Origin of the sequence: Streptomyces olivaceus (assembly GCF_000721235.1) — a bacterium.
In the GTDB taxonomy this organism is placed as follows: Bacteria; Actinomycetota; Actinomycetes; order Streptomycetales; family Streptomycetaceae; genus Streptomyces; species Streptomyces olivaceus.
Map to the genome: position 1 here is coordinate 1 of NZ_JOFH01000034.1, position 56597 is coordinate 56597.

Sequence of the window (56597 nt, forward strand, 5' to 3'; positions counted from 1 at the left end):
GATCGCGGCGAAGACGTACTTGGGCTGGAAGTGGATGTCCGCGATCACCGGGATCTGCGACTTCCGCGCGATCACGGACAGCGCGTCGGCGTCGTCCTGCGTGGGGCAGGCCACCCGGACGATCTGGCAGCCCGACGCCGTCAGCTCGGCGATCTGCTGAAGCGTGGCACCGATGTCGGAGGTACGGGTCGTCGTCATCGACTGCACCGACACCGGGGCCCCGCCGCCGACCGCCACCGGTCCGACCTGGATCCGCCGCGACAGGCGCCGCTCGGCGATCGGCCGGACCGGTACCTCGGGAAGCCCCAAGGGGATGGCGGTCATGACGTCACTCCCGGTTCGAGGAGACGGTCTCGCGCATGGCGCGCAGGGACTCCTTGAGCGACCCCATGGTGGCCAGGACGGCGGTGGGCTCGTAGCCGCAGTGCGCCATGCAGTTGTCGCAGCGCGGGTCCTTGCCGCGGCCGTACTTGTCCCAGTCGGTCTTCTCGATCAGCTCCCGGTACGTGGGCACGTATCCGTCGCTCATCAGATAGCAGGGGCGCTGCCAGCCGAAGAGGGAGTAGTTCGGGATCGCCCAGGCGGTGCACGGGAAGTCGACCTTGCCCTCGAGGAAGTCGAGGAACAGCGGGGAGTGGTTGAGCCGCCAGCGGGCCCGGTTGCCGCCGGAGAACGCCTTCTTGAACAGCTCGCGGGTCTGCTCCACGCCCAGGAAGTGCTCCTGGTCGGGCGCCTTCTCGTAGGCGTAGGCGGGCGAGATCATCATCTCGTCGACCTTGAGGTCGTCGTTGAGGAAGTCGAGCACCTCGACGATGGTCTGCGGGGTGTCGGTGTTGAAGAAGGTCGAGTTGGTGGTCACCCGGAAGCCGCGCCGCTTGGCCTCCTTGATGGCCTCCACGGCCTCGTCGAACACGCCCTCCTTCGCCACGGACTCGTCGTGCCGCTCGCGCAGCCCGTCGATGTGCACCGCGAAGGCGAAGTAGGGCGAGGGCTTGAACTTGTCCATCTTCTTGCGCATGAGCATCGCGTTGGTGCAGAGGAAGACGTACTTCCGCTTGGCCACCAACTGCCGCACGATCTCGTCGATCTGCGGGTGCATGAGGGGTTCGCCGCCGGCGATGGAGACCATGGGCGCACCCGATTCGAGTACCGCCCCCACGGCCTGCGCGACCGGCATGCGCTGCTTGAGCACGCCGGCGGGGTGCTGGATCTTGCCACACCCCTCGCACGCCAGGTTGCAGGCGAAGAGCGGCTCAAGCTCGACGATGAGCGGGAACTTGTCCCGGCGGCGAATCTTCTGTTCGGCCAGGTATGTAGCGACCTTGATGGACTGGCGCAGCGGCATGGCCATCTGGGCTCACCTCCGGGGGAGCAACAAAGAACGGTGCCATTCGAAAAATGCGGGAAGAACGGATCGAAGGACGCGGAAAGCTGATATTCCACCGCGTACTGTGCCGATCCGGACGAGTTCGTGTTCTGGAGCGTCCACGACCACCCGTACGGCCGCAACGGGGCGCGCGCCCGTACGGACGGCGCTCAGGAGCGTGGCCGCGGACTCCATGTCCACGGCGATCGCGCCGGTCGCGAGCAGGTCGGCGCGTTCGGGGCCGCGGACGACGTGGTCCGAGCCGGTCAGCGGCCCGGTGTGGACGGTGCGCCCCGGGACGGCTCGCGCGAGTTCCTTGACGAGCCGCTCGGTCGCCACGCAGGCGACGGTGGAGCGCGGGTCCCGGGTCTCCTCGGCGACGACCAGGTCGCCGGGGTGCATGCCGGGGGCGAGTCCCGCGCAGAAGCCCGTGGCGAGCACGGCGGCGCCGCCCAGGGCCGGGTCGGCGAGGACCCGGGCGACCGAGCGTTCCGCCGCCTTGGGGCCCATGCCGGTGCGCAGGACGGTGACCGGCCCGCCGGCGCCACCGCGGTCGCCGGTGCGCAGGGCGAGGTGCTCGATGCCGAGCGCGCAGGCGATCAGCAGCGGGGACGGGCCGGTCTGCGGGGTCATCAGCTGCCCTTCACCTCGGCCGGGGCGGCCCCGGTGCGGATCTCGGCGGCGCGGGGCTTCTTGGCGAAGGGTTCCCCGTGGACGTACCGGCCGAGGGCGGTGAGCGGGAAGACCTGGCGGTAGAGGTGGTAGTTGATGGAGAAGTCCCACGGGAAGCCGGTGCCCGTGAAGTAGGGCTCGTCCCAGGAGCCGTCCTCGCGCTGGGTGGCCGCGAGCCACTCGACGCCGCGCTCGACGGTCCTGGACTCCCGCTCCCCCGCCGCCAGCAGGGCCATCAGCGCCCAGCCGGTCTGCGAGGCGGTGGAGGCGCCCCGGCCGCTCCACTCGCGGACGTACCGGTAGGAGCGCAGGTCCTCGCCCCAGCCGCCGTCCTCGTTCTGGACGGACTCCAGCCAGCGCACCGCGCGGCGGATCGCCGGGTGCGAGGCGGGCAGTCCGGCGGCGGTCAGGGCGGGGATCACGGAGCCGGTGCCGTAGACGTAGTTGACGCCCCAGCGGCCGAACCACGAGCCGTCCGCCTCCTGGTGGTCCAGGAGCCACTGGATGCCGCGGCGGGTGCGCGGGTCGTGGGCGAGGCCCTCGACAGCGAGCGACTCGACGACGTGCGCGGTGACGTCCGCGGACGGCGGGTCGATGACCTCGCCGAAGTCGCAGAACGGCAGCCGGTTGGGGAAGGCGCTGGTGTTGTCGACGTCGAAGGCGCCCCAGGCGCCGTTCTTCGACTGCATGCCGAGGTTCCACCGCACCCCGCGCCCGATCGCCTTCTCCACCCGCTCCGGGTCGTGGTGCCGGACGCGGCGCAGGGCGAGCACCACCTCGGCGGTGTCGTCGATGTCGGGGTAGTTGTCGTTGTGGAACTCGAACGCCCAGCCGCCGGGCGGGAGTCCGGGGCGCTTGACCGACCAGTCGCCGGGACGCACGATCTGCTCGCCCAGCATCCAGTCGGCGGCCCTGACCAGTTGCGGATGGTCCGAGGGGACGCCCGCGTCGGCCAGCGCGATGGTGGCCAGGCAGGTGTCCCACACCGGGGACTGGCAGGCCTCGATCATCCGGGCCCCGTCCTCGCGCCACACGGCGAAACGGTCGAGCGACTCGAGGCCGGCCCGCATCACGGGGTGTTCGAGGTCGTAACCGAGGAGGTAGAGGGCGATGACCGAGTAGACGGCCGGGGGCTGGATGCCGCCCCAGCAGCCGTCGTTCTCCTGCCGCTCGACGATCCAGCGGGCGGCGCTGTTCATCGCCGCCTTGCGCAGCCGGCGCGGGGCGACCTTGCGGTAGGCGTGCAGGGCCTTGTCGATGCGCTGGAAGGCGCCGTCCCAGCTGGCCGCCGGTGCCAGCGGCCGCTGCGGGTTGGGCCGGGCGGAGTCGGTGTGCAGCTCGTCCAGCGCGAAGGGCGCGGGGCGGACAGGGCGCTTCGCGGAGACGACGGTGAGCGGCACGATGGTCTGCCGGGCCCAGCAGCCGAAGTCGTAGATGTTGAGCGGGACCCAGGTGGGGAAGTAGATGATTTCCGGCGGGAGTTCGGGCAGGTCGTCCCACTTCCACCAGCCGAACAGGGCCAGCCAGATCCGGGTGAAGACCCGTGCGGAGGCGACGCCGCCGCGGGACCGGATCCATTCCGAGGCCCGTGCCATGTGCGGGGCGTCGGGTGCGTCGCCGGCCAGGCGGAGGGCGACGTACGCCTCGATGGTGGTGGACAGTTCGCCGGGGCCGCCGTAGAAGGTGGCCCAGGTGCCGTCCTCGCGCTGCTCGCCACGGATGAACAGGGCGGCGGCGCGCGTGGTCTCCTCGTCCTGGATGCCGAGGAACTGACGCAGGAGCAGGTCTTCGGCGTCCATCGTGACGTTGGTCTCGAGGTCGCCCTTCCACCAGCCCTGGGCGTCCTGCCTGGACAGCAGGAAGTCGGTGGCGCGCTGCGTGGCGCGTGCGGCGGCTTCGGGTACCCCGGCCGCCGTGTCGGGGATCGTGATGTCGGTGTCGCTGGCCGAGGCTGCCAGGGGCCGCAGGGAGGCTCCGGTGCTTCCGTCGGTCGTCGCTGTCATGGCTTCCCCTTCGTGCAGTGTGCATACGGTGCGTCTGCTGTGGGTCCGCCGTCGGCCGGTGCTCGTGTCTCCACGACACCGGCCGGCGACTACGCGAGGGCTATTCGACCGATAATGATCATCTCTTTCGTACGACGACGAAGTCCGCGAGGGCCGTGAACATGTCCCGCACCCGGTGGGGCATGTCGACGGCGTCGAGGGCTTCGATGGCGATGGTGTGCTGGCGACGCGCCTCGTCGGCGGTCCACTCCCGCCCGCCCGCTTCCTCGATGAGAACGGCGCGGGCCGCGAACTCCTCCTCGGAGAAGTTCGCGAAGTCACTGGTCTTGGCGTCGGCGGCGAGGATCTCGCCGAGGCGCTCGGAGGCGGGCCCGCCGGCCGCGAGGGCGGCCACGACCGGCAGCGACTTCTTGCGCTGGCGCAGGTCGCTCCAGGTCTGCTTGCCGGTGGCGTCCGGGTCGCCCCAGATGCCCAGCAGGTCGTCGACGGCCTGGAAGGCGAGGCCCAGGTGGTAGCCGTACTTCTCCAGGACGTCGGCGGTGTGCTCGTCGGCGCCGCCGAGGACCGCGCCGATGGAGCTGGCGCTGGCGAGCAGGGCGCCGGTCTTGTTGCCCTCCATCTCCAGGCACTCCTCGACGGTGACCCGGTCGCGGTGCTCGTAGGAGATGTCCTGGGCCTGGCCGTCGATCAGGGCGCGGGTGGCGCTGGTCAGCCGGCGGGTGGCGCGGCCTGCCTCGACGGTGCCCAGTTCGAGGAGCACCTCGTTGGCGAGGGCGAACAGGGCGTCGCCGACCAGGATGGCCTGGGCGGGGCCGTGCACCTTCCAGACGGTGTCGCGGTGGCGGCGCTGCTCGTCGCCGTCCATCAGGTCGTCGTGCAGGAGGGAGAAGTTGTGGACCAGTTCCACGGCCACCGCGCCGGGCACGCCGGTCTCGGGCGCGGCACCGGTGACCTCGGCGGAGAGCACGGCGAGGGCGGGTCGGACGGCCTTGCCGCCGTCGCCCGCCGCGGGGTTGCCCGCGGCGTCGATCCAGCCGAAGTGGTAGGCGGCGACCGTGTCCATGGGAGGGGCCAGGCGGTCGACGGCCGCCCGCAGGACCGGCGCGGTCAGGGTCCGGCCGCGCTCCAGGAGCGCGGTCACGTCCACCGTGGTCCGTCGATCGGCCGCCGGGGCCGGGGGCACAGTGGGCACAGTCTCTCCTCCAGTGGGGGTGGCGGGAGTGCGGAAGTCGGTCCCACCGGGGTCGGCTCTCACGCCGCCTCCTCGAAGAAGTCGGGGAGGAGGCCGCGGGACCGGCCCAGCGCGCCGAGCGCGGCGCCGGCCGCTCCGACGCCGCTGCGAACCGCACTCTCCATCGTCGCGGGCCACCCGGTGGCGGTCCACGCTCCGGCCAGGTAGAGGCCGGGTGCCTTGGTGCGGGCGCCGGGCCGCAGACGGCCGACGCCGGGGGCGGGAGCGAACGTCGCGGTGCGCTCCCTGGTCACGAAGAAGTCCTTCACCTCGGCACCCCGGGTGCGGGGCAGCAGCCGCTCCAGTTCGGGCAGGTACCGCTCGCGGAGCGCGGCCACGGGCTCGTCGATCTCGTTCTGCGCGGTCGACTGCGACAGCGCCAGGTACTGACCCTCCTTCAGCCCGGAGGCCTCGGTACGGTCGAACACCCACTGCACGGGGGTGCCAAGGGCCGTGAGGAACGGCGCGGCGAGCACCTTGCGGTCGTAGACCACGTGGATGTTGAGGATCGGCGCGGTGCCGATCCTCAGAAGATTCTCCGGGGCGTCGAGCGAGCCGTCCGGCAGCAGGTCGTGGGCCTCGCGCTGGGGTACGGCGAGGACGACCGCGTCCGCTTCGAGCGTCTCGCCGGGAACCTGAACGCTCCAGCCGCCGTTCTCGTTTACAGATACGGAGGTGGCACGTGTACGGACCTCGGTACGGACGCCCGCGGAGTCGAGCGCCTTGCGGGCCAGCCGGTCGTGCAGTTCGCCCAGCGGAACGTGGGCCCACCCGATGTCGGCCGCTCCCGGGTCGGACAGCAGACCGGTCTTGAACACCATCGCGGCGAGCCCCAGCGAGGCGTCGCCCGCGACCGCGTTGAGGGTGGCGACCCCGACCAGGTCCCACAGGGCCTCGACGGCACGCGCCGACTGACCGTGCGCGGTCAGCCAGCTGCCGAAGTCCTGCGTGTCCAGGGTCGGATCGGCGAGGTCGAGTCCCTTGAGCGCGAGCGCGGCACGCCCCACCGAGGCGCGCTCGGCGAGGGAGAGGTGCGGGTAGGCCGCCAGGCTGCGGCCCAGATGCAGGGGGACGGGCAGCGCGTCGCGCCGCAGTCTGCCGAGCCGTCTGCCCTCGGGCCGCTCCAGGTCGAGAACGGGCACGTCGAGACGGTCCTGCACCGGCGCGAGCGCCGCGCCGCCGATCCGGTCGAGGAACCAGCGGTAGGCGGTGCAGCAGCGCAGGTACACGTGCTGGCCGTTGTCGACGGTGAGGTCGCCGCGCTGGAAGGAGAAGGCCAGGCCGCCCAGGCGAGGCCGTCCTTCGAGCAGGGTGACCCGCACTCCGGCGTCGGCGAGCGCGAGCGCGGAGGTGACCCCGGCGAGTCCGCCGCCGACCACGACGGCGTGCCCGCCCGGGCGGAGGGCGGAGACGTCCGTGAGCCGCCCGCCGTCGCCCGCGCCGTTGGCCTGCGTCATGGTGCGCCCCTCTTCGTCCGGCCGCCGTGATCTGTGACCGGCGTACGGCAGACCGTCTCAGTCAGGGACGCCGACCGCCACCGGAGGGTTGCCCGCCGCACACCGCCGGGGGCACCGGCCGGCGGAGGCGTGTCGAGTCTGCCGGGAGTACCCATCAGGCGCGCCTCCTGACGGTCTGCCGGGTGACGTGCCGGGCGTCGAGACCGGACAGGCCCCGCACCGCGACGTACGCCTTCTCGCGTCCGGGGAGCGAGACCCGGCCGCGCAGCACCGCCTCCGGGTCGCGCTCGATGCGGTCGAGCAGGCGGCGGTAGATGCCGGCCATGGCGGCCACGCACGCGCCGCTGCGCCGGTCGAGCATGGGGAGCAGCCGGTAGCCCTCGGCGAAAAGGGCGCGGGCCCGGCGCACTTCGAAGTGGACGAGTCCGGTGAAGTCGGCGCCCTCCGGCGGCGTCGGCCCGTCGAACCCGGCCGAGCAGCCGAACTTGGCGAGGTCGTCGGCGGGCAGGTAGGTCCGGCCGTCCTCGGCGTCCTCGCGGACGTCGCGCAGGATGTTGGTGAGCTGGAGCGCCAGACCCAGCGTGTCGGCGTACTCGGGCGCGCGTTCGATGCCGCGCGCGCCCGGTTCGGTGCCGAACACGCCGAGCGAGAGGCGGCCGATGGCGCCCGCCACGCAGCGGCAGTAGACCTTCAGGTCGTCCCAGGTCTCGTACGTCTCGCCGCGCAGGTCCATCTGGACGCCGTCGATCAGCTCGTCGAGGCCGCCGAGCGGGACCGGGAACTGCCGGGCCGCGTGCGCGAGGGCGACGGCGACCGGGTCGGTGTCGTCCTCCTCGACCGCGCCCTCGTGGATCCGGGCGAGCACCGCACGGGTCTCCTCCAGGCGGTCGACCTTGACGTCGGCCGGCAGTCCGCCGTCACCGATGTCGTCGACGCGGCGCGAGAACGCGTACAGCGCCGACATCGCCCGCCGCTTGGGGGCGGGCAGCAGCCGGATGCCGTAGGCGAAGTTGCGTGCCTGCCGACCGGTGACGGCCTCGCAGTAGCTGTAGGCGGCGAGCACCGGTGCCGGCATGTTCGCTGACGACTCCACGGCCTCGATCACCCCTCTCCTCGCAGAACCACGCCCGCCTCGCGCAGCAACTGGACCTTGCCGGGCTTGGGCGGGCCGGGAAGTACGTCGTGATCCGCCGCGGCGATCGCGTGGAGCGCCGCCCGGCCTCCCGCCACGAACCCCGCGAGCAACAGGCGCAGCCTGCCGTGAACGCTACCCACCAGGGGGGCGCCCTCATTCAGCAGTTCCCGGGCGCGCCCGGCCTCGTGGGCGATCAGGGCGCGCACCGGCGCGTTCGCGGTGGGGGCGGCCAGGTCCGCCTCCTGGACGTGGAAGCGCTTCATGTCCTCGGCGGGCAGGTAGACCCGGTCCCGGCCGAGGTCCTCGGCGACGTCCTGGAGGTGCTCGACGATCTGGAGGGCGGTGCAGATCTCGTCGGAGCGGCGGATCCGTTCGGGGGTCGAGGTGCCGGTGACCGCGAGGACGAGGCGGCCGACCGGGTTGGCGGACAGCTCGCAGTAGGCGAGCAGGTCGTCGTAGGTCTCGTACCGGGCGACGAGCTGGTCCTGGCGGTTGGCGGCGATCAGGCCGAGGAAGGGCTCCGGCGTCAGCGCGCACCGGCGCGCGGTGGGCACCAGGCGGCGCAGCAGCGGGTGGCGGGGCGTGCCGTCTCCGCCGTCGGTGCCGGCGTCGCCGGCGGCATCGGCGGAGCCGACAAAGACACGGTGCAGGTCCTCCTCGAAGGCGTCCAGCATCCGCAGCCGGTCGTCGGCGTGCTCGGCCGGGACCCCGAGGAGGCGGGCGTCGGCTCCGCCGGGGGCGAGGTCTCCGTCGCCGATGTCGTCGACGAGGCGGGCGAAGCCGTAGACGGCCATGAGGTCGGCGCGCCAGGCACGGGGCAGGAAGAAGGGGGCCACGGGGAAGTTCTCGTGCGCGGCCTTGTCGAGGGTGGCGCGCTCCGGATCGGCGGCCTGCGCCGGATCGGTGACCGTCATCGCAGGCTGCCCTGGGCGGCAACGGCGCACGCTTCGCGGAGCTGGGGAGTTTCCGTAGCCATTGCCGTCACATCTCCCGTTCTACACTGCCTACCCAATACACACTATTTCGGACACGCCGCCCGTCCGCCCACAGGACGGGCCCGCTCGAGGGTGTCGGGCATTATCACCCCATGTGCCGCGTATCGGGACCGGTACAGCTTACGTTGTACAACTGACGGCCGTCCGTCGGGGGGCACCGCACATCACAACAACACACCGATTGCGTTCAAGATTCCTGAGAACGCCAGGAGTTGACGTTTCCTTTGCAGAGACGGGCCCTCGCCGGAACAATTCCGGCGGGGCCTCGGCGCGCCGGGCTACTTGCCCGTGAACTTCTCGTACTCCTTGAGGACCTCGTCGGTCGGGCCGTCCATGCGCAGTTCACCGCGCTCCAGCCACAGGACGCGGTTGCAGGTGTCGCGGATGGACTTGTTGTTGTGGCTGACCAGGAAGACGGTGCCGGCCTCCTTCTTCAGCTCCCGGATCCGCTCCTCGGAGCGGGTCTGGAACTTGCGGTCGCCGGTGGCCAGCGCCTCGTCGATCATGAGGACGTCGTGGTCCTTGGCGGCGGCGATGGAGAACCGCAGCCGGGCGGCCATGCCGGAGGAGTACGTGCGCATCGGCAGGGTGATGAAGTCGCCCTTCTCGTTGATGCCCGAGAAGTCGACGATGTCCTGGTAGCGCTCCTTGATCTGCTCGCGGGTCATGCCCATGGCCAGGCCGCCGAGGATCACGTTCCGCTCGCCGGTCAGGTCGTTCATCAGGGCCGCGTTCACGCCGAGCAGGGAGGGCTGCCCGTCGGTGTAGACCTTGCCGCGCTCGGCGGGCAGCAGGCCGGCGATGGCCCGCAGCAGGGTCGACTTGCCGGACCCGTTGGAGCCGATCAGGCCGATGGCCTCGCCCCGCCAGGCGGTGAAGGAGACACCGCGCACCGCGTGCACCTTGCGCACCCCCCGCGCCGTGTCGTCGGAGCCCCGCTTGAGCATGCGGCTCAGGGCGGCGGTCGCGCTGCCCTTGCCGGTCTTGGCGCCGTTGACGCGGTAGACGATGTGCAGCTCGTCCGCGATGACCGTCGGCACCCGCTCGTCCTGCTGCAGCTCAGCCACGGCCGTACCTCTCCTCAGCCTTCCAGAAGTACACGAAGCCGCCCACGGCGAGGGCCACGGCCCAGCCGAGCGCGACCGCCCAGACGTGCGGCGGAAGGTTCCCGGAGCCGTATCCGTCGATCAGCGCGAAGCGCATCAGGTCCATGTAGACGGCGGTCGGGTTCCACTGCAGCACGTCGGCCAGCCAGGCCGGCTTGTCCTCCAGCATGATCGGGATGGAGAACATGACGCCCGACGCGTACATCCAGGTCCGCATGATGAACGGCATCAGCTGGGCCAGGTCCGGCGTCTTGGCCCCCATCCGGGCCACCACCAGCGCGAGGCCCACGTTGAAGAGGAACTGCAGCACCAGCACCGGGACGACCAGCAGCCAGGACAGCGCGGGATAGCTGCCGAAGCCGATGACCACCGCGAACAGCACGATCATGGAGGCCAGCAGCTGCTGGAGCTGCTGGAGCGCGAACGACACCGGCAGCGAGGCGCGCGGGAAGTGCAGCGCCCGCACCAGGCCGAGGTTGCCGGCGATGGCGCGCACGCCCGCCATCGCCGAGGACTGGGTGAAGGTGAAGACGAACACGCCCGTCACCAGGAACGGGATGTAGACGTCCTTGGGCATGCCGCGGCCCGCGTTGAGGATCAGGCCGAAGATCAGGAAGTAGACGGCCGCGTTCAGCAGCGGCGTGGCCACCTGCCACAACTGGCCGAGCTTGGCCTGGCTGTACTGGGCGGTCAGCTTCGCCTGGGAGAAGGCGAGGATGAAGTGCCGCCGTCCCCAGAGCTGACGGACGTACTCCACGAGGGACGGTCGGGCACCGCTCACGGACAGCCCGTGCCTGGCCGCGAGCCGGGCCGGGGTGAGGCCCTCGTCGGGCGCCACGGGCTTGGTCATGGCGACCGTGCCGTCGTGCGTTGTCTCACTCACTGGTGGAAACTTTCGTCTTCGGAAATGCCCGGCCGCGCGAGCCTGGGCATGGACCTGTCCTGTCGCCCCGGCCGGGGCCGGAACGCTCTCGGGTACGAGCTTGTCAGATCACCGGGGGCCGGCCCAGCCGGGTCAGCCGCCACACCGTACGCCACCTCATGGGGCGGCGGGGGCCGCACGGGGTCGACCAGCCCTCGCGGAAACCGCCGAACCAGGCCTTCAGCGCAGGTCGCGAGGGACGCCGCAGCAGGGTCAGCAGCATCCAGACGCCGAGGTAGACCGGGATCAGCAGCGCGGGGAGGTTGCGGCGGGCGAGCCAGACGCGGTTGCGGGCGACCATGCGGTGATAGACGGCGTGCCGGGAGGGCGCGGTCGTGGGGTGGTTGAGCACCATGTCCGACCGGTAGTCGATCATCCAGCCCCCGTCGAGGGCCCGCCAGGCGAGGTCGGTCTCCTCGTGGGCGTAGAAGAACGCGTCAGGCAGCCCGCCGACCTGGGCCAGGACGCGGGTGCGTACGGCGTTGGCGCCGCCGAGGAACGTGGTGACCCGCGAGGAGCGCATCGGGTCGGAGGCGCGCAGCCGCGGGACGTGCCGGCGCTGGGTCTCGCCGGTGTCCGGGTCGGCGATGCGGAAGCTGATGATGCCCAGCTCGTCGTCGGCCGCGAACGCCTCGCGGCACAGCTCGGCGGTGTCGGTGCGGGCGAGCAGGCCGTCGTCGTCGAGGAAGAGCAGGACGTCGACGTCCCGTCCGTCCGGGCCGAAGGCCTCGATGCCGACGTTGCGCCCGCCGGGGATGCCCAGGTTCTCGGGCAGCTCGACGGTGCGCACGCCGTCCGGGACCTCCGGGACGGGCGAGCCGTTGCCGACCACGACCACCTGGACCGGGTCGCCGTCCTGCTTGGCGACCGAGTCGAGCAGGGCGCGCAGTTCCTCGGGACGGTTGCCCATCGTGATGACGACCGCGCCGACCTTCACGGCCCCGCTCACTTCAGCCTGCTGGAGGCGAGGACGGACACCAGGTGCAGCAGCGTCTGCAGCAGCGCGATGCCGGCGAGTACGGCGGTGCCGAGGCGGGTGAAGAACAGGTCGCCGCGCGCCTGGTCGACGATGGCGAGGACGAGGATCAGCAGGGACGCCTCGATGCCGAGGATCAGCCGGTGGAACTTGAGCGCCCCGGCGGCCCGGCGGGCCAGTGCCATGCCGGAGGAGCGGATCTCGGAGGCGGCCTCCTTGACGGGCTCCATGCCGGCCTGGTGCCGGGCGACGCCCACCAGGTCGGTCTCGGCCTTGATGAGGATGGCGCCGAGCGCGGCCAGCGTGCCGAGGAAGGCCCACAGCCAGTCGATCCGGCCGGTGCCCCAGAGGTCGGCGGCGCGCAGGCCGAGGCCGACCAGGACGGCGGCGTCGGTGAGGTAGGCGCCGACCCGGTCCAGGTAGACGCCGCCGAGCGAGTACTGCTTCTTCCAGCGGGCGATCTCCCCGTCGACGCAGTCCAGCAGCAGGTAGAGCTGGACCGCGACGACGCCGAGCACGGCGCCCGGTATGCCCGGCACCATCAGCGCCGGGGCGGCCAGGACGCCGCAGACGGTCATCAGGTACGTGAGCTGGTTGGGCGTGACCCTGGTGTTCACCAGGTAGCGGTCGATCCGCAGCGAGACCTCGCGCATGTAGAGGCGTCCCGCCCAGTGCTCCCCGCTGCGCCGGTCCTTGACTCCCGCGGGATGGACGACCGGGCGTAGTTCAGCTACCGATGGCCTTGACATAGTCGGCGTACTGGTCCTTGATCTGGTCGGTTTTCAGGTCGAGGTGCTCGAGGATCGTGTAACGGCCCGGTCGGGTCTGCGGGGCGAACTCGACGGCCCGGACGAACTCCGCGGGCGTGAACCCGATCTCGTCCGGCAGGACCGGGAGCCCGTGCCGGCGCAGTACCTCGGCCATGTGGGCGGACTCCTCGTGGGCCCCGCGCAGGTACATGGCGAAGGCCGCGCCCAGTCCGCACTGCTCGCCGTGGGCGGCCGCGCGCTCGGGGAAGAGCAGGTCGAAGGCGTGGTTGATCTCGTGGCAGGCGCCCGAGGACGGTCGCGAGTCGCCCGAGACCGACATGGCGATGCCGCTGAGCACCAGCGCCTCGGCCAGCACCTGGAGGAACTCGTTGTCGCCGATGCCGCCGGGGTGCCGCAGCACGGCCTCGCCGGCCTGGCGGGCCATCGCCGCGGCCAGGCCGTCGATGCGCTCGCCCTTGACCCGGTTGGCCAGCTCCCAGTCCGCGATCGCGGATACGTTGGAGACGGCGTCGCCGATGCCGGCGCGCACGAAGCGGGCCGGGGCCGCGCGGATGACGTCCAGGTCGATGACGACGGCGATCGGGTTCGGCACGCCGTAGGAGCCGCGGCCCGCGTCGTTGTCGAGGGTGGCGACCGGCGAGCACAGACCGTCGTGCGCGAGGTTGGTGGGCACGGCGACCAGCGGGAGGCCGATGCGCGCCGCCGCGAACTTGGCGCAGTCGATGATCTTGCCGCCGCCCAGCCCGACGACCGCGTCGTAGTGGCCGCCCTTCATGGCGACGGCCAGCTTGATCGCGTCGTCCAGGGTGCCGCCGGCGACCTCGAACCAGTCGGCGCCGGGCAGCGACGGGGCGACGCGCTCGCGCAGCCGGGCGCCGGAGCCGCCGCTGACGGCGACGGCGAGCTTGCCCGAGTGGGAGATGCGCTCGTCGGCGAGCACGTCCCCCAGGTCGTCGAGGGCACCCGCGCGGATGTCCACGACGACCGGTGACGGGATGAGCCTCGTCAGTACTGGCACGCGATCTCCCTGCCCTTGGCGAGGTCGTCGTGGTTGTCGATCTCGACCCACTTGACGTCGCCGATCGGGGCGACGTCGACCTTGAAGCCGCGGTTGACGAGCTCCTGGTAGCCGTCCTCGTAGTACAGCTGCGGATCGCGCTCGAAGGTGGTCTTCAGCGCGTCGGCCAGGTCGGCGGCGGCCTCGCCCTCGATGAGGGTGACGCCGATGTACTCGCCGGTCGCCTCGGCCGGGTCCATGAGCTTGGTGATGCGCTGCACGCCCTTGTCGGGGTCGACGACGACCTTCATCTCCTCGTCGGCGAGGCTCTTCACCGTGTCGAGGGCGAGGATGATCTTCTTGCCGTCGCCGCGGGCGGCGAGCAGGGTCTTCTCGACGGAGACCGGGTGCACGGTGTCGCCGTTGGCGAGGATCACACCGTCGTCGAGGGCGCCGCGGCCGCACCAGAGGGAGTAGGCGTTGTTCCACTCCTCGGCCTTGTCGTTGTCGATGAGGGTGAGCTTGACGCCGTACTTCTGCTCCAGCTCCTCCTTGCGGTCGTACACGGCCTCCTTGCGGTAGCCGACGATGATCCCGACCTCGGTCAGGCCGACCTCGGCGAAGTTCGCCAGGGCCAGGTCGAGCACCGTGATGCTGTCCTCCGCGCCCTCGGGGCCGACCGGCACCAGTGCCTTGGGCAGGGTGTCGGTGTAGGGACGCAGACGCCGGCCGGCGCCGGCCGCCAGCACGAGGCCGATCATGCGGGTTCTCCTTCGTCGTGTACGGCGGGTGCGCCGGCCCGGTGGGCGGCGACCCAGAAGCGGATGCTCTCGGCGAGCACCACGAGTGCCACGGCCACGGCACAAGCCGTGAGCGCGACCTTGAACTGCGAGGCGGTGAGCAGCACGGCGAGCACGGTGATCACCAGCGTGCGGCCCTCGTGCCCCCCGACGGTCCGGACCAGCCACCGCGGTGGCGCTCCCGCGCCGCCGCGGATGCGGTAGACCGTGTCGTAGTGATGGTAGGCGACCGCGGCCACCAGCCCGAAAGCCGCCGGAAGCGCCCCGTTCACGTCGGATTTCGCCGCCAGTGCCAGGACTGTGCCGTACTCGGCGGCGCGGAAGAAGGGCGGAACCAGCCAGTCGAGGGCGCCCGTGAGGGGGCGAGCGACGGCGAGGGCGGAGGCCGCGGCGTACACGAGCGCGCCGGCCACGGGCCAGGGGCCGCCGAAGCCGGTGAGCGCCGCCGCCGCGACGACGGCACCGCCGCCGAGCAGGGCGAGGCCGGGAGCGGCGAGGGCGGGCAGTCGGCGCGCGGTCGTCCCGAGCCGCCGGGCGGCCGCCTCGGCGAGCGGGCCGGAGTCGGCGAGGTCGGCCAGCGCCCTCGCCGCCCGGTCGGTCCGGGTGGCCCGGCGGGTCAGCGAGCGCAGGAGGCGGCCCGCGGTGGTGTAGGCGGCGGCGAACGCGCAGGCGATCAGCAGCGCGCAGAAGGTGATCCGGGGCGTGGCGACCGCGGTCAGGACGGCGATTATGGCCCAGCGCTCACCGATCGGCAGGACGATGACGCGGCGCAGCCAGACGGTCCAGCCGACGTCGTCGAGCCGGTGGGAGAGGGCCGCGGTGGGGCTGGTGCCTATGGCGACGGCCGTGCTGTCGGCGTTCGCCTCGCTGAACGAGAAGTCGACGACGTGGCGGCAGGCCTGGAGGACCATCGCCCCGAGGGCCAGGGCCCATACGTCGTCGCCGCCGCGGGCGGCCCCGAGGGCGAGGCCGGCGTAGAAGGCGTACTCCTTGGCGCGGTCGAAGGTGGCGTCGAGCCAGGCGCCGAGGGTGGAGTACTGGAGGGAGTAGCGGGCGAGCTGTCCGTCGGCGCAGTCGAGGACGAAGGAGCCGACGAGCAGGACGCCGGCCGCGACGTAACCGGCCCGGGTGCCGGTGGCCGCGCAGCCCGCCGCCACCAGCGCGGTGCCGAGCGAGGCGGTGGTGACCTGGTTGGGCGTCAGACCGCGTCCGGCGCACCAGCGGGCGAGGTGGCGGGAGTAGGGGCTGACGAAGAAGGTGGTGACGAAGCCGTCGCGGGCCTTGACCGCCGACTTCAGGCGTACGGCCTCGTCGTCGACGGCGGCGACGGCCTGCCGTGCCTCGTTGCGGGCCTGCGGGCCGGCGGGCACGGCGGCGACGAGGGTGCCGAGTTCGGGGCGGTGCACGTCGGCGCCGTCGGCGTCGAGGGCGGCGGCGATCCGGTCGGCGAGGCTGTCGACGTCGAGTGCGGTGCCGCCGCTCGCGCTGTTCTCGCGGGCCATCGCGCGGGTCAGTGCCCGACGGGCGGCCGGCTGGGCGGTGACGGCGCCCGGGATGGCGGCGAGCGGGAAGCGGGGGTCGGTGAGCCCGAGGCGCAGGGCGTGCCGGTGGCCGACGAGGCGGGCGTCGACCACGGCGACCCGGTCCGCGGCCGGGACCCGGGCCAGCAGCGTCTCGGTGTCGGCGGTGCCGGAGGCGGGGCGCACGTCGAAACCCAGGGACCGCAGTTCGCTCTCGATCGACGAACCGGGGACCGGTGGACCGGTGAGGATGGCGGTCGGCAACCGAACTCACTCCCTGGTGCCGACGTCGGGACGTCGGGCCTGTGCATGGTGGAGCGCCCGTGCCTGCGGCACCCGGGCGTCATGTCGGCAGAGGGTATCGGATGCCCGGAACACCGTGTTCACCGCCCGTTTCACGGTCGGTCGACGTCACTTGGACCCGCCTTTGCCGCGATCATCATCGTGGATCCGGGGCCCGCCCCACAAACCACGCCCCCAGACCGGGCATCACGGGCATCGCCCGGGATCGGCGAACCCGCGCACAGGGTCGGGGCGGGCCCGGGGCGGCCGGTCGCCCAGCTGGCGGAACCGAACCCTCCACATCGATCGCACACCATCGGCCAAGGCGCTGACCTGCATAACATTTTCGCAGGTCAGGGCACATGACAACGGTGTTCAGTGCCGCGTTGCCGGATACCCCCTACCCGTAGTTGACTTGGGCTCCGGACGTGGCACCGGAGAGACAGGGAGGCGGCTTTCTCATGGGGGCTGGGCACGATCACGGACACGCGCACGGGGCGCACGCCGGCACGGCGACCGCCGCGTACCGCGGCAGGCTCCGGGTGGCGCTGGCGATCACCCTCGTCGTGATGGTCGTCGAGATCGTCGGCGGGGTGCTCGCCGACTCGCTGGCGCTGATCGCCGACGCCGCGCACATGGCGACGGACGCCCTGGGCCTCGGCATGGCGCTGCTGGCCGTCCACTTCGCGAGCCGTCCGGCGAGCGACCGCCGCACGTTCGGCTACGCCCGCGCCGAGATCCTCGCCGCCCTGGCCAACTGCCTGCTGCTGCTCGGCGTCGGCGGCTACGTGCTGTTCGAGGCGGTGGAGCGGTTCGTCACCCCCGCCGACACCGCGGGCGGACTGACCGTCGTGTTCGGCGCGATCGGCCTGGTGGCGAACATGATCTCGCTGACGCTGCTGATGCGCGGGCAGAAGGAGAGCCTGAACGTGCGGGGGGCCTTCCTGGAGGTGGCGGCGGACGCGCTGGGGTCACTGGCGGTGATCGTCTCGGCGCTGGTGATCCTGGGGACCGGCTGGCAGCCCGCCGACCCGATCGCCTCCCTGGTCATCGGGCTGATGATCGTGCCGCGCACCTGGCGGCTGCTGCGCGAGACCCTGGAGGTGCTGCTGGAGGCGGCCCCCAAGGGAGTGGACATCGCCGAGGTACGGGCCCACATACTGGCCCTCGACGGGGTCGAGGACGTGCACGACCTGCACGCCTGGACGATCACCTCGGGCATGCCGGTGCTGTCCGCGCACGTGGTGGTGAGCGGCGAGGCGCTCAGCGCGATCGGCCACGAGAAGATGCTCCACGAGTTGCAGGGGTGCCTGGGCGACCACTTCGACGTCGAGCACTGCACCTTCCAGCTGGAGCCCAGCGGTCACGCGGAGCACGAGGCACGGCTGTGCCACTGAGCGGTCGGGGGGCGGCCGGGCCGCTGAGCGGCGGTGGGGCGGCCGGGCCGCCGAGCGGCGGTGGGGCGGGCTACTGAGCGGCAGTGGTGCGGGCGGTGGTGCGGGAGCAAGGTGCGTCGAGGTCTCCGCCTCCCCGGGGGGCGTGCGGGCATCGGGGCGCGCCGTCGCGTGCGACAGTCCGCCGCCCGTTCGCTCCCGGCCTTCCCCGGCACTCCCCCGGCGGCGGTGCCCGACGGTTCCCGCACGGCGGTGCAGGGCACGCTCACCCTTCGGACCCTTCCTCGGTGTCCGACCGGTCACGTCCGTCGGCCCTTTGGGCACGTGGGACATGCGGGCGGGCCGGGAAGTGCCGAGAGTGCCGGGCCGTACGGCACACTTGGGGCGCGAGGACCGATGTGAAGGATGGGTATGCCGATCACTCCTGCCACCGCGACGCACAGTTCGTCGAACGGCACCGCAGACGCGATTTTGCTGGAACTGGTCGACGAGAACGGCGTGACGATCGGCACCGCGGAGAAGCTCTCGGCGCACCAGCCACCGGGGCAGCTGCACCGCGCCTTCTCGGTGTTCCTCTTCGACGAGCGGGGGCGGCTGCTGATCCAGCAGCGGGCGCTGGGCAAGTACCACTCCCCGGGTGTGTGGTCCAACACCTGCTGCGGTCACCCCTACCCCGGCGAGGCGCCGTTCGCGGCGGCGGCCAGGCGGACGTACGAGGAGCTGGGCGTCTCCCCGTCGCTGCTCGCCGAGGCGGGCACGGTGCGCTACAACCACCCCGACCCGGCCTCCGGGCTGGTCGAGCAGGAGTACAACCATCTGTTCGTCGGCCTCGTCCAGGCCGAGCTGCGGCCGGACCCGGAGGAAGTGGCGCAGACGGCCTTCGTCTCCCCGGCCGAACTGGCCGAACGGCATGCGGCGGACACCTTCTCGGCCTGGTTCATGACGGTGCTGGACGCCGCCCGCCCGGCCGTCCGCGAACTGACGGGCTCCTCCGCCGACTGGTGAGGCCGGGTGGGGGGCGTCAGCCGGTCGGCAGGTCCTGCCGCGGGGTGTACTTGAGCGGCAGGGCGGCCCAGATCACCTTGCCGCCGCTCGCGGTGTGCGCCACGTCGCAGGCCCCGGCCGCCTCGCGGGTGATCTCCCGGACCAGGAGCAGCCCGCGTCCGCCCGTCCGGCCGTGGTCGGTCTCCAGGGCGGTGGGGCGGTAGGGGTGGTCGTCCTCCACCGCCACCCGCACCCACTCGGGCCCGACGGCGACCTCGACGGCCAGCTCCGGCGACACGACCGCCGCGTGCCGGACCGCGTTCGTGACCAGTTCCGAGACGATCAGCAGCAGTGCCTGCGTCACGTCGTCCGAGACGGGGACGCCCTGGCGCACCAGCAGGTCGCGCACGGCGTGCCGCGCCTGCGGGACCGAGGCGTCCACGGCGGGGGCCGTGAACCGCCAGACGCCCTCGTACGGCAACGGCCCGGCGGGCCCCGTCTCGTCCATCGTCCGGTCGTCACCCCTGGGCTCGATTGTCACCACACCCCTGAGTGTTGGTAACGCGCCCCTCCGCACCGGAGCACTGAACACAAGTCAGCAAGTATCGAGCGATTCTGATCGATGCCGCATGAGACGGTCGGTTGTGAGAGCGCTTCTGTCCCTCTGCGCCGCCCGCTTGAAGCGCGACCGCCCGCTCGAAGCCGATCACCCGGCCGCTCGGAGCGGAGCGGCCGGTGGATAGCATCCGGTCCATGGAGCCGCAGCTGTTGCACCGGGTCGAGGACTCGGTGGCCACCGTCACAGTCCATCATCCGGCCAAGCGCAACGCCATGACGGCCGCGATGTGGCGGGCCCTGCCCGAACTCCTGGACGCCCTGGCGGCCGACCCCGGGGTACGGGCGCTGGTGCTCACCGGCGAGGGCGCGACGTTCTGCGCGGGGGCCGACATCTCGACCCTGCGCGAGTCGGCCGAGGAGGCCCAGCAGCTGGCGGTACGGGCCGAGGAGGCCCTCGCCGCCTTCCCCAAGCCCACGCTCGCGGCGGTCAGGGGGCACTGCGTGGGCGGCGGCGTGCAGTTGGCGGCGGCCTGCGACCTGCGTTTCGCCGGGCGGTCCGCGCTGTTCGGGGTGACCCCGGCCAAGCTGGGGGTCGTGTACGCGGCGTCCGCCACCCGGCGGCTGGTGACGCTGACGGGGCCGTCCACCGCGAAGTACCTGCTGTTCAGCGGCGAGTTGATCGACGCCTCGCGGGCGCTGCGCACCGGCCTGGTGGACGAGGTGCTGCCGGAGGACGAACTGGACGAGCGGGTGTCGCGGTTCACCCGGGTCCTGGCCTCCCGTTCCCTGCTGACGCAGGCCGCGGCGAAGGAGTTCGCTGACGGGCGCACGGACCGGGACGCCCACTGGGCCGCACAGGCACGCGGCAGCGGCGACACCGCGGAGGGGGTCGCCGCCTTCCTGGAGCGCCGGGAGCCGCGTTTCGGCTGGACCGCGGCTACGCCGGGGTGAACCGGCTCCCGTCACGCAGGGCCTCGACGAGATGCGCGGGTGCCTTGTCCGGGGACCCGGCGTCGTAGGGCGGCTGCGGGTCGTACTCCGTCATCAGCTGGACGGCCCGGGCGTGGTCGTCGCCCGCGATCCGGCCGAGCAGGGTCAGGCCCATGTCGATGCCGGAGGAGACACCGGCCGCGGTGACGTACTTGCCGTCGGTGACCACCCGCCGGCCGGTCGCCTCTACCCCGTAGCCCTCCAGGAGACCGAGTGCCAGCCAGTGCGAGGTGGCGCGGCGGCCGGCCAGCAGTCCCGCGGCGGCGAGCAGCAGGGAGCCGGTGCAGACGGACGTCGTCCAGGTGCTGGTGGCGTCGGCGGCGCGCAGCCAGTCCAGCAGGGTCGCGTTCTCCATCTGCGCGGTCTGCCCGGGACCGCCCGGGACGACGACGATGTCGGGGTCCGGCACGTCGGCCAGGGTCCGGTCGGCGGTGAGCGCGAGGTTTCCGGTGTCGGTGCGGACGGGGCCGGTCCGTTCGGCGACGAACACGGTCTCCGAGTCGGGCAGGCGGCCGAGGGTCTCGTACGGGCCCACGGCGTCCAGGGCGGTGAAGCGGTCGAAGAGGACGATGGCGATACGCATGTCACTCGCTCCCTGTCTCGGTCATTCTGTTTCCTCGTTCCGTCGTTCGGGCATGCGCTCTTCCGTTGTTGGGGCATTCGGGCATTCGGGCGCGCGGTCCTGACCGATCGGTCAGGCGCCGTTCAGGAGGCGGGCGCGGGGCGGAAGCGGCGGCGGTACTCGGCGGGAGAGGCGCCGAGGGCCTTGACGAAGGCGCGGCGCATGGCCTCCGGCGTTCCGTAGCCGCTGGCGCGGGAGACGCCCTCGACGCCGTCGCCGCCGTCCTCCAGCAGCCGCCGGGCGTGTTCGAGCCGGACCCGGTCGACGTACCGGCCGGGGGTGGTGCCGGTCTCCGCCTGGAAGGCGCGGGCGAAGTGGCGGGGCGACAGACCGGCCCGGGCGGCGAGGGACTCCACGGACAGGTCCGCGCCCGGGTGCTCCGTGATCCACTGCTGCAGGTGCCGAAGCGGCTCCCGTCGTGCGGTCTGGACGGCCAGCTGCGCGCTGAACTGGGCCTGGTTCCCCGGCCTGCGCAGGAACACCACCAGATGGCGGGCGACGGCCAGCGCGGCGTCCCGCCCCAGGTCCTCCTCCACCAGCGCGAGGGCGAGGTCGATACCGGAGGTCACGCCCGCGGACGTGGCCACCCGCCCGTCGCGGATGTAGATCGGGTCGGGGTCGACCGCCACGGCCGGGTGGTCGCGCGCGAGCCGGTCGCTGTAGGCCCAGTGGGTGGTGGCGCGGCGGCCGTCCAGAAGACCGGCCCGGGCGAGCAGGATCGCGCCGGTGCAGACGGAGACCAGCCGCCGGGCGCGCGGTCCGTGCTCGCGCACCCAGTCGGTCAGCCGCGGGTCGGCGTCCCTGGTGCCCTGCCCGCCGGGCACGACCAGGGTGTGCGCCTCCGGCGCGTCGGCGAGCGCCTGATCCGGTACGACGGTCAGACCGCTGGACGTGCGCACGGGCGCCCCGTCCAGGGAGGCCGTCCGGATGCGGTACGTGCCCGGTGTGTGCTGTTCGGCACCCGCGAAGACCTCCACGGGACCGGTGACGTCGAGACTCTGGACCCGATCGAAGAGGACGAAAAGGACGGTTCGCTGCGCCATGCCCACGATTCTTCGCCCTCCGACCGAGGGCCGCAATGACGAATAACCCACCTTTCCTGCCATGCCGCACGCGCCCTGGGGGGCGTACTGAGCGGTTGGTAACCTGCGCGGCATGACAACCCACGCCACCGATGCCGTCACGGACACGCGCGCCGGCCGCCGCTGCCACAACGCGCTCAACTCCCTGCACTCGACGCATTACTTCTCGCCCGACCTGGGCCGGGAGCTGGGCGCCCTCGGGGTCACCGACCCGCGGGCGGTCAACTTCGCGGCGCGCGCCGCCGCGCTGGGACCGGTGGGCGCCGGCGCGGTGACCGCCGCGTTCTACAACTACAAGCACGATCTCGTCGCCCGGCACGTCCCCGCCGTGTGGGAGACGGTCACCCCCAACCAGGCTCTCGCGGCACGCGCGCGTGCCGTCGACGCGACCCTGCGCCGGCTGCTGGGCGAGGAGGTCCTGGCCTCCGCGGAGCTGGCCGAGGCGGCCGGCCTCGCCCTGCGCGCCGCCGAGGGCTGTTCGCGCAGCGGCCGCCCGCTCTACTCGGCCCACGCGGACCTGCCGGTGCCCGACGCGCCGCACCTGGCCCTCTGGCACGCGGCGACCCTGCTGCGCGAGCACCGCGGCGACGGCCACCTCGCCGCCCTGCTGGCCGCCGGCCTGGACGGTCTGGAGGCGCTGGTGACGCACACCGCGACCGGCAAGGGCATGGCCCCCAAGTGGATCTTCCGCACCCGGGGCTGGAGCAGGGAGGAGTGGGACGCCGCGGCGGACCGGCTGCGCGGGCGCGGGCTGCTCGACGAGGCCGGCGCGCCGACCGAGGAGGGCACGGCGCTGCGCGCCGCGGTGGAGCGGGAGACGGACAAGCTGGACGCCGCCCCCTACGCCCACCTCGGACCGGCGGGTGTGGCACGCCTGACGGAACTCGGAACGGGCTTCGCGCGCAAGGCACTCGGCGCGGGCGCCTTCCCGGCGGACCTGATCGGCACGAGCTGACGCCGGCGCGGCCCGCGACGGCGGCCTGCGCCGGCGACGAGGACACGCCCGGCGGACGAACGGGCATGCCGGGCCGGTCCGGAGGTACCCGTACCGCGCCCGGCCGGAGGGGCCGGGCGGACGAAAGGGGCTTCTCGTGTTCCGTGCCATCGCAGACGTACTGCGCCAGATCGGTGGCGCAGTCGCCACCGTGGTGACGCTTCCCTTCCGGGCGCTGGCCCGGCTTTTCGGCGGTGCCTCGTCCACCGCCCGGGGCCGCGGGGTCTGACCCGGGGCCCTCGGCGGCCGTCCGGTCCGACCGGCCCGGACGGCCGCCCTGATCCCCGTTTGTCGGTGCCGCCTGCCACAATTGCCGCGCAACCCAGTGAGAAGGCGGTACGGGATCGTGACGACAGCCGGGTCCAGCGCGGCCATCGACGCAAGGTCGATCGAGAGCAGGATCGCCGAGGAACTCGGCGTACGGGAGCGGCAGGTGAAGGCCGCGGTGGAGCTGCTCGACGGCGGCTCCACGGTGCCCTTCATCGCGCGCTACCGCAAGGAAGCGACCGAGATGCTCGACGACGCGCAGTTGCGCACGCTCGAGGAGCGGCTGCGTTACCTGCGGGAGCTGGAGGAGCGGCGGACCGCGATCCTCGACTCGGTGCGCGAGCAGGGCAAGCTCACCGAGGAGCTCCAGGCGCGTATCCGCGGCGCGGAGACCAAGGCGCGCCTGGAGGACATCTACCTGCCGTACAAGCCGAAGCGGCGGACCAAGGCGCAGATCGCGCGCGAGGCGGGCCTGGAGCCGCTGGCCGAGGGCCTGCTCGCCGACGCGACGGTCGAACCCCTCGCCGCGGCGGCCGCGTTCGTGGACGCCGACAAGGGGGTCGCCGATCCGCAGGCCGCGCTGGACGGGGCCCGGTCGATCCTCACCGAGAAGTTCTCGGAGGACGCCGACCTGATCGGCGAGCTGCGGGAGCGGATGTGGGGGCGCGGGCGGCTCGCCGCCCGGGTGAAGGACGGCAAGGAGGAGGCCGGCGCCAAGTTCGCCGACTACTTCGACTTCGCCGAGCCGTTCACCGCGCTGCCCTCGCACCGGATCCTCGCGATGCTGCGCGGCGAGAAGGAGGACGTGCTCGACCTGGTCCTGGAGCCCGAGGAGGCCACGGACGGGCCGTCGTCGTACGAGGCCATCGTCGCGAGCCGGTTCGGGATCGCCGACCGCGGCCGGCCCGCCGACAAGTGGCTCGGGGACACCGTCCGCTGGGCCTGGCGCACTCGCATCCTGGTCCACCTCGGCATCGACCTCAGGCTGCGGCTGCGCACGGCCGCCGAGGACGAGGCCGTCGACGTCTTCGCAGCCAACCTGCGCGACCTGCTGCTGGCCGCCCCGGCCGGCACCCGCGCGACGCTCGGCCTTGACCCCGGTTTCCGTACGGGCGTGAAGGTCGCCGTGGTCGACGCCACCGGCAAGGTCGTGGCCACCGACGTGATCCATCCGCACGTCCCGGCCAACCGGTGGGACGAGGCGATCGCCAAGCTGGCCCGGCTCGCCGGGGAGCACGCCGTCGACCTGATCGCCATCGGCAACGGCACGGCGTCGCGCGAGACGGACAATCTCGCCGGGGAGCTCATCACCAGGCACCCCGAGCTGAAGCTCACCAAGGTGATGGTGTCCGAGGCGGGGGCCTCCGTGTACTCGGCCTCCGCCTTCGCCTCCCAGGAGCTGCCGGACATGGACGTCTCGCTGCGCGGCGCGGTGTCGATCGCCCGGCGCCTGCAGGACCCGCTGGCGGAGCTGGTGAAGATCGACCCGAAGTCCATCGGCGTGGGTCAGTACCAGCACGACCTGTCCGAGGTGAAGCTGTCGCGCTCGCTGGACGCGGTCGTCGAGGACTGTGTGAACGGCGTGGGCGTCGACGTCAACACGGCGTCGGCCCCGCTGCTCTCCCGCGTCTCCGGCGTCACCTCCGGCCTCGCCGAGAACATCGTCGCCCACCGGGACGCGAACGGGCCGTTCGCCTCCCGCACCGAGCTGAAGAAGGTGTCGCGGCTCGGCCCGAAGGCGTACGAGCAGTGCGCGGGCTTCCTGCGGATCCGGGGCGGCGACGACCCGCTGGACGCGTCCAGCGTGCACCCGGAGGCGTATCCGGTGGTGCGCAGGATGGTGCGGACCGCCGGGCAGGAGGTGGGCGGGCTGATCGGCAACACGGCCGTGCTGCGCTCGCTCAGGCCGGACGCGTTCGTGGACGAGACGTTCGGACTGCCGACGGTCACGGACATCCTCAAGGAGCTGGAGAAGCCGGGGCGCGACCCGCGGCCCGCGTTCAGGACGGCCAGCTTCAAGGAAGGCGTGGAGAAGATCGGCGACCTGTCGTCCGGGATGGTGCTGGAGGGCGTCGTCACGAACGTCGCCGCGTTCGGGGCCTTCGTGGACGTCGGTGTGCACCAGGACGGGCTGGTGCACGTGTCCGCCATGTCGAAGACGTTCGTGAAGGACCCGCGGGACGTGGCCAAGCCCGGGGACATCGTCAAGGTGAAGGTGCTCGACGTCGACATCCCGCGCAAGCGGATCTCGTTGACCCTGCGGTTGGACGACGAGGCGGCTCCGCAGGGTGCGCAGGGGGCGCAGGGCCTCCGCGGTGAGCAGAAGCGGGAGCGGGGCGGGAAGCCGCCCAGGCAGCGGCAGCAGCGGGGGTCCGCCGGCGGGGGCGGGAAGGGGCGGTCCTCGGCCGGGGGCGCCGCTCCGGCCAACGGGGCGATGGCCGACGCGTTGCGGCGGGCCGGCCTCGCGTAGGTACCGGGCGGACACGATCGCCCGCAGCGGCGGCGCACCGCCCGCCGCTACGCGGAGGTCTCCGTGACCTTGCCGTCCGTCACCTCCAGGCGGCGGGTCACGTCGACCGCGTCGAGCATGCGGCGGTCGTGGGTCACCAGGAGGAGGGTGCCCTCGTAGGCGTCCAGGGCCGATTCCAGCTGCTCGATGGCCGGGAGGTCCAGGTGGTTGGTCGGCTCGTCCAGGACCAGCAGGTTGACGCCGCTGCCCTGGAGGAGGGCGAGGGCCGCCCTGGTGCGTTCGCCGGGTGAGAGGGTCGAGGCCGGGCGCATGACGTGGTCGGCCTTGAGGGCGAACTTGGCCAGGAGGGTGCGGACGTCCGCCGGGTCCGTGTCGGGGACGGCGGCGCGGAAGGCGTCCAGCAGGGCCTCCGGGCCGTGGAAGAGCTTGCGGGCCTGGTCGACCTCGCCGAGCAGGACGCCGGAGCCGAGCGCCGCGTGTCCGGCGTCGAGCGGGACGCGGCCCAGGAGGGCGCCGAGGAGGGTGGACTTGCCCGCGCCGTTGGCGCCCGTCACCGCCACCCGGTCCGCCCAGTCGATCTGGAGGGAGACCGGTCCGAGCGTGAAGTCGCCGCGCCGGACCTCCGCGTCGCGCAGGGTGGCGACCACCGCCCCCGAGCGGGGCGCCGAGGCGATCTCCATACGCAGCTCCCACTCCTTGCGCGGCTCCTCGACGGTCTCCAGGCGTTCGATCATGCGCTGGGTCTGACGGGCCTTGGCGGCCTGCTTCTCGCTGGCCTCGCTGCGGAACTTGCGGCCGATCTTGTCGTTGTCCCCCGCCTTGCGCCGCGCGTTCTTGACGCCCTTGTCCATCCAGGAACGCTGCGTCTGGGCGCGGTCCTGGAGAGCGGCGCGCTTGTCCGCGTACTCCTCGTACTCGTCGCGGGCGTGCCGGCGGGCCACCGCGCGTTCCTCCAGGTACGCGTCGTAGCCGCCGCCGTAGAGGTTGATCTGCCGCTGGGCGAGGTCCAGTTCGAGAACCTTGGTGACGGTGCGGGTGAGGAACTCGCGGTCGTGGCTGACCACGACGGTGCCGGCGCGCAGGCCGGTCACGAAGTGTTCGAGGCGCTCCAGGCCGTCCAGGTCGAGGTCGTTGGTCGGCTCGTCGAGCAGGAAGACGTCGTAGCGGGACAGGAGGAGGGAGGCGAGAGAGGCGCGGGCCGCCTGACCGCCGGACAGGGAGGTCATCGGCTGGTCCGGGCCGACGGCCAGGCCAAGGGAGCCGGCCACCTCCTCGGCCCGCTCGTCGAGGTCGGCGCCGCCCAGGGCCAGCCAGCGCTCCAGGCTCGTCGCATAGGCGTCGTCGGCGCCGGGAGCGCCGTCGACCAGGGCCTGGGTGGCGTCGTCCATGGCGCGCTGGGCCTCGGTGACGCCGGTGCGGCGGGCCAGGAACGCCCGGACGCTCTCGCCCGGCCTGCGGTCGGGCTCCTGCGGGAGGTGGCCGACGGTGGCGGTCGGCGGGGACAGGCGCAGGTCGCCCTGTTCGGGTGCGGTGAGGCCGGCGAGCAGGCGCAGGAGGGTGGACTTGCCGGCGCCGTTGGCTCCGACGAGTCCGATGACGTCGCCGGGGGCGACGACGAGGTCGAGCCCGGTGAACAGGGAGCGGTCGCCGTGGCCGGCGGCGAGGTTCTTGGCGACGAGGGTGGCAGTCATCAGACGGTAGATCCTAGACGTTGCCCGCGCTCCGCCCGGTCCGGCCGTGGCGTGATCCGCCGGACAGGCCTTACGGTCCCGGTGTGGAAACCGAACTGGATGACGAGGTCGTCGTGGTCGGCGGCGGCGTGATCGGGCTGACGACCGCCGTCGTGCTCGCCGAGCGCGGCAGACGGGTACGGCTGTGGACCCGGGAGCCCGTGGAACGGACCACCTCGGTGGTCGCGGGCGGACTGTGGTGGCCGTACCGCATCGAGCCGGTCGCGCTGGCGCAGACGTGGGCGCTGCGTTCCCTGGACGTGTACGAGGAGTTGGCGGCCCGTCCCGACCGGACGGGCGTGCGCCTGGTCGAAGGGGTGCTCGGCGAGACCGGCCCGGACGAGGTGGGCGCCTGGGCCTCCACCCGGCTGCCGGGGCTGCGCGCGTCGACGGCCGCGGAGTACGCGGGTCGGGGGCTCTGGGCGCGGCTGCCCCTCATCGACATGTCGACTCACCTGCCGTGGCTGCGTGAGCGGCTGGTGGCGGCGGGCGGGGTGGTCGAGACGCGTGCGGTGGCCGACCTGGGCGGGATCCGGGCGCCGGTCGTGGTCAACTGCACGGGACTGGGCGCCCGGGACCTGGTGCCGGACGCGGCGGTGCGCCCGGTGCGGGGGCAGCTGGTCGTCGTCGAGAACCCCGGTGTCCGGACCTGGCTGGTCTCGGCCGACCGGGCCTCGGGGACGACGACGTACTTCCTTCCGCAGCCCGGCCGGCTCCTGCTGGGCGGGACGGCCGAGGAGGACGACTGGTCCGCAGAGCCCGACCCCCGGGTCGCGGAGGCGATCGTGCGCCGGTGCGCGGAGCTGCGGCCGGAGATCGCCGGGGCGCGGGTGCTCCGGCATCTGGTGGGGCTGCGGCCGGCCCGGCACGCGGTGCGGCTGGAGCGCGAGACGCTGCCGGACGGGCGGCTGCTCGTGCACAACTACGGTCACGGCGGTGCGGGCGTGACCGTGGCCTGGGGCTGCGCCCAGGAGGCCGCCGGGCTGGCCGGCCTCCGGGAGGGCCGGGAGAACTGACAGAGGCGGGCGATCGAGGTCCGGGCCCCGTTCAGGGGGTCCGCCCTCGATCGCCCGCCTCCCGCGTCCGCCGGCGCGGCCGGGTCACCGTCCCGGCCGATCGGTGCGTACGTCAGTCGTGGTGACCGATCGGGTCGCCCTCCACGTCCGTGCCGGGGCCCGGGCCGATCCGGATCTCGTACTCGCCCTCGTACCGCTTGTGGCCCTCGATGACGGCCAGTCCGACGGCTTCGGACGCCATCTCGCCGCGCACGATGAGCGGGTCACGGCGCAGGTCGCGCATGAGCGCGACGCACATGAAGATCATCACGATGACGAAGGGCGCCGCCGCGAGGATCGTGAGGTTCTGCAGACCGGTGAGCGCGTCCGCCTCGCCGCTGCCGATCAGCAGCATGATCGCGGCGACCGCACCGGTCACCACGCCCCAGAAGATCACGGTCCAGCGGCTGGGTTCCAGCGCGCCCTTCTGCGAGAGGGTGCCCATCACGATGGAGGCCGCGTCGGCGCCCGAGACGAAGAAGATGCCGACGAGGATCATCACCAGCAGGCTGCTGGCCGTGGCGATGGGGTACTCCTGCAGCACGGCGAAGAGCCGGCCCTCGGGACTGGTGTCGTCGCCCAGCCGGTTCTGCTCCTGCAGCTTCATGGCCGAGCCGCCGAAGATCGCGAACCAGATCAGGCTGACCACGCTGGGGATGAGGATGACGCCGCCGATGAACTGGCGGATGGTCCGGCCCCGGCTGATACGGGCGATGAACATGCCGACGAAGGGCGTCCAGGAGATCCACCACGCCCAGTAGAAGACCGTCCAGCTGCCCAGCCAGTCGGCGACGCCCTCGCCGCCGCTGATCTCGGTCCGGCCGGCCAGCGCGGGCAGGTCGCCGAGGAAGCCGAAGATCGACGTCGGCAGCAGGTCCAGGATGAGGATGGTCGGGCCCGCGACGAAGACGAACACGGCGAGCAGCAGCGCCAGCACCATGTTGGTGTTGGACAGCCACTGGATGCCCTTCTCGACGCCGGAGATCGCGGAGGCCACGAACGCCACCGTCAGCACCGCGATGATGCCGACCAGGAGTCCGGTGCTGACCTTGTCCATCCAGTCGAGCTTCTCGATGCCGGAGCCGATCTGGAGCGCGCCGAGGCCGAGGGAGGCCGCGGAGCCGAAGATCGTCGCGATGATGGCCAGGATGTCGATGACCCGGCCGCTGGCGCCGTTGGCGTGCTTCTCGCCGATGAGCGGGGTGAACACGGCACTTATGGTCTGCCTGCGGCGCCGGCGGAAGGTGCTGTAGGCGATGCCGAGTCCGACCACCGCGTAGATCGCCCACGGGTGGAGCGTCCAGTGGAACAGCGTGGTGGCCATGGCCGTTTCCATGCTCTCGCCGGAGTCGGCGGGGCTGGTGCCGGGCGGGGCCGTCGTGTAGTGCGCCAGCGGCTCGCTGACGCCCCAGAACATCAGGCCGATGCCCATGCCCGCGCTGAACATCATGGCGATCCACGACACGGTGCGGAACTCGGGCTCCTCGCCCTCGGCGCCGAGGTGGATGCGGCCGTAGCGGCTGGCCGCGAGCCAGAGGGCGAAGACCACGAAGCCGGAGGCGGCGAGGGTGAACGCCCAGCCGCCGTTGTGCATCAGTCCACCGAGCATGCTGCTGGAGGCGTCCTCCAGCGAGTCGGTGGCGACGGCGCCCCAGACGACGAAGGCGAGGGTCAGAGCGGCCGTGACACCGAAGACGATGCGGTCGGTCCGGGGCTTGTGCTCATGCCCGGGCAGGCCTGCTTCCGAGCCCGGCAGCGTCCCCCTCTCGTGTTCCTCGTCGCTCGGTCGCTCACTTGGTCGCTCACTTGGTCGATCCTGCGTCACGGGCGGCACCTTTCAAGTAGGTCAGGCCGAAAATAGTCCTCCGCCGCCCCAGGACCGCGCACGACGCGCAACTCACCTTCTCAGCAGTGGGTCTCCGGTTCCCCCGCCGTAAGGTGGTACGTCGCCCGCTCGTCCAGGAGCAGTGGCACCAGCGCCCGCAGCGGCTGGCGCAGCGGTACATAGGCGCCCTCCTCCCCGGTCGGACGCACATGTACACCGTGTAGCGCGAGTTCATCCCGAAAGTCTGTGTACTGGGCAGACGTCAGCCGGTAGCCGCAGGGCGGGTCCTGGACGATATCAGCGGGTCCGGCCGGATCGTTGTCCGCGCCGCCGAGGTACACCGGCCCCCTGTCCGCGGCTCCGGCCCGCCGGGCCGCACCGGTCGCCGCCTCGACCTGTGCGCGCCGCCGGTCGGCGAAGCGGAACACGCCGTCCAGGGCCGCGAGCTGGGAGTCCACCCGGCGCCGGTGGTTGAAAGCCGGGTCCTCGCGCTCGGCGTCCGTGAGGGCGTCGACCCGGCTCTCGACGAGCAGGCCGACCGCGTGCTTCACGCCGGACATGTTCCGCAGGATGCGTTCCTGCCCGTCTCCGGCGGTCTGCTCGACCGGCTCTCCGGTGACGGGGTCGGTCCAGATGCCGTAGGTGCCGGTCGAGTGGCCGGCGCGCTCGGCGGCGGGCCGGACGTAGGCCCCGGAGAGCGTCCGCGCCTCGCCGTGGACCCGCGGGTCGGTGTTGAGGTTGCGGGGCCAGAGGTCGAAGAGGTCCTTGTCGTAGTACGGGGGTGTGGCGCCGTACTCGTGCAGGTCGTACAGGACGTCGGGGTGCCGGTCACGGACGACGGCGGCCAGGGCGCGGGCCTCGGCCGTCGCGAGGGCGAGGTGGTCGCGGTTGACGTCGACGCCGTCGCTGTTGCCGCGGGTGCCGGCGGCGCGGCCGTCCGGGTTGGCCGTGGGCACGACCAGCACGGCGGTGCGGGTCAGAAAGCGCCGGGTGGCGCGGTCCGTGGCGTACGCCAGGTCGCGGACGGTGGACAGGCAGGCCTCGCGGCCGGCGGGCTCGTTGCCGTGCTGGCTGCACACGAGGAGCACCTTGTTGGGCGCGGTGGGTCTGCCGATGGTCACGAGGCGGAGGGGGCGGTTCTGCTTGGTGGTGCCGATGCGGTCGACGCCGACCCGGTCGCTCGCCCGGTCGGCCGCGGCGAGGAGGGCCTGCTCCTCGGGCTGGGTGGTCCAGCGGGCGCCGTGCGTCTGCTCGAAGCCGGTGCGGGGCGGAGGGTGCGCGGCGTCGGCGGCGTGGGCCGGCGCGGTGATCAGGGACGCGGCTAGGGTCTGTCTGACAATTCCCGTCGTCGCCCGAAGGGCGGCCTCGCGGCGTCAGGTGCGTGCTCTCGGCGTGCCGGGCGTCGACCGGCGTACTGGTTGTACGTGCGGCGTGTCGGCGTGTCGGCGTGTCGGCGTCAGGATCCCCTGTTGAGGGGGCGGCGGGCCGTGCGGCGCGTGCGTACCGGCATGCGCGGGACGGTACATCCGCCGACTCCCGCGCAGAAGGGGGCGCGGCGGGGCCGATGACGGCCGGATGGCGATCGTGTGACGGAGGTGACCATGGACATGACGGTGCGTGCAGGGGCCGAATAGGCTCCGAACAGACCATCGTGCCCTTACGACTTGGAGCTTTCGTGCACCGCAGATTCATCGTGCCGGGCGCACTGGGCGCCGCCACCCTCATGCTGGCGATCCCCGCGTCGGCGGCGGCCCACTCCCCCGGCGCTCCGGGCATCGGCGACCCCTACTACCCGGCCTACGGCAACGGCGGATACGACGTCTCGCACTACGACCTGCGCCTGAAGTACCAGCCGGACACCGACCGGCTGGAGGGGACGGCGACGATCCTGGCCCGCACGACCGAGGACCTGTCGCGGTTCGACCTCGACTTCCTGCTGGACGTCGGCGAGGTGCGGGTGAACGGTGCGAAGGCGTCGTTCACGACCTCGGGCGAGCAGGAGCTGGAGATCACCCCGGCGAAGCCGCTGGACAAGGACACGCCGCTCACCGTGATCGTCCGCTACAGCGGTGTGCCGTCCTCGAAGCAGGCGTTCGGCTTCACCAGCTGGCACCGCACCCCGGACGGCGGGATCGCCGCGAACGAGCCCGAGGCCGCCGCGTGGTGGTTCCCGAGCAACGACCACCCGCTGGACAAGGCCACCTACGACGTGTCGGTGCAGGTTCCGGACGGCACCCAGGCGATCTCCAACGGCACCCTCCAGTCGACGAGTTCACGGCTGGGCTGGACCCACTGGAACTGGCGCTCGGCCCAGCCGCAGGCCACCTACCTCGCCACCCTGGCGATCGGCAGGTTCGACCTCACCACCGGCACCACCGAGGGCGGCATCCCGGTCGTCAACGCCTACAGCGAGGACCTGGGCCCGAACGACGGTGCGGCGCGGGCCAGCGTGGAGCGGACCGGGGAGGTGGCCGACTGGCTGAGCGGGTACTTCGGGCCCTACCCCTACGACGCGCTGGGCGGTTACGTGCCGAACACGGACACCGGGTTCGCGCTGGAGACGCAGACCCGGCCCTTCTACAGCCCCCGGCAGTTCGCGAACGGGTCGAACGTGTCCGTCGTCGTGCACGAGCTGGCGCACCAGTGGTACGGCGACCTGGTCTCCCTGCGCGGCTGGAAGGACATCTGGATCAACGAGGGCTTCGCGCGGTACGCCCAGTGGCTGTGGTCCGAGCACGAGGGCGAGGGCACGGCGCAGGAGCTGGCGGACTACACGTACGCCTCGTACCCGGCCGACGACCCGTTCTGGACGGTGAAGCCCGGTGATCCCGGGCCGGAGAACCAGTTCGACACCGCCGTCTACGACCGGGGCGCGCTCGCCGTCCAGGCACTGCGCAACGAGATCGGGGACGACGCCTTCTTCACCGTGCTGAAGGGATGGCCCGCGAAGTACGCGCACGGCAACGCGTCGGTCGCGGACTTCCAGCGGTATGCCGAGGAGGTGTCCGGCAAGCCGCTGGCCGCGCTGTTCGACACCTGGCTGTTCCAGCCGTCGAAGCCGGACGCGGCGGCCGCCCGCGCGCAGTCCCTCGCGAAGCCGTCCGGGACGCCCGCCCAGCCCCGTTCGTGGCGGAAGATCGCCGCGACGAACGACGTCCACGACCACGGGCACTGACACCCCCTATGCGCTGTCCCCGTGGTCGTAGACGGTCACGGGGACACCGCGTCCCGCCAGGCGCTCGCCGATCAGCGGCTCGACGCGGGACCACTTGCCGCCGGCGAGGCCGCAGCCTATGCGGGGCATGTGCACGGACGCCCCCAGCTCGATCGCCCGGTCGGCCAGGCGACCCAGGGCCGTGTCGATGGCCTCGTAGCGCACGGGGACGCCCTTGCTGCCGGTCCGCATGCCGCGCTGGCCGATCATGTTGGCCACCCACACGTAGGTCTCGACCCGGACCAGCTGGATCGCGCCGAGCCCGAAGTCGTTGGCCGCGCGGTCGCGGTGCCAGGCGCGGTAGGCCGCCTCCGGCTCGGGCCACCGGCGGGAAACGGCCAGGACGAAGCCCTTGCCCCAGCCGCCGAGGTCGTTGCAGACGTGGGCGATCACCTTGACGCCCTTGACCGACGGCACGGTGGCGTCTCCCCGGACATACCTGATCTCCGACATGGCACCACCGTAGAGACCGCCACTGACAGCGGTCCGCGCGTTTTCGTGCCGCTCCGCACCGGCTGCCCGGGGGGGGGCTAGCGTGCGGCGTTCTCCGTCACCCGGCGCCGGACGCCGAACCAGCCCGCGACCAGCATCACCGCGATGGCGGGGACGAGGAAGAGGGTCTTGCGGCCGACCTCGGCGTCGTTCCACATCAGGATGAGCACGGCCAGCAGGAAGGCGATCGTGACGCCCTCCGTGACCGGGCTGCCGGGCAGCCGGAACCGCGGGCGGGTGACGAGCCCGGAGCGCGCCCGGCGGACGAAGACCAGGTGACAGATCATGATGATCACCCAGGTGCTGATGATGCCGAGCGACGCGACGTTCAGCACGATTTCGAAGGCCTTGCTCGGCACCAGGTAGTTCAGCCCGACACCGAGGACGCAGACGGCGCAGGTGAGCAGGATGCCGCCGTACGGGACCTGGCTGCGGCTCATGACGGAGGTGAACTTCGGCGCTGAGCCGGCGGTCGCCATGGAGCGCAGGATGCGGCCGGTGGAGTACAGGCCGGAGTTCAGGGAGGACATCGCCGCCGTGAGGACGACGAGGTTCATCACGTCGCCCGCCGCCGGGACGCCGATCTTCGACAGCACCGTGACGAACGGGCTCTCGTCTCCGGAGTACAGCGAGCCCGGCAGCAGCAGGGCCAGCAGGACGACGGAACCGACGTAGAAGAGCGCGACGCGCCACATGATGGAGTTGACCGCGCGCGGGACGACCTTCTCCGGCTCGGCGGTCTCGCCGGCGGCGACACCGACCAGCTCCAGGGCGGCGTAGGAGAAGATCACGCCCTGCATGACCACGATCACGGGCATCAGGCCCTGCGGGAAGAGGCCGCCGTGGTCCGTGATCATGCTCAGGCCCGGGGTGTGCCCGCCCACGTCGTGCTGGGTGGCGAGCAGGAAGATGCCGATCAGCATGAAGCCGACGAGGGTGGCGACCTTAATGATCGCGAACCAGAACTCCATCTCGCCGAAGATCTTCACGGAGATGAGGTTCACGGCGAGGACCACGGCGAGGGCGATCAGGGCGAGCACCCATTGGGGGACGCTCGTGAACATGCTCCAGTAGTGCGTGTACAGCGCGATCGCGGTGATGTCGGCGATGCCGGTCGTCGACCAGTTCAGGAAGTACATCCAGCCGGCGACGTAGGCGCCCTTCTCGCCGAGGAACTCGCGCGCGTACGACACGAACGAGCCGGAGGAGGGCCGGTAGAGCACCAGCTCGCCCAGGGCTCTGACGACGAAGAAGGCGAAGACGCCGCAGACGAGGTAGGCGATGGCGAGGGCCGGGCCCGCGTCGCGCAGGCGCCCGCCGGCGCCGAGGAAGAGGCCGGTGCCGATCGCGCCGCCGATGGCGATCATGTTGACGTGGCGGGCCTTGAGGTCCTTGCTGTAACCGGCGTCGCCCGCGTCCGCGGGGATGGTTCCGGTCGCCTGCGGGTGGGCGGCGACCTGTGCCGTGTCGACGGCGTCCTTGCTCACGGGTGGTTCCACTCTCTGGTGCCTTCGGGCAGGGTGCGCCCGAGTCGTCCGTACCTGGTCTCGGGCCCGCACCACCCATCGACGGCACAGACCAGGACGGCACCTTCCCACGACGCTGCGTGGGCATGCGGTGGTTCACCTCACACAGCGTGACTTCTCACAAGATCCACCGCTCGCCTGCACGAGACGCGCAAGAGACACGCGGAAGGCGCACGCCAGGAGCGCGGGCCGAGCGCGCGAGGTTTCACAGCACTGGTGAGACAGCGATACTGCTGCGCATGACGACGACCGACGCCGAGGAGCCGACCCTCACGATCGACGAGCTGGCCGCGCGGACCGGCGTCACGGTCCGCACGGTCCGCTTCTACGGCACCCGGGGACTGCTGCCGCCACCGGCGCTCGGTCCGCGCCGGGTGGGGCACTACGGGCGGGCGCACCTGGCGCGGCTGGCGCTGATCGAGGAATTGCAGCACCAGGGCATGACGCTGGCCGCCATCGAGCGGTACCTGCGGCGGCTGCCGGACGACCTGAGCCCCCACGACCTGGCGCTGCACCGCGCGGTGGTGGCCTCCTGGGCGCCGGAGACGGTCGAGCGCGTCACGCGCGAGGAACTGGGCCGGCGGGCGGGCCGGCCGCTGACCGACGACGAGGTGGAGCGCCTGACGACGATGGACGTCGTCAACCGGGACTCCGACGCGGACGCTCCGGGCGGCGATGCCTACCGGGTCGACGCCGGACTGCTCAGGCTCGGCGTGGAACTGCTCGACGTGCCCTTCTCCCCCGAGACGTTGCTCGCCGCCCGTACCGCCCTGCTGGAGCACTCGCGGGCCGCGGCGCGCGATCTGTCGCGGCTGCTGCGCGACGCGGTCGCCGAACGCGACGCGCCGGACGTGCGGTCGCTGTCGGCGCACATGCACCCGTTGGTGGTGCAGGCGCTGCTGACCACGTTCCAGCGGTCGCTGCGCGAGGAACTGCGGGAGTGGCTCGACGACGGGGGCGGCGGAGATCGGGGCGACGAGGACCGGAGCGACGAGGGCGAGGGCGGCGGGGGCTGAGGCACCGCCCCGGTCCCCGCCGTCCGGGCCCCGCCCCGCACGGGCCACGCTCCCGCGGCGCGTCTCAGCGGCCGTCCGTGAAGACCTCCCCCTGGTCCGCCTTCTCCACCAGCAGCGCGGGCGGCATGAAGCGTTCGCCGTAGCGGTCGGCCAGCTCGCGCGCGCGGGCCGTGAATCCCGGCAGACCGCCCTCGTACCCGTTGATGTACTGCAGGACGCCGCCGGTCCAGCCCGGGAAACCGATACCGAAGACCGAGCCGATGTTGGCGTCTGCGACGGAGGTCAGAACTCCCTCCTCCAGGAGCCTGACGGTGTCGAGCGCCTCCGAGAAGAGCATGCGCTCCTGCATGTCGGCGAAGGGGATCTCGTACCCGGGCCTGGTGAAGTGCTCCCGCAGCCCCGGCCAGAGCCCGGCGCGCCTGCCGTCCTCGCCGTACTCGTAGAACCCGGCCCCGCCACCACGCCCGGGGCGCCCGAACTCGTCGACCATGCGATCGACGACGGCCTCGGCGGGGTGCGGGGTCCACGTGCCGCCCGCCTCCTCGACGGCGCGCCGCGTCTCCTGGCGGATCCTGCGCGGAAGGGTCAGGGTCAGCTCGTCCATCAGCGACAGCACCTTCGCCGGATAGCCCGCCTGCGCCGCCGCCTGCTCCACCGACGCCGGCTCGACACCCTCACCGACCATCGCCACCCCCTCGTTGAGGAAATGCCCGATGACACGGGACGTGAAGAAACCACGCGAGTCGTTGACCACGATCGGCGTCTTCTTGATCTGCCGCACCAGGTCGAACGCGCGCGCCAGCGCCCCGTCCCCGGTCCGCCCGCCCTTGATGATCTCCACCAGCGGCATCTTGTCGACGGGCGAGAAGAAGTGCAGCCCGATGAAGTCGTCCTGCCGTTCGACGCCCTCGGCCAGCGCCGTGATGGGCAGCGTGGAGGTGTTCGAGCACAGCAGCGCGTCGGGGGCGACCACGTGCTCGATCTCCTGGAACACCTTGTGCTTGAGCGCGGTGTCCTCGAACACCGCCTCGATCACCGCGTCGCAGCCCGCCAGGTCGGCGGCTTCCGCGGTCGGCGTGATCCGCGCGAGCAGCGCGTCCGCCTTCTCCCGGCTCGTACGGCCCTTCGCGACGGCCTTCGCGCACAGCTTCTCGGAGTACCCCCGGCCCTTGACCGCCGCCTCCAGCGACACATCCTTCAGGACCACGTCGATCCCCGCGCGAGCGCACGAGTAGGCGATACCCGCACCCATCATCCCCGCACCCAGCACAGCCACCTTCGTGACCTTCCGCGGCTCGAACCCCTTGGGCCGGCTCACACCCGAGTTGACCGCCTGGAGGTCGAAGAAGAACGCCTGGATCATGTTCTTCGAGATCTGCCCGGCGGCCAGTTCGACGAAGTAGCGGGCCTCGACGACCTGGGCGGTCTCGAAGTCGACCTGGGAGCCCTCGACGGCGGCGGCCATGATGGCGCGCGGCGCCGGGTAAGGAGCGCCGTTCGTCTGCTTGCGCAGGTTGGCGGGGAAGGCGGGCAGGTTGGCCGCGAACTTCGGGTGGGACGGGGTCCCGCCGGGGATGCGGTAGCCGGGCCTGTCCCAGGGCTGGGCGGACTCCGGGTTGGCGTCGATGAACGCGCGGGCCTTGGCGAGCATGTCCTCGCGGCTGTCGGCGACCTCGTCGACCAGGCCGTTCTCCCGGGCGCGGCGCGGGTTGTACTGGGTGCCCTGGAGGAGGACCTTCAGCAGGGCGTCGGCGATGCCGAGCATCCGGACGGTGCGGACGACGCCGCCGCCTCCGGGGAGCAGCCCGAGGGTGACCTCGGGACAGCCGATCTTGGCTCCGGGGGCGTCGAGGGCGACGCGGTGGTGGCAGGCGAGGGCGATCTCGTAACCGCCCCCGAGGGCAGCGCCGTTCATGGCGGCGACCACGGGCTTGCCGAGGGTCTCGATGCGGCGCAGGTTCCGCTTGATGGCCATGCCGCCGTCGAAGAGGTCCTGGGCGGTCTCGGGCGTGACGCGGATCAGGTCGCGCAGGTCGCCGCCGGCGAAGAAGGTCTTCTTGGCGGAGGTGACGATGATGCCGCGGATCGACTTCTTCTCGGCCTCCAGGCGGTCGGTGATCGCGGCCAGTGACTCCCGGAACGCCTGGTTCATGGTGTTCGCGGACTGGTCGGGGTCGTCGAGGACGAGGGTGACGACGCCGGTGTCGTCCTGTTCCCAGCGGATGGTGGTGGGCTCGGTACTCATGAGGGTGTGCTCCAGGTGATCCGTCGTGACCGTGGTGACCGTCGCGAGGGGGCGTCGGGAGAAGACGTGGGGAGGGGACGTCGGGAGAGGGCGTCCGGAGGGGGTCAGAGGCGCTCGACGATCGTGGCGACGCCCATGCCGCCGCCCACGCACAGGGTCGCGAGGCCGTACCGCTTGTCCCGGCGCTCCAGTTCGTCGACGAGCGTGCCGAGGATCATCGCGCCGGTGGCGCCGAGGGGGTGGCCGAGCGCGATCGCGCCGCCGTTGACGTTGACCTTGTCCAGCGACAGGCCCATGTCCTTGACGAAGCGCAGGACGACCGCGGCGAACGCCTCGTTGATCTCGACGAGGTCGATGTCGTCGAGGGTCAGACCGGCCTTGGCCAGCGCCTTGCGGGTGGCCGGAGCGGGCCCGGTCAGCATGATGGTCGGCTCCGAGCCGGAGACCGCGGCGGAGACGACCCGGGCGCGCGGAACGAGGCCGTGACGGTCCCCGACCTCCCTGGACCCGATCGCGACCAGGGAGGCCCCGTCGACGATCCCGGAGGAGTTGCCCGCGTGGTGCACGTGGTCGATCTTCTCGACCCAGTGGTACTTCTGCAGCGCCACCGCGTCGAAACCTCCCAGTTCACCGATGTCGGCGAAGGACGGCTTGAGCTTCGCCAGGGAGTCGGCGGTCGTACCCGGCCGCAGGTGCTCGTCGTGGTCGAGGACGGTGAGACCGGCGCGGTCCTTCACCGGGACGACGGAGCGTGCGAAACGCCCCTCCTTCCACGCGGTGGCCGCCCGCTCCTGCGAGAGCGCCGCGTACTCGTCGACGTCGCGGCGCGAGAAGCCCTCCAGGGTGGCGATCAGGTCGGCGCCGATGCCCTGCGGGACGAAGTTGGTGTCGAGGTTCGTCATCGGGTCGTTGAACCAGGCGCCGCCGTCCGAGGCCATCGGCACCCGGGACATGGACTCGACACCGCCCGCCAGCACCAGGTCCTCCCAACCCGAACGGACCTTCGCCGCCGCCAGGTTGACGGCCTCAAGACCAGACGCGCAGAAGCGGTTCTCCTGCACACCCGCCACCGTGTCGGGCAGCCCGGCGGCGATGGCGGCGATACGCGCGATGTCGGAGCCCTGGTCGCCCACCGGCCCGACGACGCCGAGCACGATGTCGTCGACCGCTGCCGGGTCCAGGCCTGGGAACCGGGCGCGGATCTCGTGAATCAGGCCGACGACCAGGTCGATCGGCTTCGTGCCGTGCAGGGCGCCGTTCGCCTTGCCGCGTCCGCGCGGGGTGCGGATCGCGTCGTACACGTACGCTTCGGTACTCACTGGCGGGCCTTTCACTGAGGGTTGTGCGCTGCTGGGTCGGGTCACTGAGGGTTGTGCGGTGCGGGGTCGGGGAGGGGCGCCGGGGACGGGTCCCGGACGCCGGGGAGGTCCCAGTCGCGGGCCACGGCCTCGGTGTCCGCGCCGGGCAGGGCGGGGCCGGTGCGGACGGACGTGGGGGTCGCGGAGAAGCGGGGCGCGGGGGCGGGCTGGGTGAGGCCGCCGTGGTCGGTGAAGGTGCCGCGGGCGGCGAGGTGCGGGTGGTGCGGGGCCTCGCGCAGCGACAGGACGGGCGCCGTACAGGCGTCGGAGTCGGCGAAGACGGCGGTCCACTCGTCGCGGGTGCGGGACCTGAACCGGGCGGCGACGGCCTCGCGCAGTCCGGGCCAGCGGGCCGGGTCGTCGCGGGCCGCCGGTGCCGGGTCCTGGATGCCGAGGAGCCGCGTGAACTCGGCGTAGAACCGCGGTTCCAGGGCGCCGACCGCCATGTACCGGCCGTCGGCGGTCTCGTAGGTGCCGTAGAAGGGGCAGCCGCCGTCGAGGAGGTTGGCGCCGCGCCGGTCCTGCCAGCCGCCGGCGGCGAGCATGCCGTGGATCATCGAGGAGAGGTGCGCGGTGCCGTCGACGACGGCCGCGTCCACGACCTGTCCGGTGCCGGTCCCACGCGCGTGGTGCAGGGCGGCGAGGATGCCGACGACCAGGTAGAGGGAGCCGCCCGCGTAGTCGCCGAGGAGGTTGGCGGGTGCGGGCGGCGGCGTGTCGGGGGCGCCGATCATGCCGAGGGCGCCGGTGAGCGCGATGTAGCCGATGTCGTGCCCGGCGCGCGGGGCGAGCGGCCCGTCCTGCCCCCAGCCGGTCATGCGGCCGTACACGAGGCGCGGATTGCGGGCGTGGCAGGACCCGGGGCCGACGCCGAGCCGTTCGGCGACGCCGGGGCGGTAGCCCTCGATCAGGACGTCGGCGCGTTCGGCGAGGTCGAGGACGCGGGCCGGACCGTCCGGTGCCTTGAGGTCGACGACCACGGAGCGCTTGTTGCGGTTGGTGACGTCGTGGGCCGGGTCGATGCCGAGGCCGGGTCCGCCCGGGCGGTCGACGCGGACGACGTCGGCGCCCAGGTCGGCCAGGAGCATGGCGGCGAAGGGACCGGGGCCGATGCCGGCCAGCTCGACGACGCGCACCCCGCAGAGCGGTCCCGCGGTCGGCGTCCGCGGCGGTGTCTCGGCTTTCGGCATCGGGCTCCCAAGTCTGTGACACAACCGATGTAACACCAGTGATGCTAAGAACGTGCTCCACTGGACACAAGGCCCTGGCGAGCAAGCGCTTAGCCAATTATGGTGCAGACTCCGCACCGGGTCCCGCGATCCTCACGCTAGCCCCAGCCGTACGCGAGGGCGCGTGCTGCGGGCCGGGGGGGGGGGCCGCCGACAGGTGACGGTGACCCGGGACGGGTGACGCGTGAACGAAGGGATGTCATGAGCAGGCTGAACGGAGCCGACCGGTCGTACGACATCGTGCTGTTCGGGGCGACGGGGTTCGTCGGCGAACTGACGGCCGCCCACCTCGCCGCGCACGCGCCTCACGGCCTGCGCTGGGCGATCGCCGGCCGCAACGAGGAGAAGCTGCTCCGCCTGCGCGACCGGCTGACCGGCGCGACGGACGGCGCCGCGGACGTCGGCGTGCTCGTCGCGGACGTGTCCGACCCGGCCTCGCTGCGCGAACTCGCCGGGCACGCGCGCGTGGTGGCCACGACGGTCGGCCCGTACGTCCAGTACGGCGACGCACTGGTCGCGGCCTGCGCGGACGCCGGGACGGACTGCATCGACCTCACGGGGGAGCCCGAGTTCGTCGACCTCACCTACGTACGACACGACGCCCGCGCGCGGGAGACCGGGGCGCGGCTGGTGCACGCCTGCGGCTTCGACTCCGTACCGCACGATCTCGGCGTGTACTTCACGGTGCGGCAGCTGCCCGAGGGCGTGCCGCTGACCGTGGACGGCTTCGTGAGCGTCGACGCCGCCTTCTCCGGGGGCACGTTCGCCTCCGCACTGGGCCAGTTGGCGCGCGGCCGGCAGCTGAGGGCCGCCGCGCTGGAGCGCCGGCGCCACGAGCCGCGCCCGGCGGGGCGCCGCGTGGTGACCCCGACGGGCGCCCCGCGCTTCGCCGGGGAGGTGGGCGCCTGGGCGCTGCCCCTGCCGACCGTCGACGCTCAGGTGGTGCGCCGTTCGGCGAGGGCCCTGGACCGCTACGGCCCCGACTTCCGCTACCGCCACTACGCGGCCGTACGGCGCCTGCCCGTCGCGGTGGGCGGGGTGGCGGCCGTGGGCGCGCTGGTGGCGGCGGCCCAGGTCCCGGCGGTGCGGCGCCGGCTGTCGGAGCGGCTCGCGCCGGGCGAGGGCCCGAGCGCGGAGAAGCGGGCGAGGAGCTGGTTCTCGGTCCGCTTCGTCGGTGAGGGCGGCGGACGCCGGGTCTGCACCGAGGTGTCGGGCGGCGACCCCGGTTACGACGAGACGGCGAAGATGTTCGCCGAGGCGGCGCTCTGCCTCGCCGTGGACGACCTGCCGCCGACGGCCGGGCAGGTCACGACGGCGGTGGCGATGGGCGACGCGCTGACCGCGCGGCTGCGGGCGGCGGGCATCCGCTTCCGCGTGGCGGCGATCCGCTGACGGCCCGTCCCCACGGACCCGCTCCGCGATCCCGGCCCCACCCGGGCCGGCCCCGGCCCGACCCGGGCTGGCCCCGGCCCGACCCGGCCTGCCCCGGACGCCCCCGGACGCCCCCGGACGGCTCCTATCCGGACCACCCCGCGAGGGTGTAGATCATCCCCGCGACCCACGCCGCACCCGCCCCCACGGCGAGCACCAGCCCCGCGACCACCGACCGCCCGACGGGCCGGCCGGTCGGGCGGGACCGCACGGTGCGGCCGGGCCGGTCGGAGTACTCGGGTGCGCGGTGTGTCGTCATGACGGCCAGCCTGCCGGTGGCAAGGGCGCGGCACATCCGTACGGATACTCACATCGGTACTGATGTCAGATCGTCGGACCGGCCGCGCCCACCGACTGGCCACCGAGACCGGCGTTTGAGACTTTCTCCGAACCCTTCGCTCCTGGTCACCCGCCTTTCACAGGAAAACTTGCGGGAGACTGGGGAAAAGCCTCAAAGGGAAGTTCAATGAGACGCTTGACGGCATGAGATTCCTTCTCGAAGTCACCATGGACGAGGGCGCGCTCGCCGAGGACCCGGCCGACGAGCTGCAGCGGATCCTCCGGTACTGGGGCGGCAATCTGAAGCACTACGAACTGCGGCCCGGCGACGGTTCGGTGATCTACGACTCGGCGTACCAGGAGGTGGGCCGCTGGAGCGTTGGGGATCAGGCCGGGTAGGCGGCCGTTCGCAGGGCCGCGCGGCACAGGGCGTCGGACCTGCGGGTCGTCTCCGGCAGGCGGTAGGCGGGAGCCAGCGCCAGCGTCTGCGCGCAGGCGTTGGCGAGGCTCACGCGGTGACCGGCGGAGACGAAGACGGGTTTGACGCCGTCGCGCGTGCGCACCGCCCGCCCCACCTCCTCGGCGCCGGCCAGCAGCGGCGACGTACTGCCGCGCGGGGCGTCCGGGTCGTCGTACGTGAAGGCGAACGGGTTCTTGGCCACGCCCATGGTGGGCAGGCCGGTGAGCACGCCGAGGTGGCTCGCAAGGCCGAAGCGGCGCGGGTGGGCGAGGCCGTAGCCGTCGCAGACCACGAGGCCGGGCGGGCAGGGCAGGGCGTCGAGAGCGGCGAGGACGGCCGGGATCTCCCGGAAGGCGAGCAGGCCCGGCACGTAGGGGAAGGAGATCCGTCCGGCGGCCGTGGCCTCGGCGACGACGGCGAGGGTCGCGGCGTCCAGGACGACGGCCGCCGCCACGACGACGTCGCGTTCGTCGTCGTAGGCGACGTCCACCCCGGTGACCCGGCCCGTGCCGGGCGGCGGACCCGGCTCGTCGAGCACCACGCGTGTCCGCAGCGCGTCCTGGACGGCGCGGGCCTGCTCCTCGGTGGCGGGCCAGTCGGCGGGGGTCTGCGCGGTCACGGTCGTCGTCATGGTGGCCGCAAGCCTACGGGAGCGCCGACGGGCCGGCACTGCCCCGGTCACCCGGTGCGCGGAGGGCCTACTTGCCCAGTACGCGCTGCAGTTCGCCTTTGTTCATGTGCGAACGGCCGCTGACGCCCCGGCGCTTGGCCTCCTGGTACAGCTGGTCGTAGGTGAGCCCCTGGGGGCCCTGGCGGTTGCCGGACCGCTGACCGCCCCGCTCGCTCGGCGACTTGTCCCGGGTGGACGTGCGGCTGGCGGTCTTCGACTCGCCGGACTGGGCGCGCTCCTTGTTCACCGTGCGGGCCGCGATCTCCTTGGCCCGGCCGGCACTCTCGCCCCGGTCCTTCGCACTCTTCCTGATGTGCTCGTACTGCCGCTCCCGCTTGGAGCTGGAACCGCTCGGCATGTCCGCCCACTTCCTCTCCGGTACCGCGACTACCGCGAACGTCCTCTCGGACACAGCGACCGGTTACCCACGTTACGGACAAACACCCCCGCCCGCCCGGCGTCGGGGCTCCGCCCGGGTGGGACGTGCGAGGGGGCCGGGGCCGCAACTGCCGTACGGGGCAGTCGGGGAGAGCCACGTCACGCCGGTGCATGAACGCGGTGACAGAGGTCACTCGGTGGTCGTGTGCACGGACTGGCCGATTCCGGCGTCTCTTCCAGTGCCCGGCCCGCACCGTCCCCGAAGTTCGTCCAGCCGTCACGAGGGAGCAAGGCGTTGTCCACCGTCATCGAGCAGCCCGTCGAGGCGCGCCTCGTCGCCGCCGCGCCGCGCATGCCGAGCATTCCCGCGACTCTGCACTACGACCGCGGCGACCCGTTCGCCGTACGCATGACCTTCCCGGCCCCGGCCACCCTGGAGAACGTCGAGGTGTGCTGGACCTTCTCCCGCGAGCTGCTCATCACGGGGATGCAGGAGCCGGACGGCCACGGCGACGTCAGAGTGCGCCCCTACGGGTACGACCGCACGGTCCTGGAGTTCCACGCACCGGAGGGCACGGCCGTGATCCATGTGCGCTCGGGCGAGCTGCGCCGGTTCCTCCAGGCCACCGGCGAGCTGGTGCCGCTGGGACTCGAACACCTTCAGCTGGACCTGGACCACGAACTGGCGGAGCTGATGCGCGGGAGCCGCTGACCGCGCCCTCTTCTCCCCCCTCGGCCCCGACGGCGGTCAGCCGCCCGTCGGTGCTTTCGTGTGCGCCGTCTCGTCGCTCACCGCGCCGCACACCTCGTCCAGGACGCCGCGCAGCGCGGGTGCCGGTGCGGCGCGCCCCGCCAGCTCAGCGATCCGGTCGCGACGACGTGCCCCCGCGCCCGCCGCGCCCCCGGGTCCCTGCGCACCCCCCGGCCCCCTCGCGGCCCCCGGTTCGTCCACGGTCCCCTGCTCCCCCGCGCCCCCGGGGTCCCCCGCGCAGCCCAGCTCCGCGGCGGCGGCCAGCACCGCCACGGCCGCGTCCCGCTCCGGGACCTCCCCGGCCGGCACCTGCCCCGCCAGGACTTCCCGGACCCGCCTGCCCAGCGCCTGCGCCGTGTCGCGCCGGGCCAGGGCGTACTCCACCGACGGGAACACCCCGAGTACGCGCTTCTTCTCGGCCCGCAGGCAGCCCTCGGCCACCAGCTGCTCCCGGACGGCGTCGAAGGTGACGCGCGCGTGCAGGGCGACCCAGGGCCGCCATCCGTGCGGCAGCGACTCCCGTACGAGTTCCAGCAGGCCGTCGAGGACCGGGTCCCCGGTCTCGGAGTCCAGGTCGGCCGGGGTGGCGATGCCGTCGTCGTCCCTGAGCAGGCCGCGCCGGACCAGCTCGACGAGGGCGCCGGCGCGGACCAGGTGGTGGACCCGGGCGGCGTCCGCGGCGCCGGGCCGCGCGGGGTCCCAGGCCAGCAGGCAGAGCCTGGCCGGCAGGGAGAGGGGGTCACGGGGCACAGCGGTCTCCTTCGGGCCGTGGAACCGCGGCTGCGCCACCGCACGCACGGCGTTCGTTAATGCGTTGACAGCCCATACGGCCGCTCCTACGGTGTATATCGCTTCTGTTGCCGCCGATTGGAGAAGGACGTTGCTCGTCTGAGGTCCTGAGACACCGCGCCACACGTATCCCCCATGCCACGTGTGTCCGCAGCGTGCGACCTCGGCGTTCGAGCGGTTCTCGCGGAGCAGGGCTTTCTTCGTGCCCCGGCGCTCCCGGATCTCCTCCTCCCGCCCCGCCGTCGTCCGGCTTCCCGTCCGACGGCAGTCGCCGCGTCCGTGTCTCGATACGCGTTTGCCCCCTGACTGCTTCGAGCAACCGCGGAGACCACGTATGTCCACTGCCATCACCTGTACCTCCCTGTCCTTCTCCTGGCCCGACGGCACGCCCGTCTTCGAGGGGCTCGACACCTCCTTCGGCCCCGGCCGGACGGGGCTGGTCGGTGCGAACGGGGCCGGGAAGTCCACCCTGTTGAAACTGCTGGCCGGCCGGCTCACCTCGACCGACGGCGCCGTCCGGGTGCGCGGCGAGGTGGGTCACCTGCCGCAGAACGTCACGCTCGACACCGCCCTGCGGGTCGACGAGGCGCTCGGCATCGCCCGGCGGCGGGCCGCGCTGCACGCCATCGAGGCCGGCGACGTCGGCGAGGAGCACTTCGAGACCGTCGGCGACGACTGGGACGTCGAGGAACGCGCCCTGGCCATGCTCGGCGAGCTGGGGCTGGGGCGCATCGGCCTCGACCGCACCGTCGGCGAGGTCTCCGGCGGCGAGTCGGTGCTGCTGCGGCTGGCCGCCCTGCTGCTGCGCCGGCCCGACGTCCTGCTCCTGGACGAGCCCACCAACAACCTCGACGTGTACGCCCGCAGACGGCTGTACGCGGCGGTCGAGTCCTGGCCGGGCGTGCTGGTCGTGGTCAGTCACGACCGCGAACTGCTGGAGCTGGTCGACCAGATCGCCGACCTGCGCGCCGGCTCCGTCACCTGGTACGGCGGGAACCTGTCGGCGTACGAGGAGGCGCTGGCCGTGGAGCAGGAGGCGGCCGAACGCATGGTGCGGGTCGCCGAGTCGGACCTGCGCAAGCAGAAACGCGAACTGGCCGACGCGCAGGTCGTCCTGGCCCGGCGCAGGCGGTACGGGCAGAAGATGTACGACACCAAGCGCGAACCCCGGGCGGTGATGAAGCTGCGCGCGCGGACGGCCCAGCAGTCGGCCGGCAAGTACCGCATCATGCACGAGGAGAAGCTCGCCGAGGCGAAGGAGCGGCTCGACGACGCGGCGGAGGCCGTGCGGGACGACGACGAGATCCGCGTCGACCTGCCGTACACGGCCGTGCCACCGGGCCGGACCGTGCTCACCCTGCGGGACCTGGTGCCGGCGTACGGCGCCCGCCTGACGGGCGGTCTCGATGTGCACGGTCCCGAGCGGATCGCGCTGGTCGGGCGCAACGGCGCGGGCAAGACCACGCTGCTGCGGACCGTCGCCGGCGAGCTGGAGCCCGTGGCGGGCGAGGCCACGGCACACGTGCCGCTGCGCTTCCTGCCGCAGCGCCTGGACGTCCTGGACGGCGAGCTGAGTGTGGCGGAGAACGTGGCCCGGTTCGCGCCGGGCGCCACGAACAACCTGATCCGGGCGCGTCTGGCGCGCTTCCTGTTCCGGGGCGCCCGCGCCGACCAGCCGGCGGCGACGCTGTCCGGCGGCGAACGCTTCCGGGCGGCGCTGGCGGCGCTGATGCTGGCCGAGCCGGCCCCGCAGCTGCTGATGCTGGACGAGCCGACCAACAACCTGGACATGGCGAGCGTGCGGCAGCTCACCAGCGCGCTGGAGGCGTACGAGGGGGCGCTGGTCGTGGCCGCCCACGACCTGCCGTTCCTGGAGTCGCTCGGCATCACCCGCTGGCTGCTGCTCGAGGAGGGAGAGCTGAGGGAGACCACGCGGGAGGCCGTCGGGTAGCCCGCCCGGCGCCCCCGGCAGAAGCGGGTCCCCGCGGACGCGGTACGGCGGAGCGTCTCAGGAGGGCTACGACGGACTGACGGGGGTTCCGCCGGCACAGGTCTCCGCTGCATCATGGCGAACCGGCGCCCATGCCGGCGGCGCCGGACACCCGGTGCCGCTGCGCGCCGGTCCACGCCGATCCGAAAGGCCCCGCGTGCCCAGCAAGAAGGCCCTCGTCCGCCGCCCCGGTCCCCGGCTCGCCGAAGGGCTGGTGACGCACATCGAGCGGGAGCCGGTCGATCACGCGCTGGCGGTCGAGCAGTGGGACGCCTATGTGGAGGCCCTGAGGGCGCACGGCTGGGAGACGCTGGAGGTGGACCCGGCCGACGACTGCCCGGACTCGGTGTTCGTCGAGGACGCGGTCGTCGTGTACCGCAACGTCGCGCTGATCACGCGGCCCGGCGCCGGGTCGCGGCGGGCGGAGACGGCGGGCGTCGAGGAGGCCGTGGCCCGGCTCGGCTGCTCGGTCAACTGGATCTGGGAGCCGGGCACCCTGGAGGGCGGCGACGTCCTGAAGATCGGCGACACGATCTACGTGGGGCGGGGCGGGCGCACCAACGCGGCCGGCGTGCAGCAGCTGCGGGCGGTGTTCGAACCGCTGGGCGCCCGGGTCGTCGCGGTGCCCGTGAGCAAGGTGCTGCACCTGAAGTCGGCGGTGACGGCGCTGCCGGACGGGACGGTGCTCGGGCACATCCCGATGACGGACGTGCCCTCGCTCTTCCCCCGTTTCCTGCCGGTGCCGGAGGAGTCGGGGGCGCACGTGGTGCTGCTCGGCGGCGACAAGCTGCTGATGGCGGCGAGCGCGCCCAAGACGGCGGACCTGCTCGCCGACCTCGGGCACGAGCCGGTACTCGTCGACATCGGGGAGTTCGAGAAACTCGAAGGCTGTGTGACGTGCCTCTCGGTCCGGCTGCGGGAGCTGTACGTCTGAACACGCCCCGGAGGCCGCCCGCCCGGCCCCGGACCTGCGGGTCTCGGGGCCTCGTCGGGGCCGGCCGGACAGCTGCTGATCAGCGACGTTTACAGTGCTCTTAACTTACGGTCTCGTAACCTACGGTTTCGTAGCCTACGATCCCGTAGGTTCCCCGGCACCGCTCGCCGGCTGTTCCGCTCTGTCGCACGTCCCCTGGAGTTCTCCGTGACGATCGTCTCCCCGCACCTCGGCTCCTCCGCCGACTGGACCGACGCCCGGCTGCTGTACGCGCTGGAGGAAGTGGTCGAGAAGGAACTCAACCGGCATCTGAAGGTCGCCAAGGACTGGATGCCGCACGAGTACGTGCCGTGGACCGACGCGCGGAACTTCCCGGGATTCTTCGAGGACGGCGAGGCCTGGGAGAAGGAGCACTCCAAGGTCACGGAGATCGGCCGGATCGCCCTGGTGGTGAACCTGCTGACCGAGGACAACCTGCCGAGCTACCACCACGAGATCGCCTCGCTCTTCGGCCGCGACGGCGCCTGGGGCACCTGGGTGCACCGGTGGACCGCCGAGGAGGGGCGGCACGGCATCGTGATGCGCGACTACCTGCTCGCGTCCCGCGCGGTCGACCCGGACAAGCTGGAGCAGTTCCGGATGGCCCACATGAGCGAGGGCTTCGAGTCGGACAACCGGCACTCGATGCTGCACTCGGTGGCGTACGTGGCCTTCCAGGAGCTGGCCACCCGCATCTCGCACCGCAACACGGGTCACCAGTCCGGCGACCCGGTCTGCGACCGCATGCTCGCCCGCATCGCGACCGACGAGAACCTGCACATGGTCTTCTACCGGAACCTGCTGAAGGCCGCCTTCGAGATCGCCCCCGACCTGACGATGCAGGCCGTGCGGGACGTGGTCGTCGGCTTCCGGATGCCGGGGCACGGCATGCCCGGCTTCGAGCGGGCCGCCGCGCAGATGGCGATCGGCGAGGTGTACAACCTGCGCATCCACCACGACGACGTGATCCAGCCCGTGCTGCGCTTCCTCAAGGTGCTGGAGATCGACGGCCTCGGTCCCGAGGGCGTACGGGCGCAGGAGGAGCTGGGGCTGTACATGGGCGGGCTGGACGCGGAGGCGGCCAAGTTCGACGAGAAGCTGGCGGCGCGCAAGGCGCGGATGGCGGCGCGGGCGGCCGGCTGAGCACCGGCGCCGCGCAGGTGCCGGGCCCGCCCCGCAGGTCCAGGGCCTGATCCGCCGGACAGGCCCTGGCTAGCGCGAGGTGCGCCGCAGGGCCAGCCGCTCCCTCTCCGAGAGTCCGCCCCAGACGCCGAAGCGCTCGTCGTTGCTCAGCGCGAAGTCCAGGCAGGCCGAGCGGATCGGGCACAGGGCGCAGATCCTCTTCGCGTCCCGTACGGAGCTGCCGGGCTCGGGGAAGAAGAAGTCACCCCCGGTCTGTGCGCACAACGCCTCCTCCTGCCAGGCGAGGTCGGGCGTCGCGGTCGTCTCGATGTACATGGGCAGGAGCGTGCCGGGCGGCGAAAAACGTCCGATCAACGCCGGATCAACGCGGCACGGTACGGCCGGGCGCTCCCCGCGGCCCGTACCGACGGTCCTCCTCGGGGCGCAGCGTTGCACGGCGGCGCGCGGAAGCGGTTGTCGGCGGTCGGTGGAAGACTCGGAAGTGCAGGCAACGGGCCCCTTCCGAGGAGGGCGATCATGCTCACCACCCGTTACGTCACCGGCGCTCCGAACTGGATCGACGTCGGCGCCCCGGACCTCGACGGCGCCGTGTCCTTCTACGGCGGCCTCTTCGGCTGGCGCTTCCGGTCGGCCGGCCCGGAGGCCGGGGGCTACGGCTTCTTCGAGCTGGACGGCCGGATCGTGGCCGGGGGCATGCGGACCACGCCCGAGCAGGGTCCGCCGTCCTGGACGGTGTACTTCCAGGTCCCCGACGCCGGGGCCGCCGCCCGGGCCTCCGAGCAGGCCCGCGGCGACGTCCTCGTGCGCCCCGAGGAGGTGCTGGACCAGGGCACCATGGCCGTCCTCGCCGACCAGGCCGGGCTGCCGTTCGGCATCTGGCAGCCGGGGCGGCTGGCCGGCCTCGGCGCGGTCGGCGGGACCGGCGCGCTGTGCTGGGTCGAGCTGCACACGGCGGACGTCGCGGCCGCCGCCGCGTACTACCGGGCGGTGCTGGGGCTGGAGACCTCGGCCGTCTCCTTCCCCGGCGGTTCGTACACCTGCGTCAATCCGGCGGGCGAGGGCGAGGATGCGATGTTCGGCGGGTTCGTGCCGCTGGCCGAGGACGCTCCGCACACGGGCGCCGGATGGCTGCCGTACCTCGCGGTGGACGACGCGGACGCCGCCGTCGCCCTGACCCGGGAGCTGGGCGGGACGGTGCCGGTGGACGCGGCGGACATCGAGGGTGTCGGGCGCGTCGCCCACCTGGCCGATCCGCACGGCGCCCGGTTCGCGGTGCTCAGGCCGCTGCCCCGGCAGGGGTGACACCGTCACTTGCCGCTGTAGACGGGGAACGCGCTGTGTTCGCCGTAGTCCACGTCGCGCAGGCCCCGCAGGGCGTCCATGTCGTCGCCGGAGATCTCGAAGTCGACCTCCGCGTTGGAGCGCATGTGTCCGGGGTTCGCCGTCTTGGGCAGCGACACCGTGCCCAGCTGCAGGGTGTACCGGATGCACAGCTGCGGGACGGAGACGCCGTACTTCTGTGCCATCGCCTGGACCTCGGGGTTCCGCAGGATCGCTCCGTGTGCGATCGGGGAGTACGCCTCGACGAGGATCTGCTCCCTCTCGCAGTGGTCCAGGAGCTCTGAGGGGGTGTTGCCGGCGTGGACGAGCAGCTGGTTCACGTGCGGGACGACGGTCGTGCCCTGCAGGAGGTTCTCCAGGTCCTGCCGCTCGAAGTTGGACACCCCGATGGAGCGGATCCGGCCGTCCCGATGCGCCTCTTCGAGTGCGCGCCACGCTTCGCGGTTGCCCTCGGCGTAGTCGCCGCCGCGGAAGTCGTCCCAGGGCTGCGGGCTGTGGATCAGCATCAGGTCGATGTACTCGGTCCCGAGCTTCTCCAGCGACCCGTCGATCGCGTCGGCCGCCCGGCCGCGGTCCTTGATCTCCGCGGCGAGCTTGGTCGAGACGAACAGTTCGTCGCGGGGCACCCCGGCGGTGCGCAGGCCCTCGCCGACGCCGCGCTCGTTGCCGTACGCCTGGGCGGTGTCGATGTTGCGGTAGCCGGTCTCCACGGCTGCCCGGACCGCCTCGGCCGCCTGGTCGTCGTCGATGAACCAGGTGCCGAGCCCCAGCTTGGGGATCTCGACGCCGTTGGACAGCGTGTAGGTCTCGTCCAGGATGGTCATGCCTTCGCTCCGTTCTTCGGCGGCGTGGAAGAAACGGGTCGGCCCGCGAGGCCCTGTCCAAACGCGGCCGCACCGCCACGGCGCGGCCCGGCTCAGGTGGTGGCGCGGCGGACCAGGGTGGTCGGCAATATCACGCCGGGCGGCACGGTCGCCGGGGCACCGCCGTCGGGCGTGCCGGCACCCCCGGCCGTGCCCACGCCCTCGCCTCCGACCGTGCCGGCGTCCCCGTACGCGCCCGTGTCCCCGGCCGTCCGGTCGTCCAGGCCGCGCAGCAGCAGGCGTGCCATCAGGCGGCCCATGCCCTCGATGTCCTGCCGGACCGTGGTCAGCGGCGGATCGGTCTGCTCGGCCACGGGCAGCATGTCGTCGAAGCCCACCACGGCCACGTCGTCCGGCACCCGGCGCCCCCGCTCGCGCAGCACCCGCAGGGCACCGGCCGCGGTGAGGTCGTTGGCCGCGAACACCGCGTCCGTGCCGGGGAACCGGTCGAGCAGTTCACGCATCGCCCGTTCCCCGCCGTGGGAGGTGAAGTCCCCGTGCGCCATCGGTTCCGGCCCGGCGCCGGGCGCCCGTACGTCCCGGAAGCCGGCGAGCCGGTCGGCGGCGGAGGTCTGGTCGAGCGGACCGGCGATGTGCGCGATGCGGGTGCGGCCGAGGGCGGCCAGGTGGCGGACGGCCGCGCGGGCCCCGCCCCGGTTGTCGCTGTCCACGTAGACCACGTCGTCCCCGCCGTCGTCCCAGTCGGGGCGTCCGCCGAACACCGTCGGCAGGCCAGCGCCGCGCACGAGGCCGGGCAGGGGGTCGTGGAGGTGCAGGGAGAACACGAGGGCGCCGTCGACGTGGCCCCCGGCGAGGTAGCGGCCGACGCGGGCGTGGTCCTCGCGTCCCTCGGTGAGCAGCAGCACGAGCTGGTTGTCGTGAGCCGTCAGTTCCTTGCTGATGCCGCGCAGTTGCTGGGCGAAGTACGGGTCGGCGAAGACCCGGGTCTCCGGTTCGGCCGCGACGACGGCGACCGCCCGGTGGCGTCGGGTCACCAGGCTGCGGGCGGCCTGGTTCGGGACGTAGCCGAGTTCCTCCACCGCGCGCCGGACCCGCTCGGCCAACGCCTCCCGCACCCCGTGCGCCCCGTTGACCACCCGCGACACAGTGGCCCGCGAGACCCCGGCGCGCTCGGCCACGGCCTCCAGCGTGGGGCGCTGCGCGGTGTCGGTCACGGGCACTCCTCCTCGGCGGCTGCGGCTCAGGATAGCGGCAGGCCGTCGGGCGGGCGGGAGCGCTCAGTAGGCCGGAAACCTCCTTGTGCGCGGCCCGGTGCCGGGCCACGATGGACGTATGTTCAGACGAAGGTCGCACGAGAAGAGCTGACGCCGTCGCCGGTGGTGCGCCCGGCGGGCGCCGCGGCGCCCGCCCGCGCGGGACGTGCTCGTCGGCCCGGGCGAAGGTCCGGCGCCCCGGCACGCTCCGGTCCCCGGACCGGTCTGCCACCCGTGGCCGTCCGTGCGGCCCCGGTCGGCCGCGGTACCCCGCTCAGTGCTGGTGTTCGTGCCCGGCCGTCTTCTCCTCGGCCTTCTTCTCGGCGCCGGCCTTGCCGTCCCCGGCCGCGGCGGCGTGCTCGTGCGGCTCGTACCCGGGGATCGTGCCGTCCGTCTTCTTCACCAGGAACAACCCCACCATCCCCATGTCGGAGTGGCTCTGCACGTGGCAGTGGTACATCCACGCCCCGGCGCCCACCCCCTCCCCCGCGACGATCTGGAAGCCGAAGGAGTCGGCGGGGCCGGTGATCTTGTTGTCGATGACCCGGCTGGGGTCGTCGGGCCCGGTGAGGATGCCGGTGCGGTTGTCCGCCCAGCGGTGACCGTGCATGTGGAACGTGTGGTAGTACTCGCCGTGCGTGATCATGACGATCTCGACCCGGTCGCCCACGGTGGCCTCGAAGTCGGGACCCGTGTGGGGCTCGCGGTTGTTGATGAGCATGTCGTTGAAGACGATCGTGTGCGTGGCGTCCGGCAGCACGTCGCCCTTGCGCCGCACGATCACCGGGCCGTACAGGCCGTTGCGGATGCCGCCGGTGCCGTGCTCGGTGCCGACGACGTGATCGTGGTAGTGCCAGTAGCCCGCGCTCCCCGGCCGCCAGGTGCCGTCGTCGCGGCGGCCGGGCTTGTGCGTGCGCCAGGTGTAGGTGCGGGTGCCGCCGGGCTCGACGTCGCTCTTGTTCATGGCGGTGCCGTCGCTGGAGATCTCGTAGTCCAGGCCGTGGACGTGCAGGCTCGCCCGTACGTCCATCGTGTTCGTGAACTCGATGTGCAGCGTGTCGCCCTCGTTGACCTCGATCAGCGGCCCCGGGATGGACGCCTTGCCCTTCTCGAAGCCGTAGCCCATCTGACCGTTCGGCAGTTTCTCGGCGTACATCTTGAGGTGTCTCACCTCGCCCCCGGCCGGTGCCGTCTTCGCCGTGACTCCCTTGGCCGTGGTCTCGCCGACGGCCTCCGGGGCGATGGACAACGATGTCGCGGCTACGGCGCCGCCCAGCAGTACCCGTCGGTTGAAGCCTCGCCTGTCCATGCCGAACTCCCCACGCAGATACGGAATGTGCGCAGACTCAGGGCCTGATTGGCTGTAATGAGCCTGTGGGACCGTACCGTTTACCGCCGGGTTTATCCACACTCAGGACAAAGTTCGTTGAATCCCGGTCACACCTATTGGCGTACCGCGCAAAGAGGTCTAGCTTCCTTGGCGCTGCTGCCGTGACCGAGGAGGTGCCCATGCCCTTGAGAGGGTTGAGCGCGAGAAGCAGAGGCTTGGCAGCCTTCGCCACCGCCGGTTTCGTCGCCGCGGGACTGCTGGCCGGCCCTGCCGCCAGCGCGCGTCCCGCGCCGGATCCGTCCCTGACAACGATGTCGATCAAGTCGCCGCCAGGCGGCTCCAACGTACGTGTGCTGATCTACTACGGGTCCGCCGCCGCCGGGGACGAGTCACCGGTCGTCAACGCCGGGATCGCCGCCATCGAGGGGATCGGCCAATCCGGCCCCGAGAAGGAGCGCTTCTCGGTCACGGCCACGGACAACGCCAACGTCTTCACCAACGAGACCCGGCTGAGCCGCTTCAACGCGGTGGTGTTCCTGACCGGCGGCGGCGACGTCCTGACGCCGGCGCAGGAATCCGGCCTGGAGGCCTACATGGAGGCCGGCGGCGGTTTCGTCGGCATCCACGACGCCGCCCGCGCGGAGCCCTACTCGGACTGGTTCACCGGTCTGGTCGGCGCCCGGCCCGCCGCCGACAGTCCGGCCGGGGTCCAGCGTGCCACGGTCGAGGTGGGCGACCGGAGTCATCCGGCCACCAAGGACCTGCCGCTGGAGTGGAAGCGCCCCGACCAGTGGCTGAACTGGCAGACCAACCCGTCCGGCGACGTGCACACCGTGGCCCGGGTGCGCGAGTCGACGTACACGCCCGGCGCGAGCGCCAACGGGGCGGACCACCCGGTCAGCTGGTGCCGGGACTACGACGGCGGCCGGTCCTTCTACACCGGCATGGGCGGCACGGTGTCGTCGTACGACGAGACCGAGTTCCGCAGCCACCTGCGCGGCGCCCTGCTGTGGACCAGCCGGCTGTCGCAGGCCGACTGCAAGGCCACCATCGACGCCAACTACAAGGCCGAGCGGCTCACCGAGCCCAACCAGCCCGGCCAGAACGACCAGATCGGCGAGCCGCACGGCCTGGTGACCGCTCCCGACGGCCGCGTCTTCTACATCGGCCGCGGCGGCGCGGACTCCTCCCAGCCCGTGGTGACCGACTGGAACGACCCGAACGTCGGCAAGGGCACGGGCGAGATCCACGTCTGGGACCCGAAGACCGACAAGGTCACGCTCGCCGGCGCGCTCACCGTCTTCGGCAACAAGGGCGGCGGCGAGGAGCTGGTCAAGGTCGAGGAGGGCCTGCTCGGCATCGAGCTGGACCCGGAGTTCGAGAAGAACGGGTGGGTGTACCTGCACTACACGCCGCACTCCGAGATCAACCGGGACACCCATATGGCCGAGCGGCGGGTCTCCCGCTTCACGCTCGACCAGGCCACTGACAAGCTGGACCTGGGCAGCGAGAAGGTGCTGCTGAAGTGGCCGGTGCAGATCCACAGCTGCTGCCACGCGGGCGGCGGACTGGCCTGGGACTCCAAGGACAACCTGTACATCGCCACCGGTGACAACAACTCCAGTGGCTTCAGCGACGGCTACTCCGGAAACAACCCGGAGCCCAACTTCAAGGGCGTGTCCTTCGCCGACGCGCGCCGCAC

General features: G+C 72.4%; 52 protein-coding genes (1 of these 52 running past the window's edge). 17 read left to right on the forward strand and 35 right to left on the reverse strand.

From position 1 onward, the window contains the following. The 16 genes from IG94_RS0130535 to IG94_RS0130605 all read right to left on the reverse strand — a co-directional run. Positions 1 to 324, reverse strand: a 324-nt coding sequence (locus tag IG94_RS0130535; RefSeq protein WP_031044563.1) for a flavodoxin-dependent (E)-4-hydroxy-3-methylbut-2-enyl-diphosphate synthase, incomplete at its 3' end; no start/stop codon positions are given. Positions 325 to 328: 4 nt separating this feature from the next. Continuing rightward, positions 329 to 1351, reverse strand: a complete 1023-nt coding sequence (hpnH, locus tag IG94_RS0130540; RefSeq protein WP_031044566.1) for an adenosyl-hopene transferase HpnH — start codon at positions 1349 to 1351, stop codon at positions 329 to 331. A gap of 6 nt (positions 1352 to 1357) precedes the next feature. Beyond that, a complete protein-coding gene (locus tag IG94_RS0130545) occupies positions 1358 to 1999 on the reverse strand; it encodes a phosphorylase family protein (RefSeq protein WP_031044569.1) in 642 nt (213 codons plus the stop codon). After that, positions 1999 to 4041: a squalene--hopene cyclase gene (shc, locus tag IG94_RS0130550; RefSeq protein ID WP_031044572.1), complete on the reverse strand. Its 2043-nt coding sequence runs from the start codon at positions 4039 to 4041 to the stop codon at positions 1999 to 2001. Before shc ends, IG94_RS0130545 begins: the two co-directional genes overlap by 1 nt. 118 nt (positions 4042 to 4159) lie before the next feature. After that, positions 4160 to 5224 carry a polyprenyl synthetase family protein gene (locus tag IG94_RS0130555; RefSeq protein ID WP_031044574.1) on the reverse strand — a complete coding sequence of 355 codons (1065 nt, stop codon included), beginning with the start codon at positions 5222 to 5224 and terminating at the stop codon, positions 4160 to 4162. 68 nt (positions 5225 to 5292) lie between these two features. After that, positions 5293 to 6729: a hydroxysqualene dehydroxylase HpnE gene (hpnE, locus tag IG94_RS0130560; RefSeq protein WP_031044578.1), complete on the reverse strand. Its 1437-nt coding sequence runs from the start codon at positions 6727 to 6729 to the stop codon at positions 5293 to 5295. After that, complete coding sequence (locus IG94_RS44245; protein ID WP_224222461.1) at positions 6726 to 6884, reverse strand: DUF6380 family protein; 159 nt, start codon at positions 6882 to 6884, stop codon at positions 6726 to 6728. The genes hpnE and IG94_RS44245 overlap by 4 nt, the downstream gene beginning before the upstream one ends. Further along, positions 6884 to 7834: a presqualene diphosphate synthase HpnD gene (hpnD, locus tag IG94_RS0130565; RefSeq protein ID WP_031044581.1), complete on the reverse strand. Its 951-nt coding sequence runs from the start codon at positions 7832 to 7834 to the stop codon at positions 6884 to 6886. Before hpnD ends, IG94_RS44245 begins: the two co-directional genes overlap by 1 nt. Continuing rightward, positions 7831 to 8778, reverse strand: a complete 948-nt coding sequence (hpnC, locus tag IG94_RS0130570; RefSeq protein ID WP_031044584.1) for a squalene synthase HpnC — start codon at positions 8776 to 8778, stop codon at positions 7831 to 7833. The genes hpnD and hpnC overlap by 4 nt, the downstream gene beginning before the upstream one ends. A gap of 359 nt (positions 8779 to 9137) precedes the next feature. Continuing rightward, entirely contained in the window at positions 9138 to 9926 is a 789-nt protein-coding gene (locus IG94_RS0130575; protein ID WP_031044596.1) for an ABC transporter ATP-binding protein, read from the reverse strand. Then, complete coding sequence (locus IG94_RS0130580) at positions 9919 to 10848, reverse strand: ABC transporter permease (protein WP_031044599.1); 930 nt, start codon at positions 10846 to 10848, stop codon at positions 9919 to 9921. The genes IG94_RS0130575 and IG94_RS0130580 overlap by 8 nt, the downstream gene beginning before the upstream one ends. 103 nt (positions 10849 to 10951) lie before the next feature. Then, a complete protein-coding gene (locus tag IG94_RS0130585; protein WP_031044600.1) occupies positions 10952 to 11824 on the reverse strand; it encodes a glycosyltransferase family 2 protein in 873 nt (290 codons plus the stop codon). Between the two features lie 8 nt (positions 11825 to 11832). Beyond that, positions 11833 to 12612, reverse strand: a complete 780-nt coding sequence (locus tag IG94_RS0130590; protein WP_078536179.1) for a CDP-alcohol phosphatidyltransferase family protein — start codon at positions 12610 to 12612, stop codon at positions 11833 to 11835. Next, positions 12590 to 13651, reverse strand: a complete 1062-nt coding sequence (locus tag IG94_RS0130595) for an iron-containing alcohol dehydrogenase family protein (protein ID WP_031044605.1) — start codon at positions 13649 to 13651, stop codon at positions 12590 to 12592. Before IG94_RS0130595 ends, IG94_RS0130590 begins: the two co-directional genes overlap by 23 nt. Then, a complete protein-coding gene (locus tag IG94_RS0130600) occupies positions 13639 to 14391 on the reverse strand; it encodes a phosphocholine cytidylyltransferase family protein (protein WP_031044608.1) in 753 nt (250 codons plus the stop codon). Before IG94_RS0130600 ends, IG94_RS0130595 begins: the two co-directional genes overlap by 13 nt. Next, positions 14388 to 16214 (reverse strand): DUF5941 domain-containing protein, encoded by a 1827-nt coding sequence (locus IG94_RS0130605; protein WP_031044611.1) that lies wholly within the window; start codon positions 16212 to 16214, stop codon positions 14388 to 14390. The genes IG94_RS0130600 and IG94_RS0130605 overlap by 4 nt, the downstream gene beginning before the upstream one ends. 479 nt (positions 16215 to 16693) lie before the next feature. Between IG94_RS0130605 and IG94_RS0130610 the strand changes: the two genes are divergently transcribed. Both IG94_RS0130610 and idi read left to right on the forward strand, forming a co-directional pair. Next, on the forward strand, positions 16694 to 17629 hold the full coding sequence (locus IG94_RS0130610) for a cation diffusion facilitator family transporter (RefSeq protein WP_031044615.1): 936 nt from the start codon (positions 16694 to 16696) through the stop codon (positions 17627 to 17629). 408 nt (positions 17630 to 18037) lie between these two features. Further along, positions 18038 to 18631 (forward strand): isopentenyl-diphosphate Delta-isomerase, encoded by a 594-nt coding sequence (idi, locus tag IG94_RS0130615; protein WP_031044618.1) that lies wholly within the window; start codon positions 18038 to 18040, stop codon positions 18629 to 18631. 16 nt (positions 18632 to 18647) lie between these two features. On the opposite strand, the gene IG94_RS0130620 is transcribed toward idi, so the two are convergent. Beyond that, positions 18648 to 19118, reverse strand: a complete 471-nt coding sequence (locus tag IG94_RS0130620; protein WP_043485013.1) for an ATP-binding protein — start codon at positions 19116 to 19118, stop codon at positions 18648 to 18650. Between the two features lie 245 nt (positions 19119 to 19363). Here IG94_RS0130620 and IG94_RS0130625 point away from each other — a divergent pair, with 245 nt between their 5' ends. Then, positions 19364 to 20119 (forward strand): enoyl-CoA hydratase/isomerase family protein, encoded by a 756-nt coding sequence (locus IG94_RS0130625; protein ID WP_031044623.1) that lies wholly within the window; start codon positions 19364 to 19366, stop codon positions 20117 to 20119. On the opposite strand, the gene IG94_RS0130630 is transcribed toward IG94_RS0130625, so the two are convergent. Together IG94_RS0130630 and IG94_RS0130635 are read right to left on the reverse strand one after the other, a co-directional pair. Continuing rightward, entirely contained in the window at positions 20106 to 20741 is a 636-nt protein-coding gene (locus IG94_RS0130630; RefSeq protein ID WP_031044625.1) for a DJ-1/PfpI family protein, read from the reverse strand. The genes IG94_RS0130625 and IG94_RS0130630 overlap by 14 nt on opposite strands. A gap of 122 nt (positions 20742 to 20863) precedes the next feature. Next, entirely contained in the window at positions 20864 to 21823 is a 960-nt protein-coding gene (locus IG94_RS0130635) for a GlxA family transcriptional regulator (RefSeq protein WP_031044628.1), read from the reverse strand. Between the two features lie 112 nt (positions 21824 to 21935). On the opposite strand from IG94_RS0130635, the gene IG94_RS0130640 reads away from it, so the two are divergent. From IG94_RS0130640 to IG94_RS0130650, 3 genes are all read left to right on the forward strand, one after another. Continuing rightward, positions 21936 to 22817 carry an SCO6745 family protein gene (locus IG94_RS0130640; protein ID WP_031044632.1) on the forward strand — a complete coding sequence of 294 codons (882 nt, stop codon included), beginning with the start codon at positions 21936 to 21938 and terminating at the stop codon, positions 22815 to 22817. Positions 22818 to 22953: 136 nt separating this feature from the next. Then, the gene (locus IG94_RS44125) at positions 22954 to 23085 is read left to right on the forward strand and encodes an LPFR motif small protein (RefSeq protein WP_252103562.1); all 132 of its coding nucleotides are present in this window, start codon (positions 22954 to 22956) and stop codon (positions 23083 to 23085) included. 117 nt (positions 23086 to 23202) lie between these two features. Beyond that, a complete protein-coding gene (locus tag IG94_RS0130650) occupies positions 23203 to 25593 on the forward strand; it encodes a Tex family protein (RefSeq protein WP_031044635.1) in 2391 nt (796 codons plus the stop codon). A gap of 47 nt (positions 25594 to 25640) precedes the next feature. Here the strand turns inward: IG94_RS0130650 and IG94_RS0130655 are convergent, their stop codons facing one another. Beyond that, on the reverse strand, positions 25641 to 27284 hold the full coding sequence (locus IG94_RS0130655; protein ID WP_031044639.1) for an ABC-F family ATP-binding cassette domain-containing protein: 1644 nt from the start codon (positions 27282 to 27284) through the stop codon (positions 25641 to 25643). Positions 27285 to 27367: 83 nt separating this feature from the next. Here IG94_RS0130655 and IG94_RS0130660 point away from each other — a divergent pair, with 83 nt between their 5' ends. Continuing rightward, positions 27368 to 28339, forward strand: coding sequence for an FAD-dependent oxidoreductase (locus IG94_RS0130660; RefSeq protein WP_031044641.1), 972 nt, complete (start codon positions 27368 to 27370; stop codon positions 28337 to 28339). Positions 28340 to 28451: 112 nt separating this feature from the next. Here IG94_RS0130660 and IG94_RS0130665 read toward each other — a convergent pair whose 3' ends face one another. Together IG94_RS0130665 and IG94_RS0130670 are read right to left on the reverse strand one after the other, a co-directional pair. Then, a complete protein-coding gene (locus IG94_RS0130665) occupies positions 28452 to 30203 on the reverse strand; it encodes a BCCT family transporter (RefSeq protein WP_031044644.1) in 1752 nt (583 codons plus the stop codon). Between the two features lie 80 nt (positions 30204 to 30283). Then, on the reverse strand, positions 30284 to 31543 hold the full coding sequence (locus tag IG94_RS0130670) for a M14 family zinc carboxypeptidase (RefSeq protein WP_031044647.1): 1260 nt from the start codon (positions 31541 to 31543) through the stop codon (positions 30284 to 30286). 335 nt (positions 31544 to 31878) lie between these two features. Between IG94_RS0130670 and IG94_RS0130675 the strand changes: the two genes are divergently transcribed. Next, positions 31879 to 33378 carry a M1 family metallopeptidase gene (locus IG94_RS0130675; RefSeq protein WP_031044651.1) on the forward strand — a complete coding sequence of 500 codons (1500 nt, stop codon included), beginning with the start codon at positions 31879 to 31881 and terminating at the stop codon, positions 33376 to 33378. Between the two features lie 6 nt (positions 33379 to 33384). Here the strand turns inward: IG94_RS0130675 and IG94_RS0130680 are convergent, their stop codons facing one another. Further along, the gene (locus IG94_RS0130680; protein ID WP_031044652.1) at positions 33385 to 33870 is read right to left on the reverse strand and encodes a macro domain-containing protein; all 486 of its coding nucleotides are present in this window, start codon (positions 33868 to 33870) and stop codon (positions 33385 to 33387) included. Positions 33871 to 33947: 77 nt separating this feature from the next. After that, positions 33948 to 35396 (reverse strand): amino acid permease, encoded by a 1449-nt coding sequence (locus IG94_RS0130685; RefSeq protein WP_031044655.1) that lies wholly within the window; start codon positions 35394 to 35396, stop codon positions 33948 to 33950. Positions 35397 to 35674: 278 nt separating this feature from the next. Here IG94_RS0130685 and IG94_RS0130690 point away from each other — a divergent pair, with 278 nt between their 5' ends. Continuing rightward, complete coding sequence (locus IG94_RS0130690; protein WP_052410937.1) at positions 35675 to 36451, forward strand: MerR family transcriptional regulator; 777 nt, start codon at positions 35675 to 35677, stop codon at positions 36449 to 36451. A 64-nt stretch (positions 36452 to 36515) separates the two neighbouring features. On the opposite strand, the gene IG94_RS0130695 is transcribed toward IG94_RS0130690, so the two are convergent. The 3 genes from IG94_RS0130695 to IG94_RS0130705 all read right to left on the reverse strand — a co-directional run bounded on the left by IG94_RS0130695 (position 36516) and on the right by IG94_RS0130705 (position 41244). Beyond that, positions 36516 to 38696 carry a 3-hydroxyacyl-CoA dehydrogenase NAD-binding domain-containing protein gene (locus IG94_RS0130695; RefSeq protein ID WP_031044661.1) on the reverse strand — a complete coding sequence of 727 codons (2181 nt, stop codon included), beginning with the start codon at positions 38694 to 38696 and terminating at the stop codon, positions 36516 to 36518. Between the two features lie 104 nt (positions 38697 to 38800). Next, on the reverse strand, positions 38801 to 40015 hold the full coding sequence (locus IG94_RS0130700) for an acetyl-CoA C-acetyltransferase (RefSeq protein WP_031044665.1): 1215 nt from the start codon (positions 40013 to 40015) through the stop codon (positions 38801 to 38803). 41 nt (positions 40016 to 40056) lie between these two features. Then, entirely contained in the window at positions 40057 to 41244 is a 1188-nt protein-coding gene (locus IG94_RS0130705) for a CaiB/BaiF CoA transferase family protein (protein WP_031044668.1), read from the reverse strand. A gap of 240 nt (positions 41245 to 41484) precedes the next feature. Here IG94_RS0130705 and IG94_RS0130710 point away from each other — a divergent pair, with 240 nt between their 5' ends. Next, positions 41485 to 42675 carry a saccharopine dehydrogenase family protein gene (locus IG94_RS0130710; RefSeq protein WP_031044671.1) on the forward strand — a complete coding sequence of 397 codons (1191 nt, stop codon included), beginning with the start codon at positions 41485 to 41487 and terminating at the stop codon, positions 42673 to 42675. Positions 42676 to 42799: 124 nt separating this feature from the next. Here IG94_RS0130710 and mmpA read toward each other — a convergent pair whose 3' ends face one another. Continuing rightward, entirely contained in the window at positions 42800 to 42973 is a 174-nt protein-coding gene (gene mmpA / locus IG94_RS38960) for a morphogenic membrane protein MmpA (protein WP_107060749.1), read from the reverse strand. A gap of 224 nt (positions 42974 to 43197) precedes the next feature. Here mmpA and IG94_RS0130720 point away from each other — a divergent pair, with 224 nt between their 5' ends. Beyond that, entirely contained in the window at positions 43198 to 43392 is a 195-nt protein-coding gene (locus tag IG94_RS0130720; RefSeq protein ID WP_031044674.1) for a hypothetical protein, read from the forward strand. Here the strand turns inward: IG94_RS0130720 and IG94_RS0130725 are convergent. Then, on the reverse strand, positions 43380 to 44084 hold the full coding sequence (locus tag IG94_RS0130725) for an endonuclease V (RefSeq protein ID WP_031044676.1): 705 nt from the start codon (positions 44082 to 44084) through the stop codon (positions 43380 to 43382). The genes IG94_RS0130720 and IG94_RS0130725 overlap by 13 nt on opposite strands. Positions 44085 to 44151: 67 nt before the next feature. Next, positions 44152 to 44481 carry a hypothetical protein gene (locus tag IG94_RS0130730; RefSeq protein WP_031044679.1) on the reverse strand — a complete coding sequence of 110 codons (330 nt, stop codon included), beginning with the start codon at positions 44479 to 44481 and terminating at the stop codon, positions 44152 to 44154. Between the two features lie 315 nt (positions 44482 to 44796). Here IG94_RS0130730 and ssgD point away from each other — a divergent pair, with 315 nt between their 5' ends. Beyond that, a complete protein-coding gene (gene ssgD, locus IG94_RS0130735) occupies positions 44797 to 45213 on the forward strand; it encodes a spore wall synthesis regulator SsgD (protein ID WP_031044683.1) in 417 nt (138 codons plus the stop codon). Positions 45214 to 45249: 36 nt separating this feature from the next. Here ssgD and IG94_RS0130740 read toward each other — a convergent pair whose 3' ends face one another. Then, positions 45250 to 46002 carry a GOLPH3/VPS74 family protein gene (locus IG94_RS0130740; RefSeq protein WP_043485030.1) on the reverse strand — a complete coding sequence of 251 codons (753 nt, stop codon included), beginning with the start codon at positions 46000 to 46002 and terminating at the stop codon, positions 45250 to 45252. 373 nt (positions 46003 to 46375) lie between these two features. Between IG94_RS0130740 and IG94_RS0130745 the strand changes: the two genes are divergently transcribed. The 3 genes from IG94_RS0130745 to IG94_RS0130755 all read left to right on the forward strand — a co-directional run bounded on the left by IG94_RS0130745 (position 46376) and on the right by IG94_RS0130755 (position 50147). Beyond that, positions 46376 to 47992 carry an ABC-F family ATP-binding cassette domain-containing protein gene (locus IG94_RS0130745; protein WP_031044687.1) on the forward strand — a complete coding sequence of 539 codons (1617 nt, stop codon included), beginning with the start codon at positions 46376 to 46378 and terminating at the stop codon, positions 47990 to 47992. Between the two features lie 196 nt (positions 47993 to 48188). Next, on the forward strand, positions 48189 to 48965 hold the full coding sequence (gene ddaH / locus IG94_RS0130750; protein WP_031044690.1) for a dimethylargininase: 777 nt from the start codon (positions 48189 to 48191) through the stop codon (positions 48963 to 48965). A gap of 207 nt (positions 48966 to 49172) precedes the next feature. Further along, positions 49173 to 50147 carry an acyl-ACP desaturase gene (locus IG94_RS0130755; protein WP_031044693.1) on the forward strand — a complete coding sequence of 325 codons (975 nt, stop codon included), beginning with the start codon at positions 49173 to 49175 and terminating at the stop codon, positions 50145 to 50147. A gap of 69 nt (positions 50148 to 50216) precedes the next feature. Here the strand turns inward: IG94_RS0130755 and IG94_RS0130760 are convergent, their stop codons facing one another. Next, positions 50217 to 50462, reverse strand: coding sequence for a WhiB family transcriptional regulator (locus IG94_RS0130760; RefSeq protein ID WP_031044694.1), 246 nt, complete (start codon positions 50460 to 50462; stop codon positions 50217 to 50219). A gap of 201 nt (positions 50463 to 50663) precedes the next feature. Between IG94_RS0130760 and IG94_RS0130765 the strand changes: the two genes are divergently transcribed. Further along, complete coding sequence (locus IG94_RS0130765) at positions 50664 to 51449, forward strand: VOC family protein (protein WP_031044695.1); 786 nt, start codon at positions 50664 to 50666, stop codon at positions 51447 to 51449. 5 nt (positions 51450 to 51454) lie between these two features. Here the strand turns inward: IG94_RS0130765 and IG94_RS0130770 are convergent, their stop codons facing one another. From IG94_RS0130770 to IG94_RS0130780, 3 genes are all read right to left on the reverse strand, one after another. Next, the gene (locus IG94_RS0130770) at positions 51455 to 52312 is read right to left on the reverse strand and encodes an aldo/keto reductase (protein WP_031044696.1); all 858 of its coding nucleotides are present in this window, start codon (positions 52310 to 52312) and stop codon (positions 51455 to 51457) included. Between the two features lie 92 nt (positions 52313 to 52404). Beyond that, the gene (locus IG94_RS0130775; protein ID WP_031044698.1) at positions 52405 to 53526 is read right to left on the reverse strand and encodes a LacI family DNA-binding transcriptional regulator; all 1122 of its coding nucleotides are present in this window, start codon (positions 53524 to 53526) and stop codon (positions 52405 to 52407) included. A 313-nt stretch (positions 53527 to 53839) separates the two neighbouring features. Then, a complete protein-coding gene (locus IG94_RS0130780; RefSeq protein ID WP_031044702.1) occupies positions 53840 to 54874 on the reverse strand; it encodes a multicopper oxidase domain-containing protein in 1035 nt (344 codons plus the stop codon). 200 nt (positions 54875 to 55074) lie between these two features. Between IG94_RS0130780 and IG94_RS0130785 the strand changes: the two genes are divergently transcribed. Further along, a protein-coding gene (locus IG94_RS0130785; protein ID WP_031044704.1) for a ThuA domain-containing protein crosses the window boundary here: on the forward strand, positions 55075 to 56597 show its 5' portion. The gene runs 955 nt beyond the window's last position; 1523 of the gene's 2478 nt are visible here — the first part of the coding sequence; the start codon lies at positions 55075 to 55077; its stop codon lies beyond the right edge, outside the window.

Coding starts and splice junctions, on each gene's coding strand:
- IG94_RS0130680 (WP_031044652.1), bottom strand. CDS start 33,870: ATGTCGGAGATCAGGTATGTCCGGGGAGACGCCACCGTGCCGTCGGTC.
- IG94_RS0130760 (WP_031044694.1), bottom strand. CDS start 50,462: ATGTACATCGAGACGACCGCGACGCCCGACCTCGCCTGGCAGGAGGAG.
- IG94_RS0130745 (WP_031044687.1), top strand. CDS start 46,376: ATGTCCACTGCCATCACCTGTACCTCCCTGTCCTTCTCCTGGCCCGAC.
- IG94_RS0130655 (WP_031044639.1), bottom strand. CDS start 27,284: ATGACTGCCACCCTCGTCGCCAAGAACCTCGCCGCCGGCCACGGCGAC.
- IG94_RS0130610 (WP_031044615.1), top strand. CDS start 16,694: ATGGGGGCTGGGCACGATCACGGACACGCGCACGGGGCGCACGCCGGC.
- shc (WP_031044572.1), bottom strand. CDS start 4,041: ATGACAGCGACGACCGACGGAAGCACCGGAGCCTCCCTGCGGCCCCTG.
- IG94_RS0130770 (WP_031044696.1), bottom strand. CDS start 52,312: ATGACCATCCTGGACGAGACCTACACGCTGTCCAACGGCGTCGAGATC.
- IG94_RS0130710 (WP_031044671.1), top strand. CDS start 41,485: ATGAGCAGGCTGAACGGAGCCGACCGGTCGTACGACATCGTGCTGTTC.
- IG94_RS0130545 (WP_031044569.1), bottom strand. CDS start 1,999: ATGACCCCGCAGACCGGCCCGTCCCCGCTGCTGATCGCCTGCGCGCTC.
- IG94_RS44245 (WP_224222461.1), bottom strand. CDS start 6,884: ATGGGTACTCCCGGCAGACTCGACACGCCTCCGCCGGCCGGTGCCCCC.
- IG94_RS0130695 (WP_031044661.1), bottom strand. CDS start 38,696: ATGAGTACCGAGCCCACCACCATCCGCTGGGAACAGGACGACACCGGC.
- hpnC (WP_031044584.1), bottom strand. CDS start 8,778: ATGACGGTCACCGATCCGGCGCAGGCCGCCGATCCGGAGCGCGCCACC.
- hpnH (WP_031044566.1), bottom strand. CDS start 1,351: ATGGCCATGCCGCTGCGCCAGTCCATCAAGGTCGCTACATACCTGGCC.
- IG94_RS0130590 (WP_078536179.1), bottom strand. CDS start 12,612: ATGTCAAGGCCATCGGTAGCTGAACTACGCCCGGTCGTCCATCCCGCG.
- IG94_RS0130730 (WP_031044679.1), bottom strand. CDS start 44,481: ATGCCGAGCGGTTCCAGCTCCAAGCGGGAGCGGCAGTACGAGCACATC.
- IG94_RS0130600 (WP_031044608.1), bottom strand. CDS start 14,391: ATGATCGGCCTCGTGCTGGCGGCCGGCGCCGGCCGGCGTCTGCGTCCC.
- IG94_RS0130690 (WP_052410937.1), top strand. CDS start 35,675: ATGACGACGACCGACGCCGAGGAGCCGACCCTCACGATCGACGAGCTG.
- IG94_RS0130635 (WP_031044628.1), bottom strand. CDS start 21,823: ATGGCGCAGCGAACCGTCCTTTTCGTCCTCTTCGATCGGGTCCAGAGT.
- hpnE (WP_031044578.1), bottom strand. CDS start 6,729: ATGACGCAGGCCAACGGCGCGGGCGACGGCGGGCGGCTCACGGACGTC.
- IG94_RS0130620 (WP_043485013.1), bottom strand. CDS start 19,118: ATGGACGAGACGGGGCCCGCCGGGCCGTTGCCGTACGAGGGCGTCTGG.
- IG94_RS0130720 (WP_031044674.1), top strand. CDS start 43,198: ATGAGATTCCTTCTCGAAGTCACCATGGACGAGGGCGCGCTCGCCGAG.
- IG94_RS0130640 (WP_031044632.1), top strand. CDS start 21,936: ATGACAACCCACGCCACCGATGCCGTCACGGACACGCGCGCCGGCCGC.
- IG94_RS0130765 (WP_031044695.1), top strand. CDS start 50,664: ATGCTCACCACCCGTTACGTCACCGGCGCTCCGAACTGGATCGACGTC.
- idi (WP_031044618.1), top strand. CDS start 18,038: ATGCCGATCACTCCTGCCACCGCGACGCACAGTTCGTCGAACGGCACC.
- IG94_RS0130725 (WP_031044676.1), bottom strand. CDS start 44,084: ATGACGACGACCGTGACCGCGCAGACCCCCGCCGACTGGCCCGCCACC.
- IG94_RS0130630 (WP_031044625.1), bottom strand. CDS start 20,741: ATGCGTATCGCCATCGTCCTCTTCGACCGCTTCACCGCCCTGGACGCC.
- IG94_RS0130780 (WP_031044702.1), bottom strand. CDS start 54,874: ATGGACAGGCGAGGCTTCAACCGACGGGTACTGCTGGGCGGCGCCGTA.
- IG94_RS0130625 (WP_031044623.1), top strand. CDS start 19,364: ATGGAGCCGCAGCTGTTGCACCGGGTCGAGGACTCGGTGGCCACCGTC.
- mmpA (WP_107060749.1), bottom strand. CDS start 42,973: ATGACGACACACCGCGCACCCGAGTACTCCGACCGGCCCGGCCGCACC.
- IG94_RS0130705 (WP_031044668.1), bottom strand. CDS start 41,244: ATGCCGAAAGCCGAGACACCGCCGCGGACGCCGACCGCGGGACCGCTC.